At 37.2% G+C, this 57671-nt stretch carries 52 protein-coding genes and 1 other RNA gene (2 of these 53 cut by a window edge); 13 read left to right on the top strand and 40 right to left on the bottom strand.

The features are described 5' to 3' along the window. The 3 genes from HDC90_RS11920 to HDC90_RS11930 form a co-directional block, all read right to left on the bottom strand. Window positions 1–950 carry the 5' portion of a pyridoxal phosphate-dependent aminotransferase family protein gene (locus tag HDC90_RS11920; RefSeq protein WP_184466614.1) on the bottom strand. 172 nt of this gene lie to the left of the window's left edge, so 950 of the gene's 1122 nt are visible here — the first part of the coding sequence; its start codon is at window positions 948–950; its stop codon lies beyond the left edge, outside the window. 74 nt (window positions 951–1024) lie between these two features. After that, window positions 1025–1477, bottom strand: coding sequence for a hypothetical protein (locus HDC90_RS11925; protein ID WP_184466616.1), 453 nt, complete (start codon window positions 1475–1477; stop codon window positions 1025–1027). Window positions 1478–1556: 79 nt separating this feature from the next. Next, the gene (locus HDC90_RS11930; protein WP_184466618.1) at window positions 1557–2333 is read right to left on the bottom strand and encodes a LexA family transcriptional regulator; all 777 of its coding nucleotides are present in this window, start codon (window positions 2331–2333) and stop codon (window positions 1557–1559) included. Window positions 2334–2466: 133 nt separating this feature from the next. On the opposite strand from HDC90_RS11930, the gene HDC90_RS11935 reads away from it, so the two are divergent. Beyond that, window positions 2467–2817: a GIY-YIG nuclease family protein gene (locus tag HDC90_RS11935; protein ID WP_184466619.1), complete on the top strand. Its 351-nt coding sequence runs from the start codon at window positions 2467–2469 to the stop codon at window positions 2815–2817. 190 nt (window positions 2818–3007) lie between these two features. Here the strand turns inward: HDC90_RS11935 and HDC90_RS11940 are convergent, their stop codons facing one another. Further along, window positions 3008–6181, bottom strand: a complete 3174-nt coding sequence (locus HDC90_RS11940; protein WP_184466621.1) for a basic secretory protein-like protein — start codon at window positions 6179–6181, stop codon at window positions 3008–3010. 174 nt (window positions 6182–6355) lie between these two features. Then, on the bottom strand, window positions 6356–8806 hold the full coding sequence (locus HDC90_RS11945) for a transglycosylase domain-containing protein (protein WP_184466623.1): 2451 nt from the start codon (window positions 8804–8806) through the stop codon (window positions 6356–6358). 144 nt (window positions 8807–8950) lie between these two features. Here HDC90_RS11945 and HDC90_RS11950 point away from each other — a divergent pair, with 144 nt between their 5' ends. Next, window positions 8951–9829 (top strand): polyphosphate kinase 2 family protein, encoded by an 879-nt coding sequence (locus tag HDC90_RS11950; RefSeq protein WP_184466625.1) that lies wholly within the window; start codon window positions 8951–8953, stop codon window positions 9827–9829. On the opposite strand, the gene rnpB is transcribed toward HDC90_RS11950, so the two are convergent. The 10 genes from rnpB to HDC90_RS12000 all read right to left on the bottom strand — a co-directional run bounded on the left by rnpB (window position 9829) and on the right by HDC90_RS12000 (window position 17651). Then, window positions 9829–10211, bottom strand: an RNA gene (rnpB, locus tag HDC90_RS11955) — RNase P RNA component class A. The genes HDC90_RS11950 and rnpB overlap by 1 nt on opposite strands. Window positions 10212–10299: 88 nt before the next feature. Next, window positions 10300–10722 carry a cytochrome c gene (locus HDC90_RS11960; RefSeq protein ID WP_184466627.1) on the bottom strand — a complete coding sequence of 141 codons (423 nt, stop codon included), beginning with the start codon at window positions 10720–10722 and terminating at the stop codon, window positions 10300–10302. Window positions 10723–10788: 66 nt separating this feature from the next. Then, window positions 10789–11439, bottom strand: a complete 651-nt coding sequence (locus HDC90_RS11965) for an SCO family protein (RefSeq protein WP_184466629.1) — start codon at window positions 11437–11439, stop codon at window positions 10789–10791. A 158-nt stretch (window positions 11440–11597) separates the two neighbouring features. Further along, on the bottom strand, window positions 11598–11858 hold the full coding sequence (locus tag HDC90_RS11970) for a YHS domain-containing protein (protein WP_184466631.1): 261 nt from the start codon (window positions 11856–11858) through the stop codon (window positions 11598–11600). A gap of 95 nt (window positions 11859–11953) precedes the next feature. Next, complete coding sequence (locus HDC90_RS11975; protein ID WP_184466633.1) at window positions 11954–12385, bottom strand: hypothetical protein; 432 nt, start codon at window positions 12383–12385, stop codon at window positions 11954–11956. A gap of 10 nt (window positions 12386–12395) precedes the next feature. Further along, a complete protein-coding gene (locus HDC90_RS11980) occupies window positions 12396–13373 on the bottom strand; it encodes a transporter (protein ID WP_184466746.1) in 978 nt (325 codons plus the stop codon). After that, a complete protein-coding gene (locus tag HDC90_RS11985; RefSeq protein ID WP_255497621.1) occupies window positions 13336–14361 on the bottom strand; it encodes a cytochrome-c peroxidase in 1026 nt (341 codons plus the stop codon). Before HDC90_RS11985 ends, HDC90_RS11980 begins: the two co-directional genes overlap by 38 nt. Before the next feature lie 12 nt (window positions 14362–14373). Next, window positions 14374–15144 carry an MbnP family protein gene (locus HDC90_RS11990; protein ID WP_184466635.1) on the bottom strand — a complete coding sequence of 257 codons (771 nt, stop codon included), beginning with the start codon at window positions 15142–15144 and terminating at the stop codon, window positions 14374–14376. A 139-nt stretch (window positions 15145–15283) separates the two neighbouring features. Further along, on the bottom strand, window positions 15284–15568 hold the full coding sequence (locus HDC90_RS11995) for a hypothetical protein (protein WP_184466637.1): 285 nt from the start codon (window positions 15566–15568) through the stop codon (window positions 15284–15286). A gap of 346 nt (window positions 15569–15914) precedes the next feature. After that, complete coding sequence (locus HDC90_RS12000; RefSeq protein WP_184466639.1) at window positions 15915–17651, bottom strand: phospho-sugar mutase; 1737 nt, start codon at window positions 17649–17651, stop codon at window positions 15915–15917. A 262-nt stretch (window positions 17652–17913) separates the two neighbouring features. Between HDC90_RS12000 and HDC90_RS12005 the strand changes: the two genes are divergently transcribed. Next, window positions 17914–19227: an aspartate kinase gene (locus HDC90_RS12005; protein ID WP_184466641.1), complete on the top strand. Its 1314-nt coding sequence runs from the start codon at window positions 17914–17916 to the stop codon at window positions 19225–19227. On the opposite strand, the gene HDC90_RS12010 is transcribed toward HDC90_RS12005, so the two are convergent. Beyond that, window positions 19216–19380: a hypothetical protein gene (locus HDC90_RS12010; protein WP_184466643.1), complete on the bottom strand. Its 165-nt coding sequence runs from the start codon at window positions 19378–19380 to the stop codon at window positions 19216–19218. The two genes, HDC90_RS12005 and HDC90_RS12010, sit on opposite strands and share 12 nt — an antisense overlap. Window positions 19381–19545: 165 nt before the next feature. On the opposite strand from HDC90_RS12010, the gene lysA reads away from it, so the two are divergent. Next, on the top strand, window positions 19546–20712 hold the full coding sequence (gene lysA, locus HDC90_RS12015; protein WP_184466645.1) for a diaminopimelate decarboxylase: 1167 nt from the start codon (window positions 19546–19548) through the stop codon (window positions 20710–20712). 120 nt (window positions 20713–20832) lie between these two features. Here the strand turns inward: lysA and HDC90_RS12020 are convergent, their stop codons facing one another. From HDC90_RS12020 to HDC90_RS12035, 4 genes are read right to left on the bottom strand one after another with little or no spacing between them, the layout of a single operon-like run. After that, the gene (locus HDC90_RS12020) at window positions 20833–21528 is read right to left on the bottom strand and encodes an ABC transporter ATP-binding protein (RefSeq protein ID WP_184466648.1); all 696 of its coding nucleotides are present in this window, start codon (window positions 21526–21528) and stop codon (window positions 20833–20835) included. A gap of 8 nt (window positions 21529–21536) precedes the next feature. Continuing rightward, complete coding sequence (locus HDC90_RS12025; RefSeq protein WP_184466649.1) at window positions 21537–23789, bottom strand: TonB-dependent siderophore receptor; 2253 nt, start codon at window positions 23787–23789, stop codon at window positions 21537–21539. Window positions 23790–23823: 34 nt separating this feature from the next. Further along, window positions 23824–25248 (bottom strand): DUF3526 domain-containing protein, encoded by a 1425-nt coding sequence (locus tag HDC90_RS12030; protein ID WP_184466651.1) that lies wholly within the window; start codon window positions 25246–25248, stop codon window positions 23824–23826. After that, window positions 25235–26680, bottom strand: a complete 1446-nt coding sequence (locus HDC90_RS12035) for an ABC transporter permease subunit (RefSeq protein WP_184466653.1) — start codon at window positions 26678–26680, stop codon at window positions 25235–25237. Before HDC90_RS12035 ends, HDC90_RS12030 begins: the two co-directional genes overlap by 14 nt. A gap of 89 nt (window positions 26681–26769) precedes the next feature. On the opposite strand from HDC90_RS12035, the gene HDC90_RS12040 reads away from it, so the two are divergent. The 4 genes from HDC90_RS12040 to HDC90_RS12055 are packed head-to-tail and all read left to right on the top strand — an operon-like array spanning window position 26770 to window position 34364. After that, on the top strand, window positions 26770–28971 hold the full coding sequence (locus HDC90_RS12040; protein WP_184466655.1) for a peptidase domain-containing ABC transporter: 2202 nt from the start codon (window positions 26770–26772) through the stop codon (window positions 28969–28971). 17 nt (window positions 28972–28988) lie between these two features. Further along, complete coding sequence (locus HDC90_RS12045) at window positions 28989–31634, top strand: lantibiotic dehydratase (protein ID WP_184466657.1); 2646 nt, start codon at window positions 28989–28991, stop codon at window positions 31632–31634. Window positions 31635–31641: 7 nt separating this feature from the next. Next, window positions 31642–32475 (top strand): thiopeptide-type bacteriocin biosynthesis protein, encoded by an 834-nt coding sequence (locus tag HDC90_RS12050; RefSeq protein ID WP_184466660.1) that lies wholly within the window; start codon window positions 31642–31644, stop codon window positions 32473–32475. Window positions 32476–32477: 2 nt separating this feature from the next. Beyond that, a complete protein-coding gene (locus tag HDC90_RS12055) occupies window positions 32478–34364 on the top strand; it encodes a lanthionine synthetase LanC family protein (RefSeq protein WP_184466662.1) in 1887 nt (628 codons plus the stop codon). Between the two features lie 102 nt (window positions 34365–34466). Here HDC90_RS12055 and HDC90_RS12060 read toward each other — a convergent pair whose 3' ends face one another. The 5 genes from HDC90_RS12060 to HDC90_RS12080 all read right to left on the bottom strand — a co-directional run bounded on the left by HDC90_RS12060 (window position 34467) and on the right by HDC90_RS12080 (window position 37650). Then, a complete protein-coding gene (locus tag HDC90_RS12060; RefSeq protein ID WP_183760636.1) occupies window positions 34467–34658 on the bottom strand; it encodes a pinensin family lanthipeptide in 192 nt (63 codons plus the stop codon). Between the two features lie 255 nt (window positions 34659–34913). After that, window positions 34914–35129, bottom strand: coding sequence for a hypothetical protein (locus tag HDC90_RS12065; RefSeq protein WP_184466664.1), 216 nt, complete (start codon window positions 35127–35129; stop codon window positions 34914–34916). Between the two features lie 42 nt (window positions 35130–35171). After that, complete coding sequence (locus HDC90_RS12070) at window positions 35172–35984, bottom strand: hypothetical protein (protein ID WP_184466666.1); 813 nt, start codon at window positions 35982–35984, stop codon at window positions 35172–35174. Window positions 35985–35998: 14 nt separating this feature from the next. Next, a complete protein-coding gene (locus HDC90_RS12075) occupies window positions 35999–36376 on the bottom strand; it encodes an SRPBCC domain-containing protein (protein WP_138821203.1) in 378 nt (125 codons plus the stop codon). Window positions 36377–36459: 83 nt separating this feature from the next. Beyond that, window positions 36460–37650, bottom strand: a complete 1191-nt coding sequence (locus tag HDC90_RS12080) for an acyl-CoA dehydrogenase family protein (RefSeq protein ID WP_184466668.1) — start codon at window positions 37648–37650, stop codon at window positions 36460–36462. A 112-nt stretch (window positions 37651–37762) separates the two neighbouring features. Here HDC90_RS12080 and folB point away from each other — a divergent pair, with 112 nt between their 5' ends. Both folB and HDC90_RS12090 read left to right on the top strand, forming a co-directional pair. Further along, a complete protein-coding gene (folB, locus tag HDC90_RS12085; protein ID WP_184466670.1) occupies window positions 37763–38131 on the top strand; it encodes a dihydroneopterin aldolase in 369 nt (122 codons plus the stop codon). Window position 38132: 1 nt separating this feature from the next. Beyond that, on the top strand, window positions 38133–39536 hold the full coding sequence (locus HDC90_RS12090; protein WP_184466672.1) for an FAD-binding oxidoreductase: 1404 nt from the start codon (window positions 38133–38135) through the stop codon (window positions 39534–39536). An 85-nt stretch (window positions 39537–39621) separates the two neighbouring features. Here the strand turns inward: HDC90_RS12090 and HDC90_RS12095 are convergent, their stop codons facing one another. Then, window positions 39622–40107: a thioesterase family protein gene (locus HDC90_RS12095; protein ID WP_184466674.1), complete on the bottom strand. Its 486-nt coding sequence runs from the start codon at window positions 40105–40107 to the stop codon at window positions 39622–39624. Between the two features lie 76 nt (window positions 40108–40183). On the opposite strand from HDC90_RS12095, the gene HDC90_RS12100 reads away from it, so the two are divergent. Next, window positions 40184–40618, top strand: coding sequence for an Hsp20/alpha crystallin family protein (locus tag HDC90_RS12100; protein WP_184466676.1), 435 nt, complete (start codon window positions 40184–40186; stop codon window positions 40616–40618). 287 nt (window positions 40619–40905) lie between these two features. Then, complete coding sequence (locus tag HDC90_RS12105) at window positions 40906–42222, top strand: nicotinamide mononucleotide adenylyltransferase (RefSeq protein ID WP_184466678.1); 1317 nt, start codon at window positions 40906–40908, stop codon at window positions 42220–42222. 1 nt (window position 42223) lies between these two features. On the opposite strand, the gene HDC90_RS12110 is transcribed toward HDC90_RS12105, so the two are convergent. The 11 genes from HDC90_RS12110 to HDC90_RS12160 form a co-directional block, all read right to left on the bottom strand. Further along, entirely contained in the window at window positions 42224–42505 is a 282-nt protein-coding gene (locus tag HDC90_RS12110; protein WP_184466680.1) for a Txe/YoeB family addiction module toxin, read from the bottom strand. After that, window positions 42487–42741, bottom strand: a complete 255-nt coding sequence (locus tag HDC90_RS12115; protein WP_184466682.1) for a DUF2683 family protein — start codon at window positions 42739–42741, stop codon at window positions 42487–42489. Before HDC90_RS12115 ends, HDC90_RS12110 begins: the two co-directional genes overlap by 19 nt. 74 nt (window positions 42742–42815) lie before the next feature. After that, on the bottom strand, window positions 42816–44465 hold the full coding sequence (locus tag HDC90_RS12120) for a DNA mismatch repair protein MutS (RefSeq protein ID WP_184466684.1): 1650 nt from the start codon (window positions 44463–44465) through the stop codon (window positions 42816–42818). Window positions 44466–44505: 40 nt separating this feature from the next. After that, on the bottom strand, window positions 44506–45204 hold the full coding sequence (locus HDC90_RS12125) for a LytTR family DNA-binding domain-containing protein (protein WP_184466686.1): 699 nt from the start codon (window positions 45202–45204) through the stop codon (window positions 44506–44508). Beyond that, window positions 45201–46268: a sensor histidine kinase gene (locus HDC90_RS12130; RefSeq protein WP_184466688.1), complete on the bottom strand. Its 1068-nt coding sequence runs from the start codon at window positions 46266–46268 to the stop codon at window positions 45201–45203. The genes HDC90_RS12125 and HDC90_RS12130 overlap by 4 nt, the downstream gene beginning before the upstream one ends. A 116-nt stretch (window positions 46269–46384) precedes the next feature. Beyond that, window positions 46385–47608: an ABC transporter permease gene (locus HDC90_RS12135; protein WP_184466690.1), complete on the bottom strand. Its 1224-nt coding sequence runs from the start codon at window positions 47606–47608 to the stop codon at window positions 46385–46387. A gap of 12 nt (window positions 47609–47620) precedes the next feature. Further along, window positions 47621–48367, bottom strand: a complete 747-nt coding sequence (locus tag HDC90_RS12140) for an ABC transporter ATP-binding protein (protein WP_221451840.1) — start codon at window positions 48365–48367, stop codon at window positions 47621–47623. Further along, a complete protein-coding gene (locus HDC90_RS12145) occupies window positions 48367–49560 on the bottom strand; it encodes an efflux RND transporter periplasmic adaptor subunit (RefSeq protein ID WP_184466692.1) in 1194 nt (397 codons plus the stop codon). Before HDC90_RS12145 ends, HDC90_RS12140 begins: the two co-directional genes overlap by 1 nt. Before the next feature lie 44 nt (window positions 49561–49604). Further along, entirely contained in the window at window positions 49605–50900 is a 1296-nt protein-coding gene (locus tag HDC90_RS12150) for a TolC family protein (protein WP_184466694.1), read from the bottom strand. Between the two features lie 317 nt (window positions 50901–51217). After that, the gene (locus HDC90_RS12155; RefSeq protein WP_184466696.1) at window positions 51218–52240 is read right to left on the bottom strand and encodes an LD-carboxypeptidase; all 1023 of its coding nucleotides are present in this window, start codon (window positions 52238–52240) and stop codon (window positions 51218–51220) included. Window positions 52241–52918: 678 nt separating this feature from the next. Further along, a complete protein-coding gene (locus tag HDC90_RS12160) occupies window positions 52919–53080 on the bottom strand; it encodes a hypothetical protein (protein ID WP_158273016.1) in 162 nt (53 codons plus the stop codon). Between the two features lie 347 nt (window positions 53081–53427). Here HDC90_RS12160 and HDC90_RS12165 point away from each other — a divergent pair, with 347 nt between their 5' ends. Continuing rightward, window positions 53428–54726: a DEAD/DEAH box helicase gene (locus HDC90_RS12165; RefSeq protein ID WP_184466698.1), complete on the top strand. Its 1299-nt coding sequence runs from the start codon at window positions 53428–53430 to the stop codon at window positions 54724–54726. Between the two features lie 165 nt (window positions 54727–54891). Here the strand turns inward: HDC90_RS12165 and HDC90_RS12170 are convergent, their stop codons facing one another. The 3 genes from HDC90_RS12170 to HDC90_RS12180 all read right to left on the bottom strand — a co-directional run. After that, entirely contained in the window at window positions 54892–56169 is a 1278-nt protein-coding gene (locus tag HDC90_RS12170; protein ID WP_184466699.1) for an OmpA family protein, read from the bottom strand. Window positions 56170–56405: 236 nt separating this feature from the next. Beyond that, on the bottom strand, window positions 56406–57068 hold the full coding sequence (locus HDC90_RS12175) for a YdeI family protein (RefSeq protein ID WP_184466701.1): 663 nt from the start codon (window positions 57066–57068) through the stop codon (window positions 56406–56408). A 91-nt stretch (window positions 57069–57159) separates the two neighbouring features. Beyond that, window positions 57160–57671: the 3' portion of an RNA methyltransferase gene (locus HDC90_RS12180; protein WP_167294433.1), read on the bottom strand. It continues 19 nt past the right edge of the window; only the last 512 of its 531 coding nucleotides appear in the window; the start codon falls outside the window, past its right edge; its stop codon occupies window positions 57160–57162.

The following is a 57671-nucleotide window of genomic DNA, read 5'->3' on the forward strand; positions in this document are numbered from 1 at the left end:
TTTGATGAAAACAAAATACCCTGAATAGTACTTTCGCTATCGAATGCATTAATGTTTTGCTCTTTTAATACTCTTCTAAACAACGCAATTTTCTGGTGAACGAGCTGATGATCAATTTTATTTAAGTATTGATATGCCGATCTAACTGCAACAATATTATGAATGGGAGCAGCTGTGGTGTAAATAAACGATCTTGCAAAATTAATAAGGTAATGCCGTAAGTTTTTGCTCCCTAAAACAATGGCGCCATGTACCCCAATGGCTTTTCCAAAAGTTACAATGCGCGCGAATACCCTATCAGTTAGGTTGAGCTGATTGATTAATCCTCGGCCATTTGTTCCAAAAACGCCTGTTGCGTGGGCTTCATCTACAATCATGTTGGCCTTGTAGCGCTCGCAAAGATTCAAAACCGCTATTAATGGCGCAATATCTCCATCCATAGAATAAACGCTTTCTACCACTACAAATATGTTTCCTTTTGCGAGTTTTAGTTTGGCTTCAAGATCGTTTATATCGTTATGAAGAAATTTATAACGTGTAGCATGGCTTAATCTACAGCCATCTATAATACTCGCGTGAATCAATTCGTCGGTGATAATAGTGTCGCCGCGTTGCGGTATGCTAGATAGTAGTCCAACATTGGCATCATAACCAGAGTTAAAGATTAATCCGCTTTCAGCCAGATGAAAATCAGCAATAAACTGTTCGGTTTCTTCAGTAAATTTGGTATTTCCGCTTAACAGTCTCGAACCACCAGCTCCATTCAGGTAATTGGGCAATGCTGCCAGGGTATCGTCGATCATTTTTTTTAATTCCCCAGATCTGGCGAAACCTAAATAATCATTAGAGCAAAAATCAAAAGGAGGGGTGTTTGTTGATAAATTCCTGATCGAAAGCTTATCTTTTCGTTCCCGAAGTCTGTCAATAATAAACTGTTCAATTTTGCTCATCGCTCAAAAGTAAAAAAAGCGTCCCGAATAATCGGAACGCTTTCAAAAATATAATTAATTACTGTTTGTACTATTTATCCTTGTGCGGGAGGATTAGAAACTACAGGCGCCTTGTCTTTTTTACCTCTGCCACCCATTCCTTTTCTCATTTTCTCTCCTTTTTCTTTGGCTTCGGCACGAAAGGCATCCATTTTAGTTTTTTGTTCAGCAGTTAAAATACCATCTATTTTAGCTTTTTGTTCATCAATAGCTGCTTTACGTTCTTTCATTTTGCCTTTTATATCACCTTGATCAGCAGATCTCCAATCCTCCATTTTTTTTGCGTTTTCCAATTCAATGGCGTAAATTTTGGTCTTTTGATCGGCAGTTAAGCTTAGCTGTTTCTCTAATCTTGCAGTTACCTTTTCTGCTCTTTGCTCTGCAGTCATTTTAGGCATTGCCCGTCTTACCCGTTTTGTAGTGTCTTGAGCAAATGCAGCGCTTAATCCCATTACTGCAATTGCTATTGTTAAAATTGCCTTTTTCATGTTATGTTTTTTTATGTGTTTGTTAAATCAATAGATACATAAAAACGTAAACAGTTTAATCGGCCCTTGTTAAAAATTGTTAATTTTTATTTAATTGAGAGATTGATTTCTGCATTTGCGCCATCATCTGCGTCAAGGTTTCCATTGTTGGGTCTGGTGCAGGTTCAGGTAACGAGGTAGATATATAGGCTTTGGCTTTCCAGATTTCGAGGATGTCATCGGCAGCAATTGTATAAGCATCATATACCTTATTATCTGATATCAGCTTCAGATCTTTATTCTCCCTGAAACGGTTACCTGCTCTTTTATATACTACACCTTCATTTTTACTAATCACAATGTACGTTTCGCCAGTTTTTACTTCATTCCAGTTATCGAGGTACTCACCAATAATTACACTCCCTGGTTGAACAGGCAACATACTATCGCCCATAATTTCAAAAGCCCTAAAGGTACCTTGTCTTAATGCAGCCAAGGGAAGTTGAAATTTGGGTAGGTCGCTAATATATTGAGGGTCTGAAAAACCGTTCAAATAACCGGCGCTTGCTTTAATCGGAACCAGTTCTATGTTCTCGCGATCATTCTGATCAACAGAAATACTCAGTACCCTAAGGTTAGATCCCTGGCTTTTTGGCTTAGGTTTCCAGCTGTCAGATATTTTCTCATTGATGAATTCATCGATGGTAAGATCAAAGTATTCGGCTATTTTTTTTAGCAAATCATATTTAGGTTCCGCCCGGTCTTCCTCGTAAGCCCCTATGAGCGATCTCTTGATTTCCATAATATCAGCGAAATTTTGCTGCGTATGGCCTTTTTTCTTCCTGAGGTACTTTAAATTATTTGAAATATTTGACATAAAAATAAATTTTAAAATAAATTTGGAATTACTAAAATAGTTAGTAGTTTTATGCTCATAAAGTTAGTAATATTATTTTGATTTGCAAGAGGATATACTAAATAGTTTAGTTTTAAGTTTTAAACATAAGATCATGAAAAAGTTTGTTTATATCGTTACCGACAGAAATCGTACAAGTATGCACGTGGGCATGAGCTCTGATTTAATGAAGACACTGGATTTCTACAAACAGATGCCAAACTTATTTTTTGATAATGGACAACAATTAACCCGCCTGGTTTATTTTGAAGAGTTTAAAACAGAAGCACAAGCTTTGGTTCGTTTTAAATCAATTAGCCGCTTTACACGCATGCAGAAAGAGCGTTTGGTAAGATCTTGTAATCCAGATTGGATTGATTTAACTATAGGCCTTGATTTCGAAAATATTCTTTTGCGTAAAAATACCTCCAATCAGGTTAAACTATCATTTACAAGTCTATCTTAATCGATTTTTAAGCCTTAATATTTGCATATTGAATTAGAAATCATGATTAATAAATATCTACCTATAAAAAATGCTTGAATGGTAGGGATCATCAGTGCCCAATCATTCAAGCAATCATTATTATTTAATTATTGATTTAATTCATAAGAGATTTATTTATTCGATCATTTAATTATCTCTCATTCATTTTTTACCATCCTGGCGCAAATGTTAAACCAAATACTCCAGTTTTAACATCTTTTCTTTGGAAAGGAATGGCATAGTAAGGTTCTAATACGAAATAACCAAAAACATTTACTCTTACCGATACACCAACACTCATTGCTGGTACACGTTCCGTTGTAGCTTGATAGGTAACTGGATTTCCTTTATCATCTTTAACTGGAACACCATTGTTATCTAATACAGGTTCTGTAGTATAAGTCGGCTCGCTTTTAAACTTTACTTTGGTGTCGTTTGTCCAGGCCAATCCTGCATCAAAGAATAAATTCAGATCTGAGAATAAAAACTTAGAAGGTATCGCAGCCAATTTTTTAGGACCTGTAAATGGTAAGCGGACTTCAAAGTTAAAAACGGCTATTTTACTTCCGGTTAACTGGTTTATATCAAAAGATTCTGATGATTGGGCGGAAGTACTTTTGTAAATGGAGTTTGATTCGTAACCTCTAATCAGATAAGGATAACCAAGATACATTGGATAAAGCCTGTCAGCATCGCTACCAATTCTTAAAGTGTTATAACTTCTTACTGCAAAGGTTACTGGTTTAGCTCTCCAATATTTACGAAGATCTGCAGTTACACCAGCAAAATTATAAGTACCAAAATATTTTTCGCCGCTCACACGGTATCTGAAACCATCAAGTGGGCCAGTAAGGCCAAAGATTGAGTTGTCGCCTATAAAACCAGCATTTAATTGATACAAAGTAAAAGAATTAAAAGGAATGCCGTAATCTTGAGAAGCAACATCGTTAGAAATTCTGCTTTTGTCTGAACCTATGTAATTACCAGCCGAATTGTAATAATTGCTATATCTATCAACTCTGTAACTATAGTGCGAAAATGAACCGCCCAACTCAAAACGGTGTATTTTACTAAATGGGTAAGCTCCAAAAACCTGAAGCTGATCTTCGAAAGTTCTAATAATGTCTGTTCTGTCTGCCAAGGCTTTAATAGAGGTATTATCTCCTGTAGGGACATTTTCATAGCCGTAAGATCTAAAACCAGATACATATGGGATGTGCGAAACGGCAGCGCCCCAATTTATTCTGCTTTTCTGATTAATGTAACCCACTAATCCACCGGCATCGTAAATCTCACCGTTTACAGAAATATTTGCTATAATCTGATTAGTTCCTAAAATATCGCTAAACATCCCTACAATACCTCCAGAAACACCCGTTCCGAAGCGGCTGGTAGAAACACCAACACCACTATTGGCTAAATAATCTAGTCTGAATTTTGGCCTGTAAGGCACCGTTTTCATCGAATCGGCTGTTGTTTTTTCGAAACGGTCAAAATTATTTAAGTTAGAATTAATGATGTTTACACCAATGTTTTCCATTGGAGGAAGGATAGCGGCATCAAAATTCTCTTCCTGGTTGCCTATTCGTTTCGCCTTAAAGCTACTTAACTTAGCATTATACAAGGTGTAACGCTGGTAGCGATAATAGCTGTAGACAATATCATCAGTTGTAGAGACCGAAATTGCAGGCGAAAATTCAGTAATCCCACTAATTCCTGTAAAATAATCGGTCAATTGATCAACCGTATTATCTGCTAAATTGTATTTGTATAAATTTCTAAATCCATCTCTGTTCGAGAGGAAATAGATGTTTTGACTATTCGAAGAGAATTGTGCATTTAGGTTATTCGCTCCCGGAAAAACATCTAAATTACTCACTGTTTTAGATGCAATATCGTAAACGGCAAGGTTTATTGGCAAAACAGCATTAACTACGTTGGCCTGGATTGCTGCTCTATCTGATGAAAACACCAGTTTTTTACCATCAGGCGAGTAACTCGGTGCATAATCAGAATATACGTCGTTAGTAATTTGGGTAACTGTTTTAGTGTCTAAATTGTAAGAGAAGATATCACTCTGTCCTTCAACCATCCCCGAGAAAGCAATATCTTTTCCATTTGGCGCCCAGGTTAAATTACCAAACTGCTGCACCTGATCCATCGCTGTTTGAGAAACTGTAGTTCCGTTTGAAACATTGATAATCATCATCTGGTTTTTACCGTGACTGAAGATACTAAAGGCAAATTGTTTACTATCTGGCGACCATGCACCAGCTGACTCTATAAAGTTGAAATCATCAATGTGCCCATTAGAGATCTGACTGCTCAGCTTTCGGATAATTCTTCCGGTTTTAGCATCTGCAAGAAATAAATCTATGCCAAAAAGATCTTTTTCAGACATAAAGGCTAAATATTTCCCATCTGGACTAAGGGCAGGGGCAACGTTCATATTACCTGCGTTTTTATTGTCGATGATTTTTGTGCCCGTAATTTTAATCTGCGAACTATCTGCTTTTAACATTGGCTTATAGTGCGCATCGATAGAATTTTTCCATAAGCCCGATAATGTTTTATCGTCATAGCCGAAAGTATACCTAATGGCATTTTCGTAACCGTATTTTGCAGTATTCTTAAATAATGGAACAATGGTAGTATCGCCGTATTGAGAACCTATGTAAGTCCAAAAGGCCTGGCCATAACGGTAAGGGAAATATTTATTTGAGTTGGTTAAATCTTTAAGTGAGGGGATATCACGGTTCAACATTGCATCGCGCATCCACATGGAAGTAAATGCATCCTTTTTCCCTATTGACAGGTACTCGGCCATACCTTCAACCATCCACAATGGTGTTTGGCCCACGTTTTCTAAACTAATCGAATCTTTTTCGAGCAAAAGGTGATATTGAAAAGCATGGACAAGCTCGTGGCCTAAAACGTGTCTTGTTTGACTGTTCAGTTCCATAACAGGCATAATCACCCTGTTTTTTAGTGCCTCGGTAACCCCACCGGTACCAATTCCAATTTCACCGTTAAGTACCGTTGTTTGCTGGAAATCGGGATGGTTATTATATAGAATGATAGGATTTTTCTTTAAAAAAGTATCTCTAAAAACTTCCTGATGCATTTTGTACCAGGTTTCGGCATCTTGCGAAAAACGTTTTAAAAGTTTCTCGTTTTTGATGTAGTAGTAAATCTCAAAATGGGGTGTTTGCAAAACCTTAAAGTCGAGTTTTTTATACCTTACCTTGTTTTGTCCGAAGTATTGAGCCTGAACTGAAGAAGAAAGAATAAGCAGGAGCAATAAAGAAGAATATCGCTTTAATAAAGTAGAGCCTATTTTCATATGTGTGGTTTTAGTAATAAAGTTCAATAATTTACGAAAATGAAATTTTAAGAGATCTGGAAAATAAAAATAGTAATTGTTTAAAACAGTATTAAAATTTTAACATTTTTTAAACGTTTTTCTACTAAAAATCATAGATAGGTGATAAATCAGGCTTATTTACTGCAATAAAAACTATGGCTGATTATTTTCGTTCTTTTTCCTTTCTTTTTCTTCCTGGCGCTGTTTTCTTCTCAATTCCCTTTCTTCCTTTTTGGTTAAAGGGACAGTCGCTGCTGGGGAATTTTGTACAGGTTCAGTTTTATTTTCTTCCTTTTTTACTTCGGGTTCAACAGTTACAGGAATAACTGTTTCTGGTGTTTCAGGTACAGCAAAATCTGTAGAATCTACCGCTAAACTATCCGTTGATGTGGTATCTCTAATAATCCGTGGGCTAGGGCAGTTGTAGGTTCTCGTAATATTAACAGTTGCTTTTGGAAACGGGCCATAAGTATAACCTGAGCTTGGATCTAGGTATACCTTTTCCATAAACTTAGCAAAAATAGGCAGAGCTGTTCTCGAGCCTTCTCCTTGTTCACCATTTTTAAAGTGTGCAGTTCTTTCATCGCAACCTACCCAAACACCAGTTACCAAGTCTTTGGTTAATCCCATGTACCAGGCATCTACATAATCTGAAGAAGTACCTGTTTTACCACCAATTTGATTGTTTTTTCTAAACAGATCTGGCCATTCCCATAATGCCTGCGATGTACCTTCTGGCTCTTCCATACCGCCACGGAACATGTAGGTCATTAACCAGGCAATTTCTTCTGTTAAAACCCTTTTGGTTTTAGGCTTAAACTCATCAATTACATTGTTATCCTGATCGGTAATTTTCTCTACCAAAATGGGATCTGTTTTAATCCCCTTATTCATAAAAGTAGCGTAGGCTTTAACCATTTCGTAAACGGTAACATCGTTTGAGCCTAAACTTACTGATGGTACAGATTCTAGATGGCTATCAATTCCGCACTCATGTGCATATTTTACTACATTATCCCAGCCTACCTTTTCTGTTACCTGGGCAGTAATGGTATTTACCGATTTTGCCATTGCCCACCTTAAGCTCATTTCCCTGTACGAAACACTGTAATCGGCATTTTTTGGCTCCCAATATTTCGTTTGACCTTTATCCTGATAAGCAATTTTAACCGGTTTATCGGTAAATTTATCGCAAGGGCTCATACCTTGTTCTAAAGCTGTTAAATAGGCAAATGGTTTAAAAGTAGAACCTGCCTGACGTTTAGATTGATTAACGTGATCGTATTTGAAAAATTTATGGTCTATACCACCAACCCAAACTTTAATTTTACCACTTGCTGGTTCCATGGTCATCATTCCGGTGTTCATGATTTTTCCATAATAACGGATCGAATCTAAAGTAGAGAATAAAGTATCTCGATCGCCTTTATAAGTGAAAATCTGCATTCTTTTCTTTTTATTAAAATAAGCAGTAACAGAATCTGGATTATTAGGGAATTTCTTTTGCAAAAGCGCATAAATTGGTAAATTTTTCATCGCTCTATCTGGATAATCAACCTTTTGCTTTTCAGAATCGTACCAGGGATCTTCGTTGCCCCACACGCTATAAAACCTGCGCTGCAAGATCCTCATCTGATCAGCAACTGCATCCTCAGCATATTTTTGAAGTTTAGAATCGATAGTCGTGTAAATCTTTAATCCATCTTCATAAAGGTCGTAACCATTATCAGTGCACCATTTCTCTAAATATTTTGCCACAGCAGCCCTTAAATAAGAGTCTCCATCGCTACCATCCTGCATTTTACCCTCTTTTAGTTTAATAGGCTCTTTTGATAATTCAGTTAAACTATCTTTGCTCAGATACTTGTACTTGTTCATCTGTGCAAGCACTACATTTCTTCTTTCTAAAGCTTTTGCAGGATTTTTGGTTGGATTATATAATGTTGTTCCTTTTAGCATACCCACAAGCATGGCTGCATCTGTAGTGGCCAGATCTTTAGCTTCCTTATCAAAGTAAATCCGGCTTGCTGTTTTTATACCATAGGTATTGTTACCGAAAGAAACGGTATTCAGGTACATGGTGATAATATCGTTTTTAGAATAGTTTGATTCTAGCTTCACAGCAGTCATCCATTCTTTTAATTTTACAATTAAGGTTCTTACTAATGGTATTTTGATCAACAGTCCCTGCGATTTATTATAACGCGTACGGTAAAGGTTTTTTGCCAATTGTTGTGTAATGGTACTTGCACCCCCATCTTTTCCTAAACCAACAACTGCACGGCCAACCGCTTGCACATCAATACCCCAGTGTTTGTAGAAACGAACATCTTCGGTAGCAACCAAAGCTTGCACTACACTTGGTGCAATTTCATCATAATTTACAGGTGTTCTATTTTCTTTAAAGTACCTGCCAATCAGTTTTCCATCGGCAGTGTAAAGCTCTGAACCCACCCGAAGAGTGGGTGCTTTGATGTCTCGAACACTCGGTGAATAGCCAAATAACCACAAAAAGTTTAGCTGAAGGGCAGAAAAGAAAATTATTATAAAAAATAAAACTATTATCGAATAACGTAAGTACTTGTTTTTTATCTCTTTAAACATACTGAATAGGATGATCTTTAGGTAAAGGCTGTGGCGTTAAATATAAAAAACTCTATATGCAAATTAACGTATTTAATTTACTTATTTTTTAGTTCTATATTTAAATTATTGATGCATCGATTTATCTAAAAACAATACATGATTATGAAAAACGAATTTAAAGGATTAATTGTACAAGGAGATAAGAAATTTTCTTTAAAAAACCATAAAACAGATTTTACCGGAGGTTACAACAAAGAAAAAGCTAAAGATGCATTGGTGAATTCGAAAATAGAACTAGACCATTTACAGGAGAAATTATATGCATCTGGAAAACACTCTGTTCTGATTATTTTTCAGGCGATGGATGCCGCGGGAAAAGATAGTGCAATTGAGCATGTAATGAGTGGACTAAATCCGCAGGGATGCCAGGTGTATAGTTTTAAAGTGCCTACATCTGAAGAATACGAGCATGATTTTTTGTGGAGACATTATAAAGCTTTGCCAGAACGCGGTAGAATAGGCATCCATAACCGTTCGCATTATGAAAACGTTTTGGTTTGTAAGGTGCACCCCGAATATATTTTAAGTGAAAATATCCCAGGTTTTAATGATGTTAAAAAGATCAATAAAAGCTTTTGGCAACAGCGCTATAAAAGTATCAAAAATTTTGAAGAGCATTTAACGGCTAATGGAACAGTAATTTTAAAGTTCTTTTTAAATGTGAGCAAGGATGAACAAAAACAACGCTTTTTAGAGCGTATTGATGATCCTACTAAAAACTGGAAATTCTCATCTGGCGATATTAAAGAAAGGGCCTTGTGGGATAAGTACATGGAAGCCTATCAGGATGCAATTAACGAAACCAGCACAGCAGAATCGCCTTGGTATATCATACCTGCTGATAAAAAATGGTTTGCACGGCTGGCAATAAGCGAAATTATTGAAGATAAATTAAAAAGCCTTGACCTGAAGTTTCCTGTTTTGGGTGAAGCAGAAGTGGCTAAACTCGACGAAACAAAAAGTATTTTATTAAGTGAATAAAAAAATGCAGGTCTATAAGCCGGGTTCTGTTTCCTGATTGCTCAGGATTTCTATCATTTATCCACTATAAACGTTGCCGTTTATCTCTAACGACCTACCCACTAACATCGGACGGGCAGCCCTACGTACGTTAGCCTATTTGGTCTTTCAACTCCCGGGGTTTACAAACCACTACAGTCGCCTGTAATGCTCGTGCGCTCTTACCGCACGTTTTCACCCTTATCCCGGCGTAAAGCCGAGACGGTATATTTTCTGTTGCACTAATCCGTAATTCAGGTTTTCATTCCTGAACCCCTTTCCGTTAGAAAGCGAGATGCCCTGCGTTGCCCGGACTTTCCTCTTTTCCGATTTTATTCGAAACAGCGATAGAACAACCTGCATTTTGTGCAAAGATGGTTTTTTTTAAGCACAAAGGCACAAAGAATAGGAAGATTTATCTCTTGATATCGTCAAGCTAAAATTAATCAGTTTTATTTACAATTCTGCAAATCTTTTGAAACCCTCGAGTAAGGTACAAATCCCTGCTTATTGCCAAATGAATTGGTGATATAAACCACTACCTGTGCTACATCAATATCAGCAAGCTCGGGGAAAGCAGGCATTTTTTCCTTATATTCTTTACCATGGATAATCAAAGTTTCATTTGCTCCATTTTTGATAAAACAGGCCAAACTTGTTTTGTTCGCTTTTAAGAAAACAGAATCGGTTAGGGGAGGTGTAAGTTGGCCAAGCCCCTCTCCATTTTCACCATGGCAGTTCTGGCACTTGGCTTTATAGATATCTTTTCCATTCGACATGTAATTTTGCAGATCAATTGTTTCTTGGTTTTGGCAGGAAACGATAATGGCAACCAGAGAAAGAAAAAATATAATGTTGATGATGTACTTACGCATGGACGTTTTGTAAAGGGAACCGTCATTTCGCTGTACTTCAATCAAAATGACGGTTAAATTATAGCTCTATTTATTATACTCAGCTAATAAAACTGGAATATCTTTTATTAATTGTTCTACCTGATCTTCTTTAGTACCATCGTAAGCACCACGAATATGCCTGTCTTTGTCTATTAAAACCAAATAACCTTGATGAATGTAACCATCTTTTGCTGTACTATCTTCACCAACAGCAACTAAATAATTTTTCTCGGCCAAGGTATAAACGCTATCCTTACTACCATAAAGAAATAGCCATTTCGGACCATCTACACCAAGTTTTTGCGCATATTTTTTTAGAACACTCGGTTTATCATATTTAAAATCGATTGTATGTGATACAAACATCACGTCGGGGTTGAGTTTAAATTCGCTGAAAACCTTCGCAAGATTTCGGTGCATGGTAGGACAGATAGTTGTACATGAAGTAAAAAAGAAATCGGCTATATAAATTTTGCCATCAGTTGCTTTGTTTGTTGTTACCACGCTATCCTGGTTCAGGAAAGACCAGTTTGGAATAGTTTGGTAAACAGTATCAATTTTCTCTATGCCTGCCGCATCTCTAACAGTTTCGGCATGACGCTCGCCATAAAATGGAAGTTTTCTTTCTTGTTTGCAAGCGCTAAATATAGAAACAGCTAGCAGTGATGTAGCTAAATAAGCTGTGATTTTATTCATGATTTTATGTTAAAAATGTAAATATACAAGGTAATTCTTTGGGAAGCATTAATTGTTTGGAAAAGTCGGAAGTCTGAAGTCCGAAAACAGAGGCTTGCATGCTTAGGAATTGCGTTCCCAAACTTCCGACATCGGACCTCGATCTTCTAACTCATAACTTATTTCTTCACATACTTTGCAGGCTCAGCCACAAATTTTTGCTTACAGCTTTCTGAACAAAAATGATAAGTAATTTTATTATACACGGCATTTTTTGATGCATCAGCCTTCACCTTCATTTTACAAACGGGATCTACCGGTACTTTCTTTACCGAATCGATGAGCTTGTTTTTTTGCTTGTCGATTATCGGATTTGCATTTGATTTTAGCGTTAATATGATCAATCCAAGTAGGATTACCAGATAATTTATTTTTTTCATGCTTGATTATTAAAAGTCAGAAACCCGAATACGGGTGTTTTTGATATTTCGCTTGCTAAGCTTTGTATCTTTGGGCTTCCGACTTATAGACTAATTTATTTAATTTGATATACGGCTATCAGTGAATCAGATTCTCTGGTAACCTTAATGTAGCTATCCTCAACAGCCCTGATTTTGATCATTTCAGCTTTGTAATACTCCAGGTCTTCTTGTTTTGTTTTTCCTTTAAAATCATCTTTAAAGAAATGCATCCAATCCATCATTTTTTCATCAGCGGCATTTAACCGTGAAATTAAGTCGCCAATTTTTTGCTTTTGTTTGGTTGAATCTGGAGAAAGTTTAATCCGATCTGAAACCAGAAGCGTGTCTAACTTCATTTTATTCTTGATTACCTTTTCGCCATCAATCATCAATTTGTCATGGATATTGAGCACTTCTTGGCGGACTGCTTTAGCATCAGGTTCTGTTTTGCAGGAAATAAACAAAGCCGTTATAAAATATAGCACGGTAATATTTAATCTGTTCATATGCTGTAATTTAAAAATTGTAAGTAATTCCAACATAAACCTTTCCAGCACTCATCGGGTGATCGGTTTCTGCCTCCCAAATATTCTTTTGTATCCCAGCGTTTAAGGCAATATTTTTATAAAAAACATCTATACCTGCGCCGCCCATCAGGTTATTCATTACATGTTCTCCGGTTTTTTGACCCTTATACTTTTCTCCTCCAGAATATTCATAAAAAAACTGGGCAGAAGGCATCACCTGAATATCTTTACCAATTCTTTGGGTATAAAAAACATTCAGAAAACTGGTGGTACTATTGGCAATACCTTCATCGCGACTATTGGTCCCGTTAACCTTGTAAGAAGTGTTCAGGCTTGCACCAAATTTACCCAAACCCACCATGTAGTTGAGGTACACAAAACCATCAGTGCTACCTGTTCCAGCCTGCATGAGCGAGGAATAACGGATACCTGCCGTATTTTTAAGGTCGTTTTTACCTGTTGGTAATTTTATCCCTGCTCCGGCAATTAACTGTTGTTTGAAATTATCTTCCAGTTTCTGAACAAGGTGGTAGCCCGCATATAGATTGACATCACCAACACTTGATATAGAAGAGGTATATCCGTTGTAGCGCTCACTATTGGAAACATAGGGTAAAATAGCATTGATTTCGAGTTTGCTATTGATGAAATATTTCCCCCTTATTTCTAAGGAGCGGTAAAGCTCATAATCATCAGGATTGCCGTCGTGATTAGTTATCGGCGAATCCTGACTTCTCGCCGGGATAAAGAAACTTCCTCCATTCGGAAATAAGGAATGTGACTGTCCTTCATACCCACTAAATGAGCGGTAGCGGTACAAAAGGCTAATGCTATTGCGGTTATAGTAAGGAGTAATTCCCATAAAACAGCCGCATATATCACAAGCGATAACCTGGCTGCTCATGAGAACGAAAACTAAAATCAATAATTTACGACTCGCTGTATAGTGTATTTTTGATAAATTCATGGTCTGTTAATGTTTTTAAAAAAGCTTTAATCTGTTCTTTTTCTGTTATATTTAGTGGAATTCCTGTTTTCAATTGAACATCAAGATTTGTGGAGGCCTTTATTCCAGAATTGTAATGTTCTAAAACTTCATCTAAGCTGTAAAAACGCCCGTCGTGCATGTATGGACTGGTATATTCGATGTTGCGTAAGGTAGGTACACGGAATTTTCCAAAGTCTGAAGCTACTCCTGTAATGTGCGAACGTCCTTCATCTGCACTGAGCAGATCCAGGCCATTACTTCGGTAAGAAAAATCTGTAAAAAATGGCTCTGCATGGCAAGAGATACATTTTTCTTTGAACAGATTATAACCTGCCAGTTCTGAAGATGAAAAGGAAATGCTGCCCTCTTTACGCATCACCTTATCGTATTTCGAATTACCCGAAACTAATACCGCTGTAAATTGAGCAATCGACTTTAAAATCAGCTGCGAGTTGATTTCTGTTGAACCAAAAGCCTGTTTAAACAAATCAGGATATGGCGCCGTATTTTTCAGGAAAGTAACAATGGTTTGTATATCGGTTCCCATTTCGCAAGCATCGGTAATGGCATTTAATGGTGATGTTTCGATATTTTTTACACCACCATCCCAGAAGAAAGCTTTTTGCCAAGCCAAATTAAAAAGTGGGGGTGTATTTCGCTTTCCCTGACAATTGTTTACGCCATGGCTTACTTTGTGATCAAGCTGTGTAAAGGCTGCAAATTGTTGGTGGCAACTTCCACAAGAAACACTTTTATCTGCGGATAATCTGGCTTCGTAAAATATTTTCTTGCCCAGTGTAAAACCAGCATTACTTAATTTATTGTCTTCGAAATTGTATACCGGGGCAGGAAAGTTGGAAGGAACCGAAAAGGTAATTTTCTTTTCCTCTGGAGTTACTTCTTCTTCGCTCTTGCTACAGGCATACATCAACGCAATGCTTAAAAAAAGCATTGCGAAGACTGTCATTTTCCTTAACATTTAATTGTGGATATGATCTAACCGGAATAAACCATTTGCGTAGTTATTGGCAACAATTACAGAATTTACCCCACCCATGGTAAGGTATAAAGTAGAGAAACTAATATCAGTTTTACCTGTGAATAATGCAGCCGCATTTACTTTAAAGTGCATATTTGGCTTACCATCTGTTCTTACACGAAGTGGATTTGCAGCATTAATTTCAGTACTGAATGTTCTGATTGTGTTATTTGGATCGGTAACGCCACCGATATGGAAAGTAAGTGCATTTCCTGTTGCCGGCGATTGTGGCGAAGTTCCCTCTAACTTAACAAATATGTAGCCGCTGTTCCATGTCCAGAACATACCGTTGATTGGATCTAAAGCACCGGTTTGTGCACCAGCAAAATTGCGGGCATAATCTACGCCGATTGTATATTCAATTTTGATATAATCACCCGTTGGAACATCTTTTAGCGTAATGTTGGTAGATTCTTCTTTAGATGCATCAATTAAAAAATAACTCTCTGGAATTAAATAAGTTGTTCCATCTGCCTTGCTTAATTTAATATTGCTTACATAGTATTTAAATACATTGATTTTGAAATCTTCACCTTTGGCATTTTTGTAGGTGGTGGTATTTAGAACCAGCGGACTTCCATTTACCTGGTTTTCGAATTCAATTGAGAAAGAAGATTTAGTATCTGCTGTAACTTCATCAGCGCTTTTTTTGCAAGAAGATAATAGTATAATAGGGCATAACAATGCCAAAAAGTATTGTGATAATTTCATTTTAAGAAAATTGAATAAGTAAAATTTTTAAGAATTCTAATAGGGATCGCCATGCTGAATTCAATTCAACATCTTATAACCAAGATATGTGATAGCCCCTGAAATAAATCCAGGATGACGATCGAGAAAAGGAATTTACTTAAACCGTTTTCGGTGGATGAAAAATAGAAATGGAAAGATCTTTTAGCGGTTTTTCGATATAAAGACTTTCTGAAGTGATAATAAAATAAGGAAGATGATGGTTTAATGCAATAGTCTGAAATCTGGGCTCAGCCTCCACAACTCTTTTAAGGTTTTCTTGTGCCTGTTTGTTTTTACCATCAAGGTCTTTTAATTTTTTTGCCAGAAAACACTGTCCATCACAATGCAATTCGGGATGTTCTTTATTGATACAAAATACACTGGTAATGTATTCTTTGTTCATTTTATAACCAGAATAAATCACCAACTGCATGAAGCCATTGCTAACGGTACATGTAATGATTAGATATATTAAGATTTTTTTGAACATGGGTATTGCGCTGCAAAAGTATTAAAGAAATTGGTTGCAGCAAAGAAAAAATAAGAAAGGCACAGTACTTTTTGATACTAACAACTTATTTTGAAATTACTATGCCTAAAACGACTCATAAATTGCACATTTGAATTCAGTTACGTCATACTAGCTACATTTCAGTCGAGATGATGACACTAATAAATATTGAATAAACAAAAAACACAGATGAGATCATTCATCTGTGTTTTTACTTTATAAATAACTATTTATTAAGCTATGCCTGCAAATCAGCCATTACCGCTTTAATTTTATCATCAAGATGCGCATTAACCGATTTGAAATCATTTCTATCGGCTAAAGCTGCATTTACACTACAATAGAATTTAATTTTTGGCTCTGTGCCGCTTGGGCGTGCAGAAACAATACTACCATCTTCTGTAATAAACTGTAAAACATCAGAAGTCGGATAATTTAATTTACTTACTTTTCCTGTCGCCAAATCTGTTTCCTGACTTAATTCGTAATCTTTTAGTACTGAAACTTTAGAACCATCCAGTGTTGCAGGTGGGTTTTCCCTAAATTTAACCATCATGGCTTTAATTTCTTCAGCTCCCGATTTACCTTTTTTGGTTAACGAAACTAGATCTTCTTTATAAAGGCCATATTCTACATACATATCCAATAGGGCATTGTATAAACTTGCACCTTTATCTTTATAATAAGCAGTCATTTCAGAAATAAAAGCAGCAGAAACCACTGCATCTTTATCGCGTACCAAATCGCCAACCAGATAACCGTAGCTCTCTTCACCACCACCAATAAAGTATTTTTTACCTTCCAGTTCAGTCATTAACTGGCCGATGTATTTAAACCCTGTTAAGGTATTATAGTAGGTAACATCTTTTTTCTTTGCTATTTCTTCAATCAAATTAGAAGTTACAATCGTTTTAACAATAAACTGGTTGCCATCTAATTTACCACGCTCTTCCCAAGCAGATAAAAGATAATTGATTAATAAACTTCCGGTCTGGTTACCATTAAGTAATACCCATTCACCATCGTTATCTTTTACGGCAATCCCTACGCGGTCAGCATCAGGGTCTGTTGCCAAAACTAAATCGGCATCAATTTCCTTTGCCTTGTTCATGGCCAGGGTTAATGCATCTTTTTCTTCTGGATTTGGATATACTACTGTAGGGAAATTTCCATCCGGCGTGCTTTGCTCTTCAACTAAAGTTACATTGGTAAAACCAAATTGGGCCAATGCTTTAGGAACCAAAGTAATTCCTGTTCCGTGGATAGGAGAATATACGATTTTTAGATCATGTTGTCTCTTAATAGCATCAGGAGAAATCGAAAGTGCCGTAATACCATCTAAGTAAAGCTTATCTACATCTTCACCAATCAATTCGATATTCTCATCTACACGGTCGAATTTTACTTCATCAATACTTTTGATCTTATTTACTTCATCAATCACCAATTTATCATCAGGAGAAGTAAACTGGCCACCATCAGCACCATAAGCTTTATAACCGTTATATTCTTTAGGGTTATGCGAGGCGGTTAACATTACACCACTTTTGCAACCAAAATGACGTACAGCAAAAGAAAGTTCAGGTGTTGGTCTCAACGAAGAGAAGAAATATACGTGTATGCCATTTGCAGAGAAAACATCAGCTGTAATTTTTGCAAAATAATCAGAGTTGTTGCGACTATCGTGTGCAATGGCAACTTTAATTCTTTCGTTCGGATACTTATTATTCAGGTAATTGGCTAAGCCCTGTGTGGCTGTTCCAATGGTGTATTTGTTTATACGGTTGGAGCCTGCACCCATAATGCCGCGCAAGCCACCTGTTCCAAATTCTAAACTTTTATAAAATGCATCTGTTAATTCGGTAGTTGCATCTTTGTCTACAAGGGCCTGTATTTCTGCCTTGGTATTTTCATCGTAATTTCCACTTAACCACTGATTAATTGTGTTTTGTGTTGATTGGTCAATTGCCTGCATTGAGCTGTTTTTTAAATTTAATATCTGGTGTTGAACAAATTTTAGTGAATGATGTTTGGTTGAAACGTATTTATTTCAACTCATCCAAATTTTATTTTGTTGAGGGTGTTGCTTTTAAGCTGCTTTTGTTTAATTTCACGCCCCGATACAATAATAAAGAAAATCCAGTATTAATGTGAGGCGATTGTAACTTTTTTAAAATAGTTGCAGAAACAACTAGGTTGCTGTCGTTTGATCATGGATAAAAACAATTTATAAACAGATGAAAATATTAAAATTTGGGGGTACTTCTGTAGGTAGTCCCGAGCGCATGACGAAGTTGCTGGATATCATTAATCCAAATGAAGAGCAGATTGTAGTTTTATCAGCAGTGTCTGGTACTACAAATAGTTTAGTAGAAATTGCAAATTATTTTTTAGCTGGAGATAAGAAGAAGGGAAGCGAGTGTGTCGAAAACCTATATCAGAAATATAAAGCTTTTGTTATTGAATTATTGCCTGCTGCCGAATTTCAGGAGCAGGGAAATGAAGTGATTGATTATCACTTTGGTTTCTTAGCAGGCTTGGCAAATGATATTTTTACTTCAATTGAAGAGAAAGTAGTTTTGGCACAGGGTGAACTATTGTCTACAACTTTGTACCATATTTATTTAAAATCAATTGGTGTGGCATCGGTGCTGCTTCCTGCTTTAGATTTTATGAAAACGGATGAAGATAACGAACCTGATATTCCGTTTACCACGAAACATTTAATGCCACTTTTGGAGCAACATAAAGACAATAAATTATTCATTACCCAAGGTTACATTTGTCGAAACAGTTTTGGCGAAGTAGATAACCTGCGCCGTGGTGGAAGCGATTATACAGCATCTTTATTGGGTGCTGCAATTCTGGCTGAAGAAGTTCAGATCTGGACAGATATAGACGGAATGCACAACAACGATCCACGTATTGTTAAAGGAACAAAACCGATCGCCCAGCTATCATTTGATGAAGCAGCTGAGCTAGCCTATTTTGGAGCGAAGATTTTGCATCCTCAATCTGTTTTCCCTGCACAGAAATACAAAATTCCGGTTCGTTTATTAAATACGATGGAGCCCTCTGCGGCAGGTACTTTAATTACCCACGATAGCGAAAAAGGTAAAATTAAATCAATAGCAGCTAAAGATGGGATTACGGCAATCCGTATCCAATCTAGCCGCATGTTATTGGCTTATGGTTTCTTGCGCAGAGTTTTCGAAGTATTTGAAAGATATAAAACACCAATCGATATGATCACCACTTCGGAGGTGGCCGTATCCTTAACGATTGAAGAAACAGCACATCTGCCGCAGATTATTGAGGAGCTGGAGAGTTTCGGAACAGTAGAAGTAGATACCGATCACAGTATTGTGTGCGTAGTGGGCGATTTCGGTTCGGAGAAACATGGTTTCGCCAGCAGGGTGTTAGAAGGTTTAAAACACATCCCCATCCGCATGATTTCTTACGGAGGTAGCAATTACAACGTTTCGCTTTTAATCCTAAGCGAGTATAAAACGGAGGCTTTAAGAAGCTTGCACAATAGATTATTCGAATAGAAGAAAAAATGCGCCGATAATGACCAACAATCCAATAAGGAAGTGAATAGCCAGGAAGCTTGATGGTAATAACTCATTTTTGTATTTTTTGTAGGAATTATACAATCCTGCAGAAAGGATGAGAACAATAAATATGGCGGCTACTATCTTCATTTTTTGATAAATAATAAGAACAATACGATGAGGAGTAATACGATAAAAAATCGAATTTTTCCATTGTATTGTTTCTGGGTAATTCTTCCATGCTTTAAATCCAGGTAGTTACCCAAATAAATTAGCCCAAAGAATAAAATTAAAATTATAATAAGGAATTTGAACATGTTCGCCGATAAAGATATATCAAAGTTTAACAATATTGAAACGCCTTTTTACTACTATGATACCAACCTGTTGCAAAAAACCTTGCACACCTGTGCAGATGCAGCAGCTCCATATCAATTTCATATCCACTATGCACTAAAGGCAAATTTCAATACTGTACTGTTAAACCAGATCAAAGAAATTGGTTTTGGTGCAGATTGTGTGAGTGCCGGTGAGGTAAGAAGAGCAGTTGAAGTTGGCTTTGATCACAAAAAAATTGTATTTGCCGGAGTTGGTAAATCTGATAAAGAAATTAATGAGGCATTAGATCTGGATATTTTCTGTTTTAACGTAGAATCCATCCAGGAATTAGCGGTATTAAATGAGCTTGCTGAAAAAAAAGGCAAAACCGCTCAGGTGGCTATTCGTATCAATCCAAATGTTGATGCGCATACCCACCACAACATTACCACTGGTTTGGACGAAAATAAATTCGGGATCAATTCATGGGATTTACAAGAATGTGCCGATGCCTTAAAAGCTTCGTCAAACCTGAAATTTATCGGCATTCATTTTCATATCGGCTCACAGATTACCAATTTGGATGTTTACAAAAACCTCTGTGTGCGTGTAAACGAATTTGCAGCCTGGTTTGAGGATAAGGGTTTTACTTTAAAGGTTTTAAACGTTGGTGGTGGTTTAGGTATCGATTATCACAATCCTGATAACCAGATCCCTGATTTTAAATCTTATTTTAAGATTTTTAACGAATTTCTTACCGTTAAACCTGGTCAGGAAGTGCATTTCGAATTGGGTAGGGCTTTGGTTGGTCAATCAGCATCGCTAATTACAAGAGTTCTGTATGTAAAAAATGGTAAGAAGAAAAATTTTGTGGTTTTAGATGCCGGTATGACCGAATTGATGCGTCCGGCCTTATACCAGGCTTACCACAAGATTGAGAATTTGTCTCAAATCTCAAATATTAAATCTCAAACCTCAATTAAGTATGATATCGTCGGACCAATCTGTGAAAGTACGGATTGCTTTGGTAAAGAAGTAGAACAACCAGAATCTTTCAGGGGCGATATTTTTGCCATCCGTAGTGCTGGTGCTTATGGAGAAGTAATGGCTTCAAAATACAACTTAAGAGATGCAATAAGATCAGTTTATAGCTACGAGATATAATTAACCATTTTAAAAAAAGATCGTCATTTCGAGCGAAGTGCAACGGAGTCGAGAAATCTGTCCTGAGGTAAATCTCTCCATTCCACTGCGTTTCAGTCGAGATGACGATTTTTCTTTCAATTAAATCGTCTCCAGGTACAGTTTCTGAAGATCAACTGCCGAAATATCCTTAGCATCCAGCGTATGCACAAGAGAGCCCTGTCTCATAATTCCAATCCTGGTGCCTACATTTACCGCGTTAAAAATATCATGTGTGGCCATAAAAACACTCCGGCCATCCAGCGAAAGCTGTTTTACAATTTCACTAAACTCATCTGTAGCTTTAGGATCAAGACCACTTGTTGGTTCGTCCATTAAAATAACCCTGGCATTTTTAGCCACTGCTATGGCGATTCCTACCTTTTGTCGCATACCCTTACTGTAACTGCCCAGCCTTTTATGAAAAGCGTCAGGCTGAAGACCAGCTTGAAGCAAAAATGCTTCAAGCTCATTTATTTTATAACTATAACCAGCAATACGGCTAAAAAAATCAAGATTTTCAATGCTGCTCAGGTGACTATAAAGCATCACCACTTCGGGAATGTAGGCTAAAAACTGTTTGGTTTGCTCGTTATTGGGGCTAACCAATATATCGTTTACCCTGGCTTCGCCACTACTGGCTACTGTAAAGCCAAGAAAAAGGTTAATGGTAGTGGTTTTGCCTGCACCATTCTGTCCAAGCAAACAAAATACTTCTCCTGCCTCTACCTTTAAATTCAGGTTATTTAAGGCAATATGGTCCTGGTATTTTTTGGTTAATCCAATCGCTTCTAACATATAAAAAACTAAAATTTTACGCCCAAAGAAAGCCTGATGGTAAAAGGCTCGCCTTCAATAAAGAAATAATTATTGCCCGGATAAGGGAAATCAGTAGTAATATCGCCCGAAGCCATATAACGCTTGTTGGTTAAATTATCAGCAATAAGTCTGAACATATATTTAGGATTGTTAAAACTCAATCCTGCATCAAATTTGGTGTAATTGGGTAAGTAGGTATCGCGCTGACTAATAGCCGAAAGTTTAGTAATGGTGGTTTGGCCTGCGCTGATTGAAATTTTATTATAACCTTTTAGAGGAATGCTGTATTGCAACCAGGTATTAAACACCTGTTGAGGCACATCAGGCATTTTTTGTCCCACAATGGAAGGATCATCGGCTGTTGGATTGAGGTTATTGTCTTTGGTAATTTTGGCATCCACATAGGTGTAATTCGTGATCAACGATAGGCGATCGGTAATATTCCCGATTACATCCACCTCAAAACCATTGCTTACTACTTCGCCTAATTGAAGGTAGTAGGCAACTGTTCCAGCAGTGGCGGTGTAAATCCTGAAATCTCTTGCCGCTACATTTCTTTTTACCGTATGGAAACCATTTACAGTCGTTAGTAAACGGCCATTAAACCAGTTCTTTTTAAGGCCAAGTTCAAGGTTGGTGCCTAATTCCGGTTCAACAGGCTTTGATGCTGTAACCGTTTTTTGTCCGGCCTGCGCACCATCAATCGTTTCGGTAACTACCTGACCTGTCTTAGGCACAAAGGATTGATCAAATAGAAAATAAATGGAAGATGTAGAATCAGGCATAAAACTTAATGCAGCCCGGGGCGAAAGCGCATGTTGTTTATAATAGTCGGGCACACGCGGACCTTTGGTTGTGGTTAAAATGTTGCGGTTGCGGTAATCTGTATAACGCGCACCAACGGTCAGTAAAAATTTATCCAACGCGATATTATCATAAATATAAGCTGCAGAATAGTGGATGTGGTTTTCCTGCCTGATTGATCTTTTGGTAATACTCACCGTATTCGGATCTACATAAAAATTAGGATTATTCCTGTCAAATGGGGTAGAAATAGTACCATAGTAGGTAGATAAAGAGTCGTTACCCTTGGTATAATCACTTCCGATCAGTAAATTATGTTTAAATGCACCGGTTTTAAATTTTCCTGATAAAAATAGGTTGGTATTATAGGTTTCGCCCAGCAGGTTCGAGTTACTGGCAATGCGGTTGGTTTTGCCCTGATTGTTAAAACTGATCGATGTTCTGTTATTTGCCGATACCATATACCATTGGTTGGCTGGCGATTTGACAAAATTTGACTGGGAGGTAAGTTGCCAGTTTTCGTTGAATTTATGAACAGCGCTAAATCTGAAAGTATGTGTTTGAGAAACACTCAACGGCAATCCGATACCTGCACTGAAATTCATGCTAACCGGATCCTGTAATACATCTTTATCCTGACGTAATTTGTTAATTGACGAGCCGTTTTTAACCTCTCCGCGAATGTAATTGTATTCGGCAATCAGGTAAGTGCGGGGGCTAAAATTGTATTGTAGCACAGGCGCAATTACGTATTTAGTGGTTTTCATGTAATTGAGGTACGAATCCTGATGCTGAAACGCCGTATTAAAACGGTAAGAAAAGCCCTTGCTTTTTAAAGCACTTCCAATATCTGCACTAGCACGGAAAAGATTATAATTACCACCTGTAAGCTGTACATTCAATAGTTTTTCCTTTGGCGATTTGGTTACAATATTTAAAGTTCCTCCGGGTTCGCCTAAAGCACTTATAAAACCTGCCGGACCTTTAATAAACTCCAGGTTTTCGATTAATGATTCATCATCCAGTGTTGCACCCAAAACCAGGCGGTTTGGCATACCGTTAATTGTAGTCGCGGCATTAAATCCCCTTACTTTTATGGATGCCGAATTATCAAAAGGCGAGCTGTTATAACCAAAATAAACACCACTGGCATTTCTGGCCATATCTTTTAATTGCAATGCACCTTGTTGCTGTATCAGGGTTGAAGAAATACTGATGATATTCTGTGGCATCTGCAATAGGGGAACCTGCATCCTTAAGGTGTTGGATAAGGTGTCTTTTTTGAGTTTAACGGCTTTCTGACCATCAATGCGGATTTCGTTAAGCTGACGTGTTTTTATCGAATCCTGTGTTGATCTGTTCCGTTTCTCGTGCTGTGCAAAAACCTGTTGTGCCGAAATAAATAAGAGTAAAATCAGGTAAAGTGTTTTCTTCATTTTTTTGTGTGATTGAGATGTGTTGTCGTTTGAATTATATTTTAACAGTGATTTTCCTGGAAAGAAATATGATACAGAAACTGATGCCAGAGAGATATAAAATGCCAATAGCAATTTCCTGGTATTTATTTTTTATAGATTTAAGTTTAAATTGAGGTAGATTTTTTAAATCATTTAAGCTTAGCTTTTTATCTGAAATAATATAGCCAGTCATAAAATCTACCCATGTTTTTTGAAAATCGTTTACCTGTCTCTGATAAGAGAGATAATCGTTAAGACCTGTGCCGGCTATTCCGTTCAAGAAGTATTGCGTTTTAATTGCCGGATTAAACCAGTTTAAACATCGATTGGCTTCGTTTTGCGCAGCAGGATACCGGTTGTAGTTTTCAATAGCCTGTGTCATACGCCTGCCCAAAAGATCGTAATAAGCTGCAAAGCGTTTGTTACTGGTCTCGCTGGTATCGGATGTTTCCCTTAAAGGATTATATTTAGGATTGTTCAGATAAAAAGTATCGATCAATAATTTACGCGGCATGGCCCAAATGGTTTCACTGTTTTCCCTTAAAGCCACAGCAGCCCCGGTTTTTAAGGGAATGGGGGAATACAAGCGCACCACGGTGTTGCATAATGCCGGCAATAAGATTAACAAGGCGCACCACAGGCCTAAAAGATAAAGGGCATTGTGTACGGAACTTTTTCCCAACCTCAGTATGAAAAAGGTAATAGCAAACCAGAATAAAAGATAAGCACTGTTGCTCAATAGCCAAAATAGAGCAGCCTTCAAATCAAATGGAATCAGGGTAGCAGAACTGATAAATCCGATGATACTCAATAACCAAACCATTAAACCAATCAGGAGAAAACGAAAAGCAAGTTTGTAACCGATAATTTTCCCGAAATAAACTCCCTGCAATGAAAGTAATTTATCAGTTTGTTGCTCCTTCTCTTTAGACCAGGTATTGTAGCTCAATGCAATAGCCAGTATCGGCAGCAGGAAGATAATCACATAAGCCAGGTCAAAATTACCCGAAGCTAACATTTCGGGGTTTGAAATTTCGGCATTTGAACCCTGCATAAAATTGCGTCGGCGGGTAATCACATCGTAATAAGGTTGCAAATCGCTTTGGCCTACCGATAAAATGCTTATTGATTGAGGTTTATATATGGCATTTAAAGGATTTTTATACTCAATTACTGAAGGAATGCCAGCCTGGTTAAACAGAATTTTACCTTCAGCAGTAGTGGTATCTGCCGAAAAAGCGGCTTCTATTTCCTTATATTTTTTTTGATACCCGCTTTCCAGGCTATCTATGGCTGCTAACTGCTTTTCAGTAAAATGGTAACCATAGTAAATGCTATAAATTCCGGTCAGGAAGAAAAAACCGATCAGCAACAAGATAAATTTTTGCCTGGCAAGCAATCTGAGTTCAAATAAAAAGATGGTTTTAAGCAGTTGCATAATGATAGGCTAAATAACGTGAAGCAATAAATTGGAGAGACAATACAAGGATCAAAACCCAGCCGGCAAGTGAGAAAAAAGCTACTTTTCTTAAATTTAACACCTGGTTAAGCTCAGGCAGTTGATATTTAAAATCTTTAAGCAGGCTGAAGTATTCCGGGCCAATAATATATTCGCCTTTAATACCTTTACCATGCATAGCAAGTTGCATGTTCAGCCGCCTGATGAGCTCGTTACGGTATGTTTGGGCCTGTTTAAAGAATTGTTCATGATGGTAAAAATCAGATCCTGCCAAAGCCATCGATAAACGCTTTGTGGACAAAAAAGGATCGAAAATTCCTGAAATAGTTAAAAAATGCTGCTGTTGATCAAAACTCTTTTTAACCGATTTAAAATAATGGTTAAAAGCCATACTTCGGTAATCTTCATTAAACTGAAGTGTTAAACCATCAATATTAAAAGGTAATGCAGCAACGCTATCTACCCGATATTTTTTTAACAGGCTATTGATATAGCGCTCACCGCGTGCTGCATAAGGATCATTTCCGTTTAAACCTTTTCTATAGCCCTGTTCAACAAGATCACTAAAAGTAGCGCGCGACATTAACGGGTAACTTCGGTTCGCAATACCTGTAATGATTTTGGGGAAGATGATTCCGGTAAAAATCCACAGGCATAAAGCTATTAGCAATGCTTTACCAGAATGGCTGCAGATGGCTGAAATGAAGATGCCAGCCAGCGAGATGATCAGGAAATACAATAAAAAAGTAATCAGGATCCATCCTAATCTGGGCAGTAAGAGGGCAGAATCGGTTGAAGATAAAACTACTGCAGCTATCAATATAAAAACAGGCAGTACAATTGCTACAATGAGCAGGTAATTAGCCCAAACTTTCGTCCAGATAATTTTCCGGCTACTCAGGCCCTGGGCCAAAAGCATTTTAAGCGTTCCGCTTTCCTTTTCATTGGTAATGCTGGTAGAGGTATTAAACAGTAGAAATAGGGGAATAAGTAATTGTAGAATCAGTGCGAAGGTGAGCTTTCCAAAACGCATGGCTGTATCGTTATTTGCCGCTTCGTCATCGCTGATTTCGTGCTGTACATGAGCTTCAACCCGGTAGGTACTGCCCGTAAAATCGTTAATGCCAGTATCAAAAACATTGAGCAGGTTAACGGGCTTAAACAGATAGGTTCCGAAATGGCCTGCATCATGCGGATTTCGCTGCTGGCGTTCCCATTGCTGTCTAAAAAGTGTATTTGCAGCCTGGCGCTGCTTATGGTCAGTCTGGTAATTTAAAATTGTGCATATGGCGGCGGCTATAAACAATATCCATATCATAATAGTCGAAATGATAACCGTCTTATTCCGGTAATTCAGTAATAATTCTTTTTTGATCAGCATTAACCAATCGGCTAAACCCTTTTTATGCATCTGAAATTTTATGAACTTTTAATGCATCAAAGTTGCATTATATTTTACATATTTGCAACTATATTGCATTTACAAATTTTCTTTACCGCATGTTTAAAGATTTTATCCGTAGAAATAAGTACCCGTTTTATAAGCAGCCCGATGCAATGGATTGTGGCCCTGTATGTTTGAAAATGGTCGCAGCTTATTACGGCAAAAATCTTTCAATGCAGTATTTAAGGAAGCTGTGCCGGATAGGCAAGCAGGGAACAAGCCTGCTCGATCTTATCGATGCTGCTGATAACCTGGGTTTTAAAACCCTTGCTGTCGAACTGCCTTTAAACAAACTCATAAATATTCCATTACCTTGTATATTACATTGGAATAAAGAACATTATGTTGTTCTTTATGAAGTAAAAGATCACTATTTTTATTTGGCCGATCCCGCTATGAGCAGTAAGGTTAAACTCAGTATTGAAGATTTTTTAGCTGACTGGGTAATCAGTACAGAAAATAAAACCGGAAGGGTTTTGTTGCTGCAGCCCGATCGTTCTTTTGATGACTTAAAGGAAATCCCCGAGCATAAAACTTCGCTATGGTCATTGCTGCCTTACCTTAAAATGCACCGTAAGGGATGGTGGCCAATACTGGTGAGTTTAATATTGGCCAGCGGCTTTTCGCTTATTATCCCTTTGCTTACCCAAATGGTGGTTGATAAAGGCATCCGCGCAAAAAACACCAACCTGCTTTTGCTAATATGCCTTGGTCAGTTAATGCTTTTTTCGGGCCGGATGCTGATGGATTTTATGCGTGCCCGGATATTGTTCCGGATTGGCGCCAAAACAAGCATCATTATGCTAAAAGATTTTTTAGCCAAATTAATGAAACTGCCTTTTTCATTCTTTGACAATCGCCAGGCAGGTGATAATATGCAAAGGGTAAATGATAACCAGCGTATAGAAGAATTCTTAACTAATTTTCTAATCAATTTTATCCTTTCGGCTATTACCTTATTGGTACTTGGCGGGGTATTATTTTACTATAACTGGCAGATATTCCTGCTTTTCATTATAGGGGCAGGGATCAGCATCTTGTGGTCTAACTCTTTTCAACAGAAACGTAAAATCATTGATCAAAAGAAGTTTAAGGTCCTTTCTGCCAATCAGCAATTGCTTTTGGAGATTTTTTATGCCATGCAGGAAATCAAACTCACCGGCAGCGAAGAAGATAAAAAAGAGCTTTGGGAAAGCCTTCAGGATCAGTCGTTTGATTTAAAGCTTGAAGCACTTCAGCTCGATCAACGTATGCAGGGGGTGGGTTCTTTTATCAATGAGGTAAAAAACGTATTGATTACCTATGCTGCAGCTATGCTGGTGATCAATGATCAGATTACACTGGGTGGCATGCTTGCCGTTACTTATGTGTGCGGTCAGCTTAATGCGCCGGTAAATCAGCTGGTCGAATTTTCGAGGGTATCTCAGAACACCAAATTCAGTTTGATGCGGATGGAGGAAGTTCAGCAGGAAGAGGAAGAAGACCCAGAGCTAAAAGAAGAACTGAAAAATGCGGGTCCCGTTGATATTTTATTGAAAAACGTCTCTTTTCAGTACGGAAGCAGGCATTCTCCTTTTGTTTTGAAGAATATCGACCTTTTAATTCCTGCCCGGAAAATCACAGCGATTGTGGGCATGAGTGGGAGCGGAAAAACAACACTTATTAAACTTTTATTGAAATTTTATGGCTTAACCGGAGGCGAAATAAGCCTGGGCGAGCAAAATATAGCACGAGTGAATGCGAAATCGTGGCGGAAACATTGTGGTGTAGTTATGCAGGATGGTTACGTGTTTATGGATTCTATCGCCAATAACATTTTTGCAGGCGCGATTACAAAAGATTACGAAAGGCTTTATGAGGCTGCTAAAATGGCCAATATGCACGATTTTTTCTCATCTATGCCATTTGGCTACGATACTGTGGTTGGCAGGGATGGTTACGGGCTTAGCGAAGGACAGAAGCAGCGTCTGTTAATTGCCAGGATGATTTACCGTAATCCTGATTATGTATTTCTGGACGAAGCCACCAACGCCCTTGATGCACAGAATGAACGATCGATCGTAAATAACCTGAATACTTTTTTTAAAGGCAAAACGGTACTGATTGTAGCACACAGGTTAAGTACCGTTAAACATGCCGATCAGATTATCGTGATGCACCAGGGCGAAATCCAGGAGCAAGGCACCCACGAAAGTTTGCTGCTTAAAAAAGGAAGTTATTATAACCTGATCAAAAACCAACTCGAACTGGGCAAATAAACACCTACTAATTTAATATGAGCTTACAGATTTTTCCTTATTCTTTGGTGCGTTATGCCGGATTACACCATCAACTTTTTAACCATTTGAAGTTTAATGATACTGAAAAACTGCTGGAATCTTTAGGGGAGCTTATTAATGAAAAAGAGCAGTTAAAAAACAGCTTTTGTGATGTTTTATACCTGATCATCACTGAGCAGCAAAATGATAAAGTAAGGCAGCAGTTAATTAATATTAAAAGACAGATATTCAATGATAAAAAGATAAATAATGAGCATATTTTTAACTTGCCACAAGCAGTTAGAAATGATCTGCAAAGTTACCTGGATAAAGCTGAAGAGCTGGCCTTTTTTTTGGAAGAAAAGGCATTAAAATTCGAAGAAGAACAGGATCTGAGCCGTAAATGGTTGCAGCAAATGGCACTTAATCCGGAACTGCAGAATGGGCTTTTACTTTCCAGTCCGCTGCTTTACGAACAATTAAAAAGTTTTGTAAAAAAAGACAGCCGGGCTTTTAAACAAAAGGAGCAGCGTATCCTGTTCAGTTTGTTAAGGTACCTGAGCAGGATGGCCTTTAAAACCTCGCCATTTAGCAGTTTCACCTACACAGGATTAATGACTTTAGATCAGTCGTCGGGTACGTCAGAAAGCCCTGGAGCTGTTGCACAGGTTAAAAGCAGGTTAAAATTAAACAATTCCATATTTGAATATCTTAAAGCCATTATCAAAAAGCATCCCTTATTAAATGAACATTTGTTTGTTAAATTAAACTTAACTGCAGAAATAAAAGAAAATAAAATCTGCTTTTTGAGCAATTTCAATAATATCGAATCTTTTCAGCAGATCAATGCAAACTCCCTGCAATTAATTGTTTACCAACATCTTGAAGATAGCTATAAACCTGTTACCCTGAAAAATCTGATTGATCAATGTGCGATTTATTTGGAAAATCCCAGTCACGAAAGCATAAAGTTTTACCTGATCAAACTGGTTGAAAGCGGGATGCTTGAAATGGATCTTGGATTTTCTGGGATGGATGAGCACTGGGACGATAAACTATTGCTTTTTCTCAAAAACATACAAAGAGAAGAACCCTCGGTTTTAGCGGTCATTTCACTTTTTGAACGCCTGAAAGATTATGGAACAGTATACCAAAATACTGATCTTTTCGAGCGGTTTAATCTTCTTTTGCAAGCCGAGAAGCAATTAAATGCAGTTTTTGCAGAGCTGCAGAAAGAAGCTGGTCTTCCCATGTATAACGCCGCATCAGATGGGAAATTGATGGTTGAGACTCCCGAAATAACTAGTTTTTCAATGCATCAATTTGTGCCTTATTATTTTTCGGCCAGGCATATTTTTTACGAAGATTGTTTTACTGCAGAGAATTTAACACTTCCGGCTCAACCTGTTCAAGATTTCGTCTCGAAAACCGATGAATTGATCAGTTATTTGCTTCCACTCGATGTAATGCGGAAAGAACGGGAAAAAATGATCGGTTTCTTTCTGAAGCAATACCCAAATGATAAAGCCGTAGCTTTGACTACTTTCTATAAAGACTATTATTTCTACGTTAAAAAGCCCGAAAAAGAACATAAAACGGAAGAAGAACTTGATTTTTTAGCGCTTAGAGATTGGAAAGAGGCTGTTCTGGCAAAAATTGCTCAATTAAATCATACCAGTGAAGATCTGATCAGCTTTAACGCTGATTTTTTTGCTGATCTGCCAAAAAGCCAAAATTTGGCTCAAAAATCATCTCTAGGTATGTTCGTTCAGTTTTCAGACAACAAAGATGGCTTTTCGGGTGTTATCAATGCACTTCTACCCGGTATGGGCAAAGTAAATGGCAGGTTTTTATCATTATTTGATCCAGCGGTTACCCTAAGTTTTGTTCAATATAACGAAAAGCTTTTTCCAGATCAGATGAAGGTTGAACTTAACGATGCTTCAACATTCAATGCCAACGTTCACCCACCTCTATTGGCGCATGAACTCGAGCTTCCGGGAGGGAATAACATATATCCTTTAGCTCAACGGTTTAATATCCGTGACTTAAAAGTTAGCTATAATAAGGAAAGAAAGGCGCTTAGCTTACATTCTGCCGATTTGGAATTATTTAGCTACGATTTAAGCCTGGAGTCTTTTTATAATCGGTCTAATCTTTACCAGTTACTTGCGCATTTCAATCCCGATGCCCGCGTATCGTTACAGCCTTTTATTCAGCTGGTTGATCGGTTTTATCTTGATCAACACCCTGTTCCGGCACCGGATATATTTGTCCTGCCAAGAATAGTTTATGCCGAAAATGTAATTATCAGGCGCAAAACGTGGCGGATAAATACGGAGATCATCCCGGTCCAGGGGCTTACCGAATCAGATTTTACTTACTTTATCAGGATAAATAACTGGCTTGACCGGAATAAAATACCCAAAGAGATTTTTATTTTTTTACGAAAACGTGCCTACCAGGCAAAACCAGATGGAAAACGGGAAGGATTGCATGATGATTATAAACCGCAATACCTTTCTTTTACCCACCCCTTGCTAGTCGGGATGTTCAAAAAGCTGCTTTTAAGGGCGGGAGAATACATCACTTTAGAAGAGGTTTTTCCCAAACCTGATCAGAATACGGTACGCGAATATCTCATTCAATGGTACAATAACTAATCTGCTTATGAAAAAACAAGAAAAAAAATGGTTTTCGTTATATATTTTTTATCATGAAAATGCCGACAGGCTTTTGAAAGAACTTATCTATCCCTTTATTCGGCAATGGCACAGGCCCTGGTTTTTTATCCGGTATTGGGAAGGGGGGAATCATATTCGTTTGAGGCTAAAAGCAGCAGAAGACGAACATCCTGCTATTGTTAAAGCGTTAAGCTCAGATAATGCAGGTGTTAAAACTCTTCAGACTGCCCGGTATGAACCAGAAATAGACAGGTATGGAAATTACGAAAGTATAGCCTGGGCCGAACAATATTTTGAATGTTCTTCTCATTATATATTGAATTGGATCGTAAAAAGAGAGGCAAATCAGTCGGCTATTACCCAGGCCATAAAGCTGCACCTCAGCTTACTGTACACTTTAAAGTGGGATGAAGAAGCTTTAATAGGGGTATGTAATTTCTTTTTAGATGGCTGGTTACCAAAATTATACAACTCAGTCGATGCGGGCGAAGAACAGCGCATATTTTGGTTAAACCAGTTTGAAAAGGTTTTTGTTCCGTTGAAAAATCAAACAATCCAGGCTAGTAACCAGTTTTGGGAGCAACTTGACCAGGATATTGTGGATGATAATTTAGTGGAATATCTATCAAAAACCACCAAAGTGATATGTTCGTATCAAAAGATTGATTTTGAAAGAAATAAGATGTTTCAGGTGATTTCAAGCTTTATGCACATGAACAATAACCGCTTAGGCATTTCTAATTACGAGGAGGCTTACATCATGTACGTGATTACGGTATGCCTTCGGTTTATACATGAAAATTCAATCCTGCAATCCTGAAAATGTTTACTACAGAAGAGACAGAAAGACTGAAAGGTCAGCTATATGAAATTTATGACGAATTAATTTCCAGCCTTAAAGAAAATGAGCAGGAAATCTGGTGGCAAACGCCGTTTTACATCAATACGGATGAATATGAGTTTAGGGAAAGTTATGATCTTTTTAACGGTAACTGCGGCATTATCCTGTTCTTTTTGGAATTATACCAGTTCGATGGGAACATTGACCATTTAAGGATAGTGAACAAAGGGATGCACCGCATCTTAAATGCCGATGCCGTACAGCATCCAAAGTTTTTTGCCCTCTACACCGGATTGGGTGGCGTGATTTACACCTGTTTAAAGGTTTTTGAGGCTACGGGCAATACTTTTTACAAAGAAAAAGCACTCGAACTTACTTTGGCTAATAAACAGGAATTAGCGGAAGGTTTATCAAAGGCAGATCTTTTAAGTGGCTATAGTGGTAATTTATTGATGATGACCTTACTTTACCATTATACTGATGATAATGAGGTATTAAGGATGGTTATTTTATTGATTGAAAGACTGATTACAGAAGCGCGGATATCAGAACAGGGTTTAAAATGGGACTATTCCAGTTCAAAAAAAGCCTATGATAGCATGACTGGCTTTTCGCACGGTGCAGCTGGCATTGCCTGGGTTTTAATACAGGTTGGCCAATATTTTAACGCTACCGGATTGATCTATCTTGCAGAAGAGGCTTTAAAATATGAGATGCAATATTATTACAGCCCGGCGAAAAACTGGCTGGATCTGCGTCTTGGGCCGCACCGATTAAATAAGGCTGATGTACATAAATGGAAATTGCAAACCTTTTTACCTGAAATGACCGATGTAAATGCCTGGGCCCATGGTGCGGCTGGGGTTGGCATTACAAGGCAAATGGCGTTTCAACTTACAAAACAGAAACAGTACCGATTAAGCTGCAACAATGCACTGCAACGGTGTTTGGGTGATTTAGAAAAGTTAAACCGCACAGATTTTACTTTGGTGAGCGGTTACTGTGGTATGATTCCGCTTTTAATAAGCCATAAGATGAAGGCTCAAATTGTGTTGATCTTGAGTGAAGCCAAAATGTTTTACCAGAAAACAAATAGCTATAATGGCTATGTTTCATGCGGATGTGACGATTACGGGTTACTCTCAGGGAAATCGGGCGTTGGTTATATCATCCTGAATGTTTTGAATAATAAAAATACCGACAGCATATTAGGGCCAGGATTGCCTAATAACCGCAGAAAATCTGTTTTTGAAGATAAGTACAGCAAAGAACAAATTAAAAAATCAGTTTTTACAAAATATTACACGAGAACGTTAGAGGAATTAAAAGGTGTTGATTCAGCGATTTTTAATGCAAATGATATCAATGAGTTTAAAATGAAGCTGGAATTGCTGGTGTTGACATCTGGTAATACAAAAACTCAAAATATATTCGATTTGGAAACCAGGTTGGTTGGCTTGTGGAAACAACATAAAGGCTATTTCAGTTTCGAACAGAAATACAGGTATTGGCATAAAATGGCCGACGAAAGTCTTTCTACGACCGATCAAGCATTGATGGCTAAATGTCTTGGCTTAAGCAGAAATATAGAACTTTATCACCACCACGATGATTTAAATGACCCCAATATCCTTTTACTCATTAGTGAAGGGAATGGAATAAAGGAGTTGAACGTAGGTGTATTTGCCGCAATGATTTTAAATACAATTTCAAAGAAAAAATTAACAGGAGTGGAGCTTATAAAATCGATTCAGGCACTTCTTTTTGAAGAGGATCCAACAGAAAAGTCTTTGATTGAGTTAGAAAATAAAGTAGTTCAGCAAATCCGCTTATTGATTAAAGCGGGGTTTATTGAGATAATTGGTTAATTGACTCCAATCGCCAAACAATCACCGCTTTATTGCTAACCGCCCTGTACTTAACCAAACAAGGCGCCCTAAAGCGCCTTGAGATGAAAACACCTTTATCAATTAACAGATAACTGTAGTACACCTAACAGGAGGAGTATGGTGATCATCTGTTTGTTCAGTGTGGGTAGGCTCCGAAAGATTACCTAACCCGCCTGATAAACGCATGGCCACTTCGCTATCAATACTGGTTACAAAACTCTCTAATTGAAGGTCCTCTAAGCTTAAAGTGATTTTTTCTGATTGATTTTTCATAAAATAATTGATTAATGTTGATGCCTACTGGTGGTTACGGGGTTTCGGCTTATCCCCGGTTGCAACAGTACTAAGTTAGTTAATTGCAACTATGTTGCAAAATAAAGAATGATAATTTTGCAACTATGTTGCGAAATTATTTTTAAAAAGCCATAACTATATGTAAATCAATTATTTAAAATCTTAACAAAAAGAGGTAAAAACTCAGCTCTTTGCTGAATTTAATTGAAATGATTTGCTGAAAAGATTCGGATATTATTTCCTGTTTTTGGAAGCCACAAATACAATCACACCCGCTATTAGAATAATACCCCCGGCATAAGGAGGCCAGTTAACAGATTTTTCTTTATCAGCAGATATTTGAATAGGGCCAGCATCAACTAGTTTTTCTTTTTTAGTATAGGTAAAACCTGTCCAGATGAGCATGGCAATGCCCACAACGATCAATATAAGTCCTAATGTTCTGTTCATGATATTTTATTTATATCAGAACAGTAGCCGATCTATTATGTTTTATTGAAATGAATAGCCGAAGCTTATTTTTTGTGCATAGTTCACGTTATCAGCCAATTCGTAGGAAAGCGAAAAGTGCTTAATGTACAAGAAATAACTAAAAATCCAGCCCAGCGAATTTTTTCCCCTGATGAATTCATTTGTTTCGGTTCCGGATCTAAAACTACTTTTGAAATTAGGCGTACCTCCAATAAAAAGCCTGAAAGCATGCCTGAAATCGTGGTTGTTTCTTACCCTCCATGCAATTTCAGTTGATAGTCCGGTGGTCCAAAGTACTTTCATGTTTGTAACAGCTACATAATCTGGAATAGGGCCGTTGTAAATCTCCTGTCTAAACTTTGTATAATCTCCGCTTTCAAAACTAAGTGCATTTTCTATGTTTAAATACCTGAAATCTGTATTTCCATTGGATGAACTACGGTGTGGTCCGGCCGAAAGCCTTAAGCCAGCGCCGCCAACTGATTTCCTGAAGGATGGTAAATAATTTTTTAAATTTTTAGGATTGTTATCAATATCCCCTCCAGATGCCCTTCCGGCATAACCAAAAAGACCATAAGAGATGTTCCATTTTTCGAAAGTGTTAGACCGGCTTACATTTGCCATTCCAAATGAGAAATTAGTACCAGCACTGGGCGAAATAGAAGCGGCATAACTTGCTGATACATGTGTTAATGCTTTAACACTGTCTGCACCCATTGCTTTTGGCATATACCCCATATTATTGCCAAGAATAGCAGGGGTAAGATAAGATGTACAGGAAGTAAATGCAGTAAAGAAAAGTAAAGAAGAAAGAGCGATAATTTTAGTTTTCATTATTTAATTTTTATTTATTCGTCAAAAAAATCTACCAAACCGCCCAAGAAATATTCCTGAATACCTTCCGTAAAATCTTTATAATCTTCATCAGGAATATTGGTTTGTTTAAACTCCAATGAAGTTCCTTTTTTATCCTCGTGAAGTTTTATAGTTACAATAGAAGGCTCATTTTCTTCTCCAAAATACCATTGTTGCACAATCTGTTTGCCGTAAACAAATTCAATATTTTTGCCTGTAATATCTCCATCCCAGAAAGAAAATTCGGTGCCTGGCACCTCTTCAAACTCTACTTCAGCACCTGTCCATAATTTTATGCTGGTTTCTTTGGTAAGGGCTAAATAAACTTCCTCTGGTGGGGCAGGTATGTAGGTGTATTTTTTAAAATCCATAAATATTTTTTGATATAAGGCACAAAACTAAGGATGTAATGTGAAAATAAGGTCGAATAAGAGTGAATAAATTAAGATAAGGACTATTTAAAAGCGTTTAATCCGGTTACATCCATTCCGGTAATCAGTAAATGTATGTCGTGCGTACCTTCATAAGTTACTACCGATTCCAGGTTCATCATATGCCTCATAATTGAATACTCGCCGGTAATGCCCATACCACCAAGCATCTGGCGCGCATTACGGGCAATATCAAGCGCAATTTCTACACTATTTCTTTTGGCCATCGATATCTGCTCTGCAGACGCTCTATTTTCACTCTTTAATACACCTAAGCGCCAAACCAAAAGCTGACCTTTGGTAATTTCGGTCACCATTTCTGCCAATTTCTTTTGCTGTAACTGAAAACCGCCAATAGGTTTCCCAAATTGAATACGCTCTTTCGAATAACGCAAAGCGGTATCATAACAGTCCATTGCTGCACCCAGTGCACCCCAGGCAATACCATAACGGGCCTGATTTAAGCAGCCCAACGGACCTTTTAATCCGCTTATTTCAGGAAAAACATTCTCTTTTGGTACTTTAACGTTATCAAAAACCAGTTCGCCCGTTGCCGAAGCACGTAAACTCCATTTATTGTGTGTTTCAGGAGTCGAAAATCCTTCCATCCCACGTTCTACCACCATTCCCCTGATCTTACCCGATTCATCTTTTGCCCAAACTACTGCAATATCTGCGAATGGTGCATTACTGATCCACATTTTGGCACCATTAAGAATATAATGGCTTCCAGCATCTTTAATATTGGTTACCATACCACCCGGATTGGAGCCATGATCTGGTTCTGTTAAACCGAAACAGCCCATCATTTCGCCACTGGCCAATTTTGGCAGGTATTTTTTACGCTGTTCTTCGGTTCCATAAGCATAAATTGGGTACATCACCAACGAGCCCTGAACGGATGCAGTAGAGCGGATACCTGAATCGCCACGTTCTATTTCCTGCATCAAAATCCCATAAGCTGTATAATCCAAGCCTGCACCGCCGTACTCAACCGGAATGGTTGGGCCGAAAGCACCAATATCGGCCAGACCTTTTATTAAATGTTTTGGAAATTCTGCTTTTTGTGCATAATCTTCAATCACGGGGCTAACTTCTTTTTTTACCCAATCCCTGGCTGTAGCACGAATTAATTTGTGCTCATCGGTTAACAATTCATCCAATAAATAATAGTCTGGCGCCTCGTATAGGTCTTTTTTTACTGATTTGCTCATGTAATTCGTGTTATCTGGTTAAGAAATCGCGTTAATTTCAAAGGTAACAATTTACGGCAAGGGGCATTATATTCATGAATAAAAAATTAATTTTGCAGCATACAAAACATACATGAGCCATTTCAAACAAACCGTAGCTTTAAAAGATGTAAAATGCTTTGCCTTACATGGATATTACCCAGAAGAGCAACTTATTGGAAATCATTTTGTTGTAGATCTTGAAACAGAATTTACACCACAAGGTTTTGATGATGAACTAGGGCAGACCGTTAACTATGAAGATTTGAATACTATCATTCTCGAAGAAATGAAACATACACAAAAGCTTTTGGAAACTGTTTTGAAGAATATTATTTCTAAAGTAATTGAATTATATCCTTTTGTTGAAACTGTACAGGTGAGTATGAAGAAATTAAACCCACCAATGCCTGGCCAGATTGGGCATTCTTTTGTTAAACTTACTTACACATCAGCCAATTAAAATGAATTTTACGAAGATAAATGCTGAAATTTTAGCAGAAATTAAAGCTGCTATTGGAGCAGATAAGGTTTTTACTGATGCTGATAGTTTAGAAAATTACAGTCATGACGAAACTGAGGATTTACGTTACCAGCCAGAGCTTGTGGTAAAGCCAACTTCACCCGAAGAAGTTTCTGCTTTATTGAAAATCTGTAATACATATCATGTTCCGGTTACGCCACGTGGAGGTGGAACGGGTTTGAGTGGGGCTGCCTTGCCGATTTACGGCGGTGTTTCTTTATCGATGGAAAAGTTTAAGGCTATTCTTGATATTGATACCGAAAACTTACAGGCAACCGTTGAGCCAGGGGTGATTACCGAAGAATTTATTAATGCTGTAGCTGAAAAGGGCCTTTTATATCCTGTAGATCCAAGCAGTAAAGGATCTTGCTTTATTGGTGGTAACGTGGCGCATGGCTCTGGCGGACCAAGGGTAGTAAAATATGGCACTATACGCGAATATATCTTAAATCTTGAAGTAGTTCTGCCCAATGGTGATATTATATGGACTGGTGCCAATACTTTAAAATATGCATCGGGTTATAACTTAACACAGTTGATGATCGGATCGGAAGGTACGCTAGCTGTGGTGACCAAAATTGTGACTAAATTATTGCCTAAACCAAGTCAATCCGTTTTAATGATGGGCTCTTTTAGCACTAATGAAGATGCATGTGCAGCGGTTTCCGCAATTTTTAGAGCAGGCGTAACGCCATCGGCTTTAGAGTTTATGGAGCGGAAAGGAGTAGAGTGGGTAATTAAATTCGATGATATTAAATTCGATTTAAAAGATGGTGTTGCTGCCCTGTTAATGATTGAGTTTGACGGAGATGATTTGGATGATATTTTTAAAAACTGTGAGAAAACCAATATCGTTTTAGAAGAACATAATTGTACGGAAGTATTATTTGCCGATACTGCTGCTCAGAAAGAAGAGCTGTGGCGGATGCGTAGAACCATGGCAGAATCTGTTAAATCAAACTCTGTTTATAAGGAGGAAGATACGGTTGTACCACGGGCAGCTTTACCTAAACTTGTTAATGGTATAAAAGAAATTGGTACCAAATATGGCTTTGAAAGTGTTTGTTACGGGCATGCAGGCGATGGAAACCTGCATGTAAATATTATTAAAGCCGGAATGAGTGATGAAGACTGGAAAAACAAACTCAAATTCGGTATTGCCGAAATATTCGAATTAACCACGGCTTTGGGTGGAACATTATCGGGCGAGCACGGTATTGGCTTGGTCCAAAAAGATTTTATGCCAATTAAGTACTCTGAAATCCATCTTAATTTAATGAGGGGTGTTAAGAATGTATTTGATCCAAATGGGATATTAAATCCTGGCAAAATTATGCCTGATTAATTTTATTCGTCACCATGAACTTGTTTCAGGGTCTTAATAATAAAGTATATTAAGACCCTGAAACAAGTTCAGCATAACGACTACTTTATTCTAGCTGTTCAAAAACAAGCATTTTTTGTTTTTCTTCTTCAGGAATTGCTGTGGGTTTGCCTGTGGTGTAATCAATAGCTATACATACTGTTTTTCCTTTGCTGCAGATTACCTCTTCGCTACCTTTTAGCTTAACAAGCTGATATTCCAAATCGAAACTCGTATTGCCTATGCGCGATGTTTTAACGTAGATTGCAATTTTATCGTTCATTATTATCGGTAAAATATAGTCTAGTTCGGCATGAGCAATTACAACACCTGTTTTTTCCCAATCCCATTTCACAATTTCTTCCCAGTATTTTGTTCTGGCAATTTCCAGATAGGTAAAGTAGATCGAATTGTTTACATGCCCCATCATATCAAAATCAATAAAACGCAAATGAATATTGGTTTTAAAATTGAATTTGTCTGAAAAACCCTTTATTTCTGCCAATTTGTCTTTTAATTTAGATTTGTTTTGCCAAAATGTCTTAAAAATCATAAATATTTGGTTTGGTATGTAAGTTGAATATGGTGTATTATCAATTTAAAAATTAAAAAAATAAAGAATAAGCGATATGACACTAGTAAATTTTAACAACAGAACCCGTAACACAGCTCCTTACTTTAACAATGTTTTCGATTCATTGTTTAGCGATGCCGTAAGTAAAAACAAAATGGTTGATAAATCGCCAAATGTGAACATTTATGAAAATGAAGGTGCATATGTAATCGAATTAGCTGCTCCAGGTTTGAAGAAAGAAGATTTTCAGATCAATTTAAAGAAAGACACGCTTTCTGTTTGGGCCGAGGTTAAAAAAGACGAAACCCAGGTAGCAAAAGATTTTACACGTAAGGAATTTGATTATAGCTCATTTGCAAGGTCATTTAACTTACCAGATAGTGCTGATGGTGATAATATTACTGCAGAATATAAAGATGGTATATTGTCTATTAACATCAGCAAAAAAGACGATGCTAAATTGCAACACAAAGAAATTGTAGTATCGTAATAAAGATTTTCTCGAGAGAGGATTTTTCATAATAGTTTAGTTTTTTCAAAGTTTATGAAGCTTGCATCAGGTGGATTTGATATAGTTGCGATGGATAGTTGATGCAGGTTTCATAATAGTTTAAGTTTAGGTTTTATAAGGTTAATGCTGGATGGCATTAACCTTATTTTGTTTAGTGCCTTGGTGCCTTGGTCATTAGTTCATTTGTGATCAGTTTTATTCATGGAAATTAGACAATGAAACCAATTTACAATTGAACTAATGAACCATTTTCGTACTTTTGCGGCATGGAGAGAGAAATTCTGGATACAAAGCGTAAAGCACTTAAAATAAACCTTGACCCACGAATTTACGGCACCTTTGCCGAGATAGGAGCGGGACAGGAAGTTTCGAGAAACTTTTTTAATGCTGGTGCAGCATCTGGAACAGTTGCCAAAACGATGTCGGCTTACGACATGACTTTTAGCGATGCTATTTATGGAGCAGAAACCAATGGCCGTTATGTAAGTCAGAACCGCCTTTTGCAGATGCTTGATCACGAATTCGGTCTACTTAATGAACGTTTGTCGGGCGAAAAATACGAAAGCCGTACTTTTTTTGCCTTTGCTGATACTGTTACTACCCTGAATTATAAACGTACCAACGAGCCTCATGGCTGGGTTGGTCTTCGTTTCCAGAACGAGCCAGGTGGTTTACCAAACGAAATATTTTTCCACGTACGTTTGTTGGATACAGACGTAAATATGCAACAGCGCGTTTTAGGGATAATTGGTGTTAACCTACTTTATGCAGCATTTTACCATTATCAAGACCCAAAATTGATGGTAGAATCTTTAGCTGATAACTTAACCATCGGATCTGTAGAAATCGATCTGATTTCGGTAAAAGGGCCGGCTTTTCCAGGTGTAGACAATATCTTGCTTAATCTGTATATGATTATGAAGGATTTCTCGGCAGCAGCAATTTTCGATGCAGATGCGCACCCCCGTCAGGCCAAAGATCTTTTGTACAAAAAGGATATCATGATTTTAAGGACAAAATATGGTCAGAAATCGTTGCCTAACTTTAACCTTTTTAATAAAGCTACCGATCAGTTCAAACGTACAAACAAGGTAGCAGAGGGGAACCTGGCAGTAATGATTGAGGTTTTGTTAACCAACGTTTTAACGGATGGACAAGAGACTCCTGATGATATCGACCTGGAAACAGTGGCTAAAAGAGCACAGGAAATGTGCGATACGGGTAACATCGTGATCGTATCTAACTTTACCCGCCACAACCGCCTGGCTAAATATTTGGCGAGGTGCAAACCTAAAAGTGTTGGCTTGGCAACAAACATCAACAACTTAAAATTTGTATTCAATTCTAAAAATTTTACCGGAGATAATTATTCAGGTCAGTTATTAAGCTATGTGAACGATATGTTTAACACCAATGTGCGGTTATTTGCTTATCCTTTCCTAGACAAAAAGACCAATGAGGTAATTACTACGGCAAATATGCAAGTTACGCCAGAGGCAAAACCTTTATTCGATTTCCTTTTGATAAATGGGTATATTACTGATATCAAGGATTATAGCGAAGACGAGGTGAAGACGGTATAATTTATTTATCGCCGTAATGACCAAGTGCTGAAACTATAGTAACGGTTACGATGTTTTCTTCTATTTTATATATTAGTCTATCTTTCCGGTTTATCTGTCTTGACCAATAACCCGATAAGTCGAACTTTAATTTTTCAGGTTTACCAATTCCTGTCTCTGGATGCTCTGACAGTTCTAAGAAAATATGGTTTATTCGCTTAATTGAAGATTTATCTCCAGATTTATAATGTGCTTCTAGGTCTTTTTTTGCAAGCTTTTCAACTTCTATAAAATACTTTCCCATATATTATTAGGGTCTTTAATTCTCGTTACATTACCTTTTTCAGCACTAGCAGCTCTTGCTTTTACTTTTGCTACAAATTCTGGATTGTAAGGACTTTCCTCTTCTTTTTGAAAAGAAACATCTAAAGCTTTTAAAATAGCTTCAATTGCTGCCTCTTGTTTTTTATTTTTAGGATGTGCGATTATAGTCATGACAATTATTGTATAATCAAAAATACAAAATATTTGATCAACCATCAATAATAGATTATTGTTGAATGTATTCGAGGAACGAAAAATCACTAAACATTTGTACGTTATGAGAAGCAACTTTAAGAACTTAAATCCTTACTAATCCGCAATGCTTCCTGAATAATTTCCTTCGGATAATTAGAGATTTCTAAAATTTTGATCGCATTTTTTGTTTTAAGCGGACCTTCTTTTAGTTTATGATCAAAAATAAGCTCATTATCGGTTATTGCTTCGGTAAAATGATAAAGTTCGTACTCTTCCGCAAGCATATTAGATAATTCGATATCGTGCGTAGCCACAAAAGTTAAGTTTTGCTCATGGTTTAAATGCGACAATATGGCTTTGGCTGCAGCAATTCTTTCTATCGTATTGGTACCTTTAAATACTTCATCAAGAATAAAAAGATTCTGATCAGGATTTTTAACTGCTTCAATCAGTGTAGACATTACATCAACTTCCTCTAAAAAATAACTTTTACCCTGAAATAAGTTATCGTCGATCCTTATTGAAGTGTGCAACTTGAAAAATGGTGCACTATAAAATTCTGCAAAACAAATATAAATGGTTTGGGCCAATAATGAATTGATAGCAACAGTACGGAGAAAAGTTGATTTACCAGACATATTTGAACCAGTAATCAACATGCTTTTTTGATCTAACTTCACTTCATTTTCGATACAATTTTTAATCAGGGGATGCCTAATGCCTTTAATTTCAATTCCTTTATGTGGCTCTGTAAATTGGGGTTCGCAGATCTGTTCACTTTTCTTTAATGAAGCTACAGCTATTGCTGCATCTATCGATCCAACATATTGGTAAAGGTTTAAAATATCATTCTGATTGTTTTCGATGAGCTTGATCAACTTGAAAAAAGTAAAGATTTCGATCAAGAAAATTGCTTTAATGATCTCGAATAGGTAAAGTGGCACCTGACTTAAATCGCCTTGATTATTTTGACTGAAATCTTGATAAAGAATGCCGATTCTTCGTTGAAATTTCCTGAACATCGGAATAGCGTTTTTTATTTTATAAGACTCAAATGGTATTTTTTCCTTTACCAGTTTTCTCGAAACATTAATTAAAATATTAAGCTGCGAGAGTGATTTAGTGAAAAAAAGTAAATGTTTTTTATTCCAATAGTTTAAATAAGTGGCATTAAATGTAATCAGTAGAAGTGCCAATATTAAACAGACTGAAACTTTAATGGATAAAATCAATAAGATTGATAAAATAAGCAGATCTATAGAAAGCCATTTAAACCAGGATGGCTTTTCTACCAACTTATCATTTAACAATAGTACTACTGAGTAAGTTTCGTTACTGTTTAATTTTATAAGTTCGGTTAGGACCTTTTCTCTGATCTCTTGGTGTTTGGTAAAAAAATCGGCCTGATCTTTTAGCTTTTCAAGCTCCTCTATGTTACCAGTGGGTTTTGCAAGTTTATTGTAGAGGAATTGTTGGCCAATTTTGCTTGTGGTACGATCTATCTTGGCAAATAACTGATCGAAATCGATATCGGCCATGGTTTGGTGAGAAAGTGTATGAAATACCTTTTCCTTTATATAGGTTGAATACCAACTTGCCTTATCGAAATTGATAGGTTCTGTTTTTTCTTTTCCCCAGCTGTCTTTAAGGTCTTTTAAAATCTGCTTTTTCTTTTTTCTCGCATCAAAAAGAGCAAATAACATTAAAAGTATTATGGCTGCAATGCCGAATAAAATATAGTTCATCTAAGGTGCTAAAGGCGTACAATATATATGATAAATGCTTTTATTTTATCAACTTTTCAATTACCTGTTTGTAACTATCGCTTACAGGTAACTCCTTATCCGATATAAATAAAGCATTTTTTCTAATGGATGTTATTTTGTTGATATTTACGATAAATGATTTATGGATCCTCTCGAAATAAGTGGGCAGTTGTTCTTCTATATTTTTCATGCTCATGCGTACCACCGCGGCCCTGGGGCTGGTTGAAGTATGGATCTGAATATAATCTTTAAGCCCTTCAACATAAGTAATGTCTGCGAAACTGATCTTCATTAAGCTATAACCCACATTTACGAACATGTAATCACGCTTGGGGAGATTGGTATGTTCCGCTGACTGCCTAAGTTCGTAAAGATCTTTGGCTTTATTACATGCTTTCATAAAACGCTCGAGCGATACCGGTTTCATTAAATAATCTATCACATCAAGAGCAAAACCATCCAAAGCATATTGTTTATAGGCAGTTACAATAATTACCATTGGCTTTTTAACCAAACTTTGGATAAATTGTAAACCCGTAATACCCGGCATCTGGATATCGATAAAAATGAGATCTATCGATTGTTCCTGCATAATTTTATTAGCAGCAAAAGCATCATCACAGCTAGCTACCAGCTCCAAAAACGGAATACGGCTAATGTTATCAGCGAGTAACTGCAGGGCTAAAGGCTCATCATCAATGGCTAAACACTTTATCATACCGTTAATTTTAAACTGAGGTTTACATTAAACCAGCCCTCTTTTTTTTCTATTTTCAGGTGGTGGTTTTTTCCATATAGCAGGTTTAAGCGCCGGCTCACATTTGCAAGACCAATGCCCGATGCGCCATCCTTTATTTCATTTTCATCTTCGTTGAATTTATTTCTCACTTCAAAGGTCAAGAACTCATCTTCTGTTTTTAAATCAATAAATATTTGTGGGGTTTCGATCATCGCGACACCGTGTTTAAAGGCATTTTCGATAAATGGTATCAACAACATCGGTTCTATTTCATCAAACTCACTTTCAATTTCGATGTTTGTTTTTATCGCTACTTTTTTGCCAAAACGTTGTTTTTGAAGATCGATATAGGCCTGCAGGTATTCTGTTTCTGTTTTGATCGATACTTTTTCTTCGTCGGTTTCGTATAACATATATTGCATCAAACCCGATAATTTCATTACTGTTGGCTCCAATTCGCTGCTTTTTAACCTTACCAGTGCCACAATATTGTTCAGCACATTGAAAATAAAATGCGGGCTAATCTGTGAACGTAAAAATGAAAGTTCGGTTTTCATGTTTTCCTGTTCGCGCTGTAAAGATCTTTTTTCTTCCTTGATCCGGTCAGAAATCATCGTAAAAGCGGTGCTGGCTGCTATGGTTAATAAAAAAGAAGAGGTGTTGAACCAAAGGGTTCTGCCGAGGTTGAAATTAAAATCGGGCAGTAAAATCCTGAATAATATAGAATGAATGGTGATGGATAGGAGTAAACAGCCGATAAACAATAAACCATACCACAAGTATCTTTTTTTATAGAAGAATGAAGGTATTAAAACCTTATTATTTAGATAAAATACAGCGATTAGGTAAAAGTAATTGATGAAATTTAAACGTAAAAACTGGGTTTCTTCATCATTACTTAGTGGGCGGGGCGGGCGACTTCTGTTCAAATTAATAATATACGGTAATGTGATCAAAACTACCCATACAAAGATATGCAGTGAAATTTTTATCCATTTTTTGGAGAAATTAATCGTCATTATTTTTTCTTTGGCGCTTTGCATCACTAAGTTATTATTTATTATGTTCTTTCAGCATTTCTATCAATCTGAATTTATCCAATGCGATAATATTAAATGCTTTGAGATCCCAACAGCTCGTATCCTGATGTTGGTTGTCGTTATTCATATCTTAATGCATCGATAGGATCTAAGTTTGATGCTTTCTTTGCAGGGTAATACCCAAAGAAAACACCTGTAATGGCACACACAACAAAGGAAATAATGATTGAAGATTCAGCAATTAAAATTGGCCAGTTTAAGAAATAGGAAATGAGGTATGCTGAACTTATCCCCAGAACTACGCCAATAATTCCGCCAGTAATGCTGATTAAAATAGCCTCTATTAAAAATTGCATCAAAACATCTTGTCCACGGGCACCGATAGACATACGAAGACCGATTTCGCGAGTGCGCTCGGTTACCGAAACATACATAATATTCATAATCCCAATACCACCAATAAAGAGTGAAATACCTGCAATAGCAGTTAAAAGAACAGTTAACATACTGCTGGTAGAACTGATCGTGCTGATTAATTCGGCCTGTGTACGTACCTGGAAATCGTCTGTTTCTGCTGCAGTTAACCTATGGCTTTCTCTTATGGCTTCCGATATTTCGGTTGTGGCAGCGGCGCTCGAAGCCTCCGTTGTTGCAGAAGCATAAATACTCTGTAGATAATTAGTTGCGGTAATCCTTTTTTGTACAGTAGTGTAAGGAGCGACGATAATATCGTCCTGATCCTGTCCGAAATTACTTTGTCCTTTAGGCACTAAAACACCTATTACCTGGAAAGGAATATTTTTAAAGCGTATAATCTGACCGATTGGGTTACTTCCATCAGGAAATAGATTATCGATAACTGTTTTACCTAAAAGACAAACTTTTGCAAAGCTTTTTACATCATTTTCAGAGAAAAGAATACCATCCTGAAGTTTTAATTGGCGGATGTTCAAATAATCTGGACTCACTCCGGTAATGGTAGTTGGCCAGTTATAACCACCTTTAATGGCCTGTCCGTTAGTGGAAACCACAGGCGATAAACCATTTATATTTTTGGATTGCAGTTTTTTAATAGCAGTAATATCTTCTAGTTTTAAGGTCTGAATACTGCTTCCCTGCAAACGCACACCTCCAGGTTCATTGCTTTGGGGCATAATGGTAATCATATTCGAGCCCATTCCTGATAATGAAGACTTAATACTTTGTTTCGAACCCTCACCAATAGCCATCATGGCAATTACCGCAGCCACACCGATAATGATACCGAGCATGGTTAAAAAAGCACGTAGCTTATTTCTTTTTAATGCCCTAAAGGCAATCTTTAATAAATTTATAATGCTCATGATCTTCTCAAATTAGTAATCATCAGATTCTGGTAAACTGGCAAGTGCCTCTTTGGCCGAACGTTGATTTTGGTTAATACTGTCCTTTTGGATTTTCCCGTCCCTAAGCATAATGGTTCTGGTACTAAAAGCAGCAATATCAGGTTCATGCGTTACAAAAACAATGGTTTTTCCTTCTGCATTCAGTTCCTGCATCAAAGCCATAATCTCATAAGAGGTACGCGTATCCAGATTTCCGGTAGCCTCATCGGCCAAAATCATAACAGGATGATTAACCAATGCCCTGGCAATGGCCACACGCTGCTGCTGACCACCAGAAAGCTGACTAGGAGTATGATCAAAACGCTCAGCAAGTTTCACCGATTCGAGCGATTTTACGGCCCTTTCTTTACGTTCTTCAGCCGTGATGGTTTTATTATAAAATAAGGGTAGCTCTACATTTTCCAGCGCCGATGTTCTGGGCAACAGGTTATAAGCCTGGAAAACAAAACCGATCTTGGTATTCCGCAAACCCGCCAGTTCATCGCGATTTAAACCTTTAACATCTATGCCATCAAGTAGATAACTGCCTTCTGTTGGTTTATCTAAACAGCCCAATATATTTAAAAGTGTAGTTTTACCTGAGCCACTACTACCCATAATGGTTACAAATTCGCCGGCCTTAATATCAAAGGTGATACCTTTCAAAGCCCTTACGGTTTGATCGCCCATTACAAACTCACGTTTTAAATCGTGTATATCTAATATCTTCTGTTCCATTATCTTCTTCTGTTACCGCCTAGGCGTTTTGGCATAAAAGGACTAGATTGACCTTGTGCCGCCGCCTCGCTTTTACCCATGCGCTGTGAACCTGTAATCACTACATCTGCCGTTGCTAATCCTGATAAAACTTCAACATGTGTATTGTCGTTTATACCGATTTTAATTTTCTTCTGCACCAGTTCTTTCGGACTTTTTTGTACCCAAACATAAGCTTCGTCGGCTCCGGCCGGTTTTCTGTCTGGATTAACCCAGCTCATTTGATATTTACCTGCTAAAGTTGAATCCGGAGCAAATTTTATAGCTTTTGTAGGAATAAGCAAGGCATTGTTAACTTCTTTGGTGAAGATGGTAATGTTTGCCGTCATACCGGGTTTTAACTTATTCGCATCATTTGAAGTATTAATGATGGTTTTATAGGTAACCACATTTGATGAAACGGACGGACTTAATCTGATTTCTTGTATAATGCCTTTAAAAGTATCGTTTAAAAAGGCATCAACGGTAAATGTTGCCCTTTCACCTTTCGAGATGTCGCCCACATCTGCCTCATCCACAGAGGCTTCTACCTGCATTTTGGTCAAGTCTTTTGCAATACTGAAGATGGTTGGTGTGCTAAAGCTTGCCGCCACGGTTGTTCCTTCACTTACACTTCTAGAGAGTACCGTTCCGTCAATCGGAGAATAAATACTAGCCAGTGATAGGTTCTTTTGAGCCGATGCAAGTTGAGCCTTAATGCTGTTAACCGATGCTTTTGAAGCATTGTAAGTATACAGCGCATTGTCGTAATCGGCTTTACTTACCGCGCCAACTTTATACAAATTACTTTGACGACCGAAATTACCCTGTTGGTAAACCAAAGCACTCTGAGCACTGACCAAATTAGCCTGATATTGATTTACAGTGGCCTCAAATAAAGTTTTGTCGAGTTCGGCCAATAGTTGTCCTTTTTTAACCTTCGAGTTAAAATCGGCATAAAGCGTTTTGATGGTTCCCGAAACCTGAGTACCCACAGCCACCGTATCTACCGGTTGCACTTTACCTGTTGCTGTAACGTTTTCTGAAATATAACCCATTTTAGGTTTTTCTGTTTCGAGAACAACTACCTGTTCTTTTTTGCGCAAAGCGAGGTACCAAACTGCAAATAATGCAACTGCTATGCCGATGATAGTAAATATTGTTTTCTTTTTCATGATCAAATATTAATTGGACTAGGCGGTGGCCATCATCATATATTTTAATTAGTAATAGGAATTCCTGTATAAAAATTATAGATCTTGGTATAAAGGCTTGCTGTATATTTAGCCTGAACAAAGGCCTGTAAAGCCTGTACATATAAATTTTTCTGTTGAAGGTTTTCTACAATGTTGTTAGTACCTTCTTTTAATGCTGCATTTGAAATGCGTAGAGCCTCGCGGGTATAGTTAAACTGCTCTTGTGCTGCGGCATACTGGCTGTTTGCGTTTTGCACGTTAATGTAAGCACGTTCTACATTTTGAGTCAGTGTTGTTTTGGCATCTAAAAGTGATAGGCGGGCCTGCTCAATACCAATGTTAGCCTTGGCAACATTTGTTTTGGTGACTTTTCTATCAAAAATCGGAATTGAGAGTGTTAAACCTAAGTTTTGGTAAAAACTATTATTTAACTGATAGCCGTAACCGCCTACATTATTATTGCTATAACCTGTATTTAGCGATCCCCCTAAACTCAGCGTTGGACGTAAGGTTGATTTTGCTTTCTCAAGTTCGGTGGTTTGAAGCTGTATATTCAATTCTCCGCTTTTAATTTCCGGACGGGTACGTAGTGCCTGATCTTGTGCCGAAGCTAAATTATCCAATGCCGGGGCTACTGCAACGGTATCTGTTGCGCTTACTTCAAAAGGAGTAGATGTAGGCAATTGCAACAGTTGTTTTAAGGTTAAAATATTTTGCTGTAAAGTATTTTGTGCAGTAACCAAAGTATATTTATCATTGGCGTAAGTGGCCTGCAACTGCAACAAATCTTTTTTGGCAATGGTTCCAAACTTATATTGTTGCGCTGATTGTTTAACCTGGGCTTCGCTGGTAGTCAACAGATCTTTTAAATAGGTGATGTTTTCTCTGGCCAATAAAATATTCAGATAAGCCTGGGTGATGGAAATAGTAATATCATTTTGGGCTGCTTCTACTGATAGATTTGCGGTTTGCAGGCTGAGTTCTTTAGACTTGATGTCGTTTTTTAAATAACTTCCATTGTACAACGTTATCTCTGAACTTAAGCCAAAACCACTGGTGTTTTGTAAACCCGATTTATAATTGGTAATAGCTTGCGAAACATTTCCAGATAAATTTGGCAGTACAGCGGCTTTTGAAGCGATTAAATTTTGCTCAGCCGTTTGAGAACTCAGCTTTAAGGTATTGATACTGATATTTTTTTCTTTAGCATACTCGATTGCCTTTTTCAGATCCCAAACTTGTGGGATATCCTGAGCTTTGATTGCATAAGGCGCTACAAGCAAAATGAGTACGACAATATATTTGATGTATCTGCGCATGGCGAATAAATTTTGTGTCTATAGAACTATTGAACACAAAAATATATCCGGTTAAGGCCACGTTTTTACAATTGAGACCAAGGAGGAAAATGCTGAGACGAAAGCTTAAAACTTTGAGATGAGTTGATTTTAGCTTTTAATGGGAAAAAGTTGGTTTGTATGGTATTTTGATCATGATAAAGCTCGTCATTTCGAGCGGGGTACAACACAGCCAAGAACCATGTAAGTGCTCAGCTAAGTTAAATCTATCAAGGTGTAGATCTCTCCATTCCACTACGTACCAGTCGAGATGACGAAAATACGAATGGTAAATTAAGCTAAACTGTTCGTAATACCGAGCCGGTTTCATTTACGATTAAAGTATGGTTAACACCGCATTTTAAGGCGAAATTATTTCGTTGGTGCCCCACTGGGAAATCAAAAGCAACAGGATAACTATATTCTTTTACTTTTTCCAAAACAATATCATAAACGGTTTTTCCAAATTCTTCCCCTTCATCATCAGGTTTAACCTTAAACCCCCCAACGATTAAGCCCTTAAGCTTTTTCAGCTTACCACTTCGCCTTAAATTCCATAACATTCTATCGATACTGTAGAGGTATTCGCCAGTATCTTCGATGAAGAGGATTTTATCTTTTGTATCTAAATCGGAATCGCTACCTGCTAAAGTTTCGATAATACTCAGGTTTCCACCAACCAAAATACCATCAACCTTTCCTTGCCTGTTATTAATATTAATAGGGGCAGTGTACCCCATTTGTTCGCCAATTAAAGCATTTTTAATAGATAGAATAGTTTCAATCTGTATAGGCTCGGCTTTACTCCAATCTTCTGGAAAACTATTGCACATTTTAGAATGGATAGATGCAATGCCATAATTTTTGGCCAGGTGGCAATGTAAAACAGTAATATCACTAAAGCCTATAATCCATTTAGGTTTCCTTTTAAATAAAGAAAAATCTAGTTTATCAATTATCCGTACAAAACCATATCCGCCGCGGGCGCACATAATAGCTTTAATTGTGGGATCGTCGAGCATTTGCTGAAAATCAGCTAATCGCTCGTCATCTGTTCCACCATAGGTAAAATCGCGTTTACCAATGGTATTGCCAACTTTTATGGTAAACCCCCAGCTTTGCATCTGTAAAACCGACGGCTGGATCTGCTCCTGGGTGATGTATCCTGCAGGACTTGTAATTCCAATGCTATCACCAGGTTTTAAATATGGAGGGATTTTAAATGATGACGTCTCACTTTCAACCGTATGGGCAAACGTTTTAAAAATGGGAAGTACAGTAGTAGCTGCAATAAACGAAGAAAGGAAATGTTTTCTGTTCATCTAAAATATAAATGTAATATCGATCAGACTAAGATATGATTTTAAATATTTGCATAAAAGAAAAGGGATTTATATCCATAAATCCCTTTTTAAACCAAACAAATTAATCTGTAAAAGATTAGTATAATGTGAATTATATAGATAACCAAGAATGAAATAAAATGTTTTGAGATTTTGAAAAAAGTTTTTGTCGTGCTGAGTGCAGCGAAGAATCTATTACTTACGTGTAGTTTTTTAATATGCTTAATGATTTGATTGCTCATAAAATAATTTTAAATTACTGTACCTGCTAAATAGCCCTGGTGGAAACGGAAATACTTTTTGGTTCCGTTGTATTGTATTTTAGAATTTTCCCAAAAAGATTGGAGTGAACAGCAGGAACAACCCTATACCATGAGCACTGAAACTGCGCTTCTAAATAATTAAAAAAGGTATAGTATGGATAGATATTCTTCGCCACGTTCAGGAGATGGCAACAGCTTTATAAAAGGTAAAGGCTACCCATCGCGGGTAGCCTTTGCTAACAACAAAACAAATATAAGATAACCAAATCTTGCCTGATTGAGCAGAATCAGGGTAAAGTGCTATGAGATACACTTTGCGGCCTAGTAATGGATTCGAACCATTATAGAGAGTTTATGAAACTCTAACCTTCCAATCGGTCAACTGGCCATGTTTTTATAATTGCTTTAACGCTAAATAATCTCTTAATTCTAAAATCTGTTCTTTATTTAAGCTATCTTCATCCTTTGCAAGCACTGGCTCATCTGTTTCTGTTTGTAACGGATAAATGAGTTTCGGATATTCATCTATAGCTGGGTACTGAAAATAAATCGACATGATTTTAGCGTTTCAATTGTTCAACATATTTTGTTAATGATTAATGTTGAGCAAATATAGAAATAAGTATATAATATCTATGGATTTAGTAGTATTTATTTTATAAAATATTTTAACTAATTCATTTTCAGTAAAATAATTTTCACATAAGCCACTGTTTTATTGGAGATATAAGCCTAAACTAGATAATCCGGATGGAAACAGCTTCGATTTTTATTCGCACCAAGTGGAACATAAGATTAAATTATTCGTGAAGTGGCAATAATCATTTCCAAGGCTTTAAATTCAAATTCAGAAAAGCTAATTATTTTAAGGATATTTGCAGTTCAAACATTAAAATAGTAATTGTGTCTTTAGATAAATTAAAACTTAGCAAACCACTTGTAGCGGCCATGACTGATGCAGGATTTTTAACCCCAAAAGAAATCCAAGCCAGAACAATGTCGCGCATTTTAGGTGGACAAGATGTTATAGCGGTGGGGCCAGAGGGTTCGGGAAAAACAACAACTTACGTTTTAGCTACTTTAATGAAGTTGAAATACGCTTTTGAGGAAGCACCAAGGGCTTTAATTTTAGTACCAGATGCAGCGCATGTAGATCATGTTCTGGAACAATTTAAGCTATTAAACCGAAACAGCACATTCAGGATTTTAGGAATTGATAGCCGAGGTGCTGTTGATACACAGATGAACGAAATTACAGATGGTTGTGATATTATAGTTGCTGTACCAGACCGTGCCCGTGCTTTGTACCTTAAATTAGCGTTAAACACCAATAAAATACAATTATTTATAGTGGATAATGCAGAGCTTATTGTTAAAAAAGGCCTGCAGCTACCGGTTGTAGAATTGGCTAACAGTGCTTATAAATCTCAGCATGTGGTGTTTACCGAGGTAATGCACGAGAAATTGAACCACATGATTTCGCCATTTATGAAAGATTCTACTGCGACCATCGAAGTAGATGAAATAGGCGAAAAGCAGGCAGAAGTTTATCAACAGATGCTTTATCAGGTACCTAATTTCAGAACAAAGCTTAACCTATTAACCTTATTGTTAAACGATACCGAGGTTTTTGATAAAGTTGTGGTTTTTGTAAATACACGTTTAACCGCACAAACGGTTTATAAAAACTTTAATCGGCATAAAGAAGGTGAGATTAGCATTTACCGCTCTTTGTTTTTTGACGATAAAGGCTATGACGATATTGAAGATTTTAAAGATACCCCAGAAGCAAGAGTTTTAATTGTAGCTAATGAGAATTTAGGCGAACTCAATATTGAAGGAATTCCTTTTATCCTGCACTTTGAGTTGCCTGAGCAGAAAGAAACATTAATTCAGCGCATTGTTAAGCATGGCGATGAAGATGTGGTAGCCATTACTTTTTCTACCGATATTGAATTGATTGAGGTGAAAAAAATTGAGCAGGCTATTGGCCAGAAATTAGAATTAATGGAGTTGCCTGAAGATTTAAAAGTGGTTGATGCTGCTGTTAAACCTAAGAAAAAGAAAGGTGCTGAAGAAAATGAAACTGCTGAGCGCGGTGCCGCTTTTCACGAAAAGAAAGCCAGTAACCTAAAAAACTACAATTATAGCGCGGGTACTAAAGCCAAAATGACTTATAAGAATAAGAAAGGATTGTCTTAATAATACAATCGCTCATAGAATCGTCCTCCTGAACTTGTTTCAGGATCTTTAGCAATTTTAAATATTACGTGATAGATACTGAAACAAGTTCAGCATGAGGATTGGTATGAAAAAAGCTCCCCAGAAATTAATCTGGGGAGCTTTTTTGTTAACCTTTATTTACTACTAGTATAAGGTAAACTCTACGCGACGGTTTTGCTGACGGCCGGTTGCAGTTTTGTTTGTTGCAATTGGTTGGTCAGGGCCGTAACCTGTAGCTTCAATTCTTGATGCATTTGCACCTTGAGATACTAAATAAGCTTTTACTGATTCAGCTCTCTCTTTAGATAAACGTAAGTTTAACTCTCTGCTACCAGTATTATCAGTATGACCAGCTAATTTTAAGCTAAAGTTTTTGTCTACCAATAAACCAGCAACGCGGTTTAAAGTTGCATATGATTTAGAACGGATAGTTGATTTACCTAAATCGAACTCCAAGTTAGAAATTGCATCTCTAACCACTTTACGATCTTCTTCAGTAATTACTTTGGTTTCTTTAATAATTTCGCGTTGAACTTTGATTGGGCAACCAGAACCATCAACAACTGTACCCGATGCAGTTCCAGGGCATTTATCAAATTTGTTTGCTACACCATCGTTATCATCATCACCCAAATCTTTAGCATATTGCTCTCTATCACGTTGTGCATTTTGCTCAGCAGTTGATAGTGCCCTTCTTAATTCAGCACTTTCTTCAGCACTTTCTTTGCGTAAGTTTGCTAATGAGCTATAGTTTTGCAATTGAGGTTTTTCTTTGCTACCTAATGCAAATTCTACACCAGCATGCGCATAGGCAAATCTACTTTTTGGTAATGATTCAGGAGATTTAATGAAGTTAACATCATAACCCAAATCAATATTGATTCCTTTAGCAACACCTAATTTAACACCAGCACCTACTGGAATAAACCAACCTTCTCTGCCTTTACTTTCGCTAACAACTGCACCGCTTGTACTGTAATCAGACGACATATAACCTGCACCACCTTTTAAATAGGGGATTAAAATTGCATTTTCGTTGTTAATATTGATATTAGCAACGTTAAAAACAGCGGTTAAGGCTCCAGACCATTGAACACTCTGTTCAAAATCAGTAGTTCCATTAGTCGATTTGATATCGCCTCTTAAAAAGTCAGCCTGCAAACCTAAAGATGGTAGAATTTGCTTTCTAATATTTGCTCCGTAACCAATACTTTTAAATTCTTTTGCATTAACACTTCCAGAACCGAAAATAGTATTAGGAGATAGTATACCTCCATGTACACCTACACTCCAGGTACGAAAAGATTTTTCTCCAAACCTAGCACCAGTTGTAGTGGAAGTTGGCGTTTCCTGCGCAAATAATTGTGATGATAAACCTAATAAAGCAACCAACATTGTTGATTTAGTAATTCTTGTATTCATGTTCTTCTATTTTGTAAATATTAGTCTCATAACAGTTTTTATATTGTACTGTTTTGATTCGACTAAGAAAAAATCCTGCCAAAAGCATTATTTTCTTACAAATAGCATATTATCAGAAGATTAGCTGAGTAAAATTATTTTATAAAAAAGTTACTTTCTATTTGGTACCACCCATTTTTTTGTACAGTATACTATACAAAAGCTAAATTCGGGCTCATTATGCAGTAGTTTAAATTCTACTTGTCTGACGGATTTTTCTTGTTGTTTAATAGCATCTCTATTGTTTTTTCGAGTCTGCTTATGCGCGTCTTTTCCTGTTTTGCAGATAAAAGCCAGAGCACATATTCTTTCCTGTGGCTGTAAGCGAGTTGGTTAAAGTAATCTAATGCTTTAGGATGGTTTTCTAAAGGGGTTCTTAAATCTTCAGGGAGTTTAACGGTTTTATTCACTGGATCTATATATTCACCAAACTCGTTGGTTTTAATGTGATCGTTCCGCATTCCAGATGGCTTAACTTCTGTGATGCGCTTCAGTCGTAAGGCTGTCCAGGTTTCGTTTACCGCTGCCGATGCACATGGTGTTAAACCAAAAACATCCAGTTCTTCCCAGTTTTTCATCAGATCAAGATCGGATTTGATATTTGAGGTTTTCTTTGGATAGAATATCCAGATAATGGTCTTGGCATCAATATATTCAAGGTTGTTTTTAATCTGCTTATCGAGTTGATCTTTATTTACAGTGAAAGCGATCAATACATTAAAAACAGCTTCTTCATTATATTTTATGATAACATCTGATGGGATATCGCCAAATATAGCACTCGCCAGCTCTGGAGCATTAACAACCTTAATCACATTACCAGGTTTTACCTGAAGTTTTTTTAAGAATAAATTTTCCATTTGATAAATAGTCAGAAGTCTGGGGTCCTGGGTAAGATAAATTAAAAAAACGCGATGTTCTCCGTGCTCTTTGGGTAAAAAGACGGATAAGTTACAACCTTAATTTAGCAAAGAAATCCCAGAAAACTATCCCTGCAGAAATCACAATATTAAAAGAATGTTTAGTTCCAAACTGTGGAATTTCGATACACTCATCAATTTTGGCCATTACCTCATCACTCACACCATCAACCTCATTCCCAAAAATCAATGCATATTTTTTATTTGGATCAGGCTGAAAAGTGTTTAACATGGTGCTATTCTCTGCTTGTTCGATAGCAACGATTTCATAACCTAAAGCTCTCAAGGTATCAACAGCCTGTAACGTATCTGTATAATGTATCCAATCAACAGATTGCGTTGCGCCTAATGCCGTTTTTTCAATCTCACGATGCGGTGGTTGGGCGGTTATACCACAAAGTATTACTTTTTCTAAAGCAAATCCATCTGCGGTACGGAAAACCGAGCCTACGTTGTGCATACTGCGAACATTATCCAAAACCACTACAACAGGTAGTTTTTCCTGTGTTTTAAACGCTTCAATATCCGGACGGTTTAATTCGT

The organism is Pedobacter sp. AK013, assembly GCF_014205835.1.
Classification (GTDB): Bacteria; Bacteroidota; Bacteroidia; order Sphingobacteriales; family Sphingobacteriaceae; genus Pedobacter.

Coding starts and splice junctions, on each gene's coding strand:
- HDC90_RS12055 (WP_184466662.1), top strand. CDS start 32,478: ATGTTTACTACAGAAGAGACAGAAAGACTGAAAGGTCAGCTATATGAA.
- lysA (WP_184466645.1), top strand. CDS start 19,546: ATGTTCGCCGATAAAGATATATCAAAGTTTAACAATATTGAAACGCCT.
- HDC90_RS12010 (WP_184466643.1), bottom strand. CDS start 19,380: ATGAAGATAGTAGCCGCCATATTTATTGTTCTCATCCTTTCTGCAGGA.
- HDC90_RS11975 (WP_184466633.1), bottom strand. CDS start 12,385: ATGAACAGATTAAATATTACCGTGCTATATTTTATAACGGCTTTGTTT.
- HDC90_RS12110 (WP_184466680.1), bottom strand. CDS start 42,505: ATGGGAAAGTATTTTATAGAAGTTGAAAAGCTTGCAAAAAAAGACCTA.
- HDC90_RS12025 (WP_184466649.1), bottom strand. CDS start 23,789: ATGAAGAAAACACTTTACCTGATTTTACTCTTATTTATTTCGGCACAA.
- HDC90_RS11985 (WP_255497621.1), bottom strand. CDS start 14,361: ATGACAGTCTTCGCAATGCTTTTTTTAAGCATTGCGTTGATGTATGCC.
- HDC90_RS12080 (WP_184466668.1), bottom strand. CDS start 37,650: ATGAGCAAATCAGTAAAAAAAGACCTATACGAGGCGCCAGACTATTAT.
- HDC90_RS12120 (WP_184466684.1), bottom strand. CDS start 44,465: ATGAACTATATTTTATTCGGCATTGCAGCCATAATACTTTTAATGTTA.
- HDC90_RS12135 (WP_184466690.1), bottom strand. CDS start 47,608: ATGAGCATTATAAATTTATTAAAGATTGCCTTTAGGGCATTAAAAAGA.
- HDC90_RS12005 (WP_184466641.1), top strand. CDS start 17,914: ATGAAAATATTAAAATTTGGGGGTACTTCTGTAGGTAGTCCCGAGCGC.
- HDC90_RS12070 (WP_184466666.1), bottom strand. CDS start 35,984: ATGAAAACTAAAATTATCGCTCTTTCTTCTTTACTTTTCTTTACTGCA.
- HDC90_RS11945 (WP_184466623.1), bottom strand. CDS start 8,806: ATGTTTAAAGAGATAAAAAACAAGTACTTACGTTATTCGATAATAGTT.
- HDC90_RS12170 (WP_184466699.1), bottom strand. CDS start 56,169: ATGAATACAAGAATTACTAAATCAACAATGTTGGTTGCTTTATTAGGT.
- HDC90_RS11960 (WP_184466627.1), bottom strand. CDS start 10,722: ATGCGTAAGTACATCATCAACATTATATTTTTTCTTTCTCTGGTTGCC.
- HDC90_RS12140 (WP_221451840.1), bottom strand. CDS start 48,367: ATGGAACAGAAGATATTAGATATACACGATTTAAAACGTGAGTTTGTA.
- HDC90_RS11970 (WP_184466631.1), bottom strand. CDS start 11,858: ATGAAAAAAATAAATTATCTGGTAATCCTACTTGGATTGATCATATTA.
- HDC90_RS12155 (WP_184466696.1), bottom strand. CDS start 52,240: ATGAACAGAAAACATTTCCTTTCTTCGTTTATTGCAGCTACTACTGTA.
- HDC90_RS12035 (WP_184466653.1), bottom strand. CDS start 26,680: ATGCATAAAAAGGGTTTAGCCGATTGGTTAATGCTGATCAAAAAAGAA.
- HDC90_RS12030 (WP_184466651.1), bottom strand. CDS start 25,248: ATGCAACTGCTTAAAACCATCTTTTTATTTGAACTCAGATTGCTTGCC.
- HDC90_RS12040 (WP_184466655.1), top strand. CDS start 26,770: ATGTTTAAAGATTTTATCCGTAGAAATAAGTACCCGTTTTATAAGCAG.
- HDC90_RS12045 (WP_184466657.1), top strand. CDS start 28,989: ATGAGCTTACAGATTTTTCCTTATTCTTTGGTGCGTTATGCCGGATTA.
- HDC90_RS11965 (WP_184466629.1), bottom strand. CDS start 11,439: ATGAATAAAATCACAGCTTATTTAGCTACATCACTGCTAGCTGTTTCT.
- HDC90_RS12115 (WP_184466682.1), bottom strand. CDS start 42,741: ATGGTTGATCAAATATTTTGTATTTTTGATTATACAATAATTGTCATG.
- HDC90_RS11930 (WP_184466618.1), bottom strand. CDS start 2,333: ATGTCAAATATTTCAAATAATTTAAAGTACCTCAGGAAGAAAAAAGGC.
- HDC90_RS12050 (WP_184466660.1), top strand. CDS start 31,642: ATGAAAAAACAAGAAAAAAAATGGTTTTCGTTATATATTTTTTATCAT.
- HDC90_RS12150 (WP_184466694.1), bottom strand. CDS start 50,900: ATGCGCAGATACATCAAATATATTGTCGTACTCATTTTGCTTGTAGCG.
- HDC90_RS12130 (WP_184466688.1), bottom strand. CDS start 46,268: ATGCAAAGCGCCAAAGAAAAAATAATGACGATTAATTTCTCCAAAAAA.
- HDC90_RS11940 (WP_184466621.1), bottom strand. CDS start 6,181: ATGAAAATAGGCTCTACTTTATTAAAGCGATATTCTTCTTTATTGCTC.
- HDC90_RS12145 (WP_184466692.1), bottom strand. CDS start 49,560: ATGAAAAAGAAAACAATATTTACTATCATCGGCATAGCAGTTGCATTA.
- HDC90_RS12095 (WP_184466674.1), bottom strand. CDS start 40,107: ATGATTTTTAAGACATTTTGGCAAAACAAATCTAAATTAAAAGACAAA.
- HDC90_RS12060 (WP_183760636.1), bottom strand. CDS start 34,658: ATGAAAAATCAATCAGAAAAAATCACTTTAAGCTTAGAGGACCTTCAA.
- HDC90_RS12160 (WP_158273016.1), bottom strand. CDS start 53,080: ATGTCGATTTATTTTCAGTACCCAGCTATAGATGAATATCCGAAACTC.
- HDC90_RS12100 (WP_184466676.1), top strand. CDS start 40,184: ATGACACTAGTAAATTTTAACAACAGAACCCGTAACACAGCTCCTTAC.
- HDC90_RS11925 (WP_184466616.1), bottom strand. CDS start 1,477: ATGAAAAAGGCAATTTTAACAATAGCAATTGCAGTAATGGGATTAAGC.
- HDC90_RS11980 (WP_184466746.1), bottom strand. CDS start 13,373: ATGAATTTATCAAAAATACACTATACAGCGAGTCGTAAATTATTGATT.
- HDC90_RS12075 (WP_138821203.1), bottom strand. CDS start 36,376: ATGGATTTTAAAAAATACACCTACATACCTGCCCCACCAGAGGAAGTT.
- HDC90_RS12105 (WP_184466678.1), top strand. CDS start 40,906: ATGGAGAGAGAAATTCTGGATACAAAGCGTAAAGCACTTAAAATAAAC.
- HDC90_RS11990 (WP_184466635.1), bottom strand. CDS start 15,144: ATGAAATTATCACAATACTTTTTGGCATTGTTATGCCCTATTATACTA.
- HDC90_RS12065 (WP_184466664.1), bottom strand. CDS start 35,129: ATGAACAGAACATTAGGACTTATATTGATCGTTGTGGGCATTGCCATG.
- HDC90_RS12000 (WP_184466639.1), bottom strand. CDS start 17,651: ATGCAGGCAATTGACCAATCAACACAAAACACAATTAATCAGTGGTTA.
- HDC90_RS11950 (WP_184466625.1), top strand. CDS start 8,951: ATGAAAAACGAATTTAAAGGATTAATTGTACAAGGAGATAAGAAATTT.
- folB (WP_184466670.1), top strand. CDS start 37,763: ATGAGCCATTTCAAACAAACCGTAGCTTTAAAAGATGTAAAATGCTTT.
- HDC90_RS12090 (WP_184466672.1), top strand. CDS start 38,133: ATGAATTTTACGAAGATAAATGCTGAAATTTTAGCAGAAATTAAAGCT.
- HDC90_RS12125 (WP_184466686.1), bottom strand. CDS start 45,204: ATGATAAAGTGTTTAGCCATTGATGATGAGCCTTTAGCCCTGCAGTTA.
- HDC90_RS11935 (WP_184466619.1), top strand. CDS start 2,467: ATGAAAAAGTTTGTTTATATCGTTACCGACAGAAATCGTACAAGTATG.
- HDC90_RS12175 (WP_184466701.1), bottom strand. CDS start 57,068: ATGGAAAATTTATTCTTAAAAAAACTTCAGGTAAAACCTGGTAATGTG.
- HDC90_RS11995 (WP_184466637.1), bottom strand. CDS start 15,568: ATGAACAAAGAATACATTACCAGTGTATTTTGTATCAATAAAGAACAT.
- HDC90_RS12020 (WP_184466648.1), bottom strand. CDS start 21,528: ATGTTAGAAGCGATTGGATTAACCAAAAAATACCAGGACCATATTGCC.